The 56,592-nt window shown below is 71.0% G+C and carries 53 protein-coding genes (1 of these 53 only partly in view); 23 read left to right on the forward strand and 30 right to left on the reverse strand.

What is annotated here, in order from left to right; translation table 11 throughout:
- Positions 1 to 160: 160 nt before the first annotated feature.
- Positions 161 to 832: an endonuclease NucS gene (gene nucS / locus IG54_RS0126245; protein WP_030789353.1), complete on the reverse strand. Its 672-nt coding sequence runs from the start codon at positions 830 to 832 to the stop codon at positions 161 to 163.
- Positions 833 to 1,086: 254 nt separating this feature from the next.
- Between nucS and IG54_RS0126250 the strand changes: the two genes are divergently transcribed.
- Positions 1,087 to 1,479 carry an SCO5389 family protein gene (locus tag IG54_RS0126250; protein WP_030789356.1) on the forward strand — a complete coding sequence of 131 codons (393 nt, stop codon included), beginning with the start codon at positions 1,087 to 1,089 and terminating at the stop codon, positions 1,477 to 1,479.
- An 84-nt stretch (positions 1,480 to 1,563) separates the two neighbouring features.
- On the opposite strand, the gene IG54_RS0126255 is transcribed toward IG54_RS0126250, so the two are convergent.
- A complete protein-coding gene (locus tag IG54_RS0126255) occupies positions 1,564 to 2,640 on the reverse strand; it encodes an LLM class flavin-dependent oxidoreductase (RefSeq protein ID WP_030789360.1) in 1,077 nt (358 codons plus the stop codon).
- 208 nt (positions 2,641 to 2,848) lie between these two features.
- Between IG54_RS0126255 and IG54_RS0126260 the strand changes: the two genes are divergently transcribed.
- The gene (locus IG54_RS0126260) at positions 2,849 to 3,181 is read left to right on the forward strand and encodes a hypothetical protein (RefSeq protein ID WP_030789363.1); all 333 of its coding nucleotides are present in this window, start codon (positions 2,849 to 2,851) and stop codon (positions 3,179 to 3,181) included.
- Between the two features lie 39 nt (positions 3,182 to 3,220).
- On the opposite strand, the gene IG54_RS0126265 is transcribed toward IG54_RS0126260, so the two are convergent.
- From IG54_RS0126265 to mce, 8 genes are all read right to left on the reverse strand, one after another.
- Entirely contained in the window at positions 3,221 to 4,063 is an 843-nt protein-coding gene (locus IG54_RS0126265) for an ABC transporter permease (RefSeq protein ID WP_030789365.1), read from the reverse strand.
- Positions 4,064 to 4,179: 116 nt separating this feature from the next.
- On the reverse strand, positions 4,180 to 5,403 hold the full coding sequence (locus IG54_RS0126270; RefSeq protein ID WP_030789369.1) for an ABC transporter ATP-binding protein: 1,224 nt from the start codon (positions 5,401 to 5,403) through the stop codon (positions 4,180 to 4,182).
- A gap of 114 nt (positions 5,404 to 5,517) precedes the next feature.
- Positions 5,518 to 6,318: a hypothetical protein gene (locus IG54_RS0126275; RefSeq protein ID WP_030789372.1), complete on the reverse strand. Its 801-nt coding sequence runs from the start codon at positions 6,316 to 6,318 to the stop codon at positions 5,518 to 5,520.
- A 56-nt stretch (positions 6,319 to 6,374) separates the two neighbouring features.
- On the reverse strand, positions 6,375 to 7,145 hold the full coding sequence (locus tag IG54_RS0126280) for an ABC transporter permease subunit (RefSeq protein ID WP_030789375.1): 771 nt from the start codon (positions 7,143 to 7,145) through the stop codon (positions 6,375 to 6,377).
- A gap of 3 nt (positions 7,146 to 7,148) precedes the next feature.
- On the reverse strand, positions 7,149 to 8,144 hold the full coding sequence (locus IG54_RS0126285; protein WP_030789379.1) for an ABC transporter ATP-binding protein: 996 nt from the start codon (positions 8,142 to 8,144) through the stop codon (positions 7,149 to 7,151).
- Between the two features lie 112 nt (positions 8,145 to 8,256).
- A complete protein-coding gene (locus IG54_RS0126290; RefSeq protein ID WP_030789382.1) occupies positions 8,257 to 9,192 on the reverse strand; it encodes a cellulose-binding protein in 936 nt (311 codons plus the stop codon).
- Positions 9,193 to 9,375: 183 nt separating this feature from the next.
- Entirely contained in the window at positions 9,376 to 13,380 is a 4,005-nt protein-coding gene (scy, locus tag IG54_RS0126295; protein WP_030789385.1) for a polarized growth protein Scy, read from the reverse strand.
- A 271-nt stretch (positions 13,381 to 13,651) separates the two neighbouring features.
- Positions 13,652 to 14,092, reverse strand: a complete 441-nt coding sequence (gene mce, locus IG54_RS0126300) for a methylmalonyl-CoA epimerase (protein WP_030789387.1) — start codon at positions 14,090 to 14,092, stop codon at positions 13,652 to 13,654.
- Positions 14,093 to 14,228: 136 nt separating this feature from the next.
- Here mce and IG54_RS0126305 point away from each other — a divergent pair, with 136 nt between their 5' ends.
- On the forward strand, positions 14,229 to 15,431 hold the full coding sequence (locus IG54_RS0126305) for an acetyl-CoA C-acetyltransferase (RefSeq protein ID WP_030789390.1): 1,203 nt from the start codon (positions 14,229 to 14,231) through the stop codon (positions 15,429 to 15,431).
- 46 nt (positions 15,432 to 15,477) lie between these two features.
- Positions 15,478 to 16,434, forward strand: coding sequence for a methylmalonyl Co-A mutase-associated GTPase MeaB (gene meaB, locus IG54_RS0126310; protein ID WP_030789391.1), 957 nt, complete (start codon positions 15,478 to 15,480; stop codon positions 16,432 to 16,434).
- Positions 16,435 to 16,514: 80 nt separating this feature from the next.
- On the opposite strand, the gene IG54_RS0126315 is transcribed toward meaB, so the two are convergent.
- Complete coding sequence (locus IG54_RS0126315) at positions 16,515 to 17,213, reverse strand: PepSY domain-containing protein (RefSeq protein WP_030789394.1); 699 nt, start codon at positions 17,211 to 17,213, stop codon at positions 16,515 to 16,517.
- A gap of 151 nt (positions 17,214 to 17,364) precedes the next feature.
- On the opposite strand from IG54_RS0126315, the gene IG54_RS0126320 reads away from it, so the two are divergent.
- Positions 17,365 to 18,030, forward strand: a complete 666-nt coding sequence (locus tag IG54_RS0126320) for a response regulator transcription factor (RefSeq protein WP_030789397.1) — start codon at positions 17,365 to 17,367, stop codon at positions 18,028 to 18,030.
- The gene (locus IG54_RS0126325) at positions 18,027 to 19,508 is read left to right on the forward strand and encodes a sensor histidine kinase (RefSeq protein ID WP_030789401.1); all 1,482 of its coding nucleotides are present in this window, start codon (positions 18,027 to 18,029) and stop codon (positions 19,506 to 19,508) included. Before IG54_RS0126320 ends, IG54_RS0126325 begins: the two co-directional genes overlap by 4 nt.
- A 31-nt stretch (positions 19,509 to 19,539) precedes the next feature.
- On the opposite strand, the gene IG54_RS0126330 is transcribed toward IG54_RS0126325, so the two are convergent.
- The 4 genes from IG54_RS0126330 to IG54_RS0126345 form a co-directional block, all read right to left on the reverse strand.
- Positions 19,540 to 20,016, reverse strand: coding sequence for a MarR family winged helix-turn-helix transcriptional regulator (locus IG54_RS0126330; protein WP_030789404.1), 477 nt, complete (start codon positions 20,014 to 20,016; stop codon positions 19,540 to 19,542).
- A gap of 119 nt (positions 20,017 to 20,135) precedes the next feature.
- A complete protein-coding gene (locus IG54_RS0126335) occupies positions 20,136 to 20,942 on the reverse strand; it encodes an AIM24 family protein (protein ID WP_030789407.1) in 807 nt (268 codons plus the stop codon).
- Positions 20,939 to 21,622, reverse strand: a complete 684-nt coding sequence (locus IG54_RS0126340; RefSeq protein ID WP_030789410.1) for an AIM24 family protein — start codon at positions 21,620 to 21,622, stop codon at positions 20,939 to 20,941. Before IG54_RS0126340 ends, IG54_RS0126335 begins: the two co-directional genes overlap by 4 nt.
- 1 nt (position 21,623) lies before the next feature.
- Positions 21,624 to 22,262 carry an AIM24 family protein gene (locus IG54_RS0126345; protein ID WP_030789413.1) on the reverse strand — a complete coding sequence of 213 codons (639 nt, stop codon included), beginning with the start codon at positions 22,260 to 22,262 and terminating at the stop codon, positions 21,624 to 21,626.
- Between the two features lie 170 nt (positions 22,263 to 22,432).
- Here IG54_RS0126345 and IG54_RS0126350 point away from each other — a divergent pair, with 170 nt between their 5' ends.
- The 7 genes from IG54_RS0126350 to IG54_RS0126380 all read left to right on the forward strand — a co-directional run bounded on the left by IG54_RS0126350 (position 22,433) and on the right by IG54_RS0126380 (position 29,249).
- On the forward strand, positions 22,433 to 22,777 hold the full coding sequence (locus IG54_RS0126350; RefSeq protein WP_030789416.1) for a DUF3817 domain-containing protein: 345 nt from the start codon (positions 22,433 to 22,435) through the stop codon (positions 22,775 to 22,777).
- A complete protein-coding gene (locus IG54_RS0126355; protein ID WP_030789418.1) occupies positions 22,774 to 23,067 on the forward strand; it encodes an MTH1187 family thiamine-binding protein in 294 nt (97 codons plus the stop codon). The genes IG54_RS0126350 and IG54_RS0126355 overlap by 4 nt, the downstream gene beginning before the upstream one ends.
- A gap of 169 nt (positions 23,068 to 23,236) precedes the next feature.
- Positions 23,237 to 23,947, forward strand: coding sequence for a hypothetical protein (locus IG54_RS0126360; RefSeq protein WP_030789421.1), 711 nt, complete (start codon positions 23,237 to 23,239; stop codon positions 23,945 to 23,947).
- Complete coding sequence (locus IG54_RS0126365; RefSeq protein WP_030789423.1) at positions 23,944 to 24,624, forward strand: DUF4166 domain-containing protein; 681 nt, start codon at positions 23,944 to 23,946, stop codon at positions 24,622 to 24,624. Before IG54_RS0126360 ends, IG54_RS0126365 begins: the two co-directional genes overlap by 4 nt.
- Positions 24,621 to 25,286, forward strand: a complete 666-nt coding sequence (locus IG54_RS0126370) for a TetR/AcrR family transcriptional regulator (RefSeq protein WP_030789426.1) — start codon at positions 24,621 to 24,623, stop codon at positions 25,284 to 25,286. The genes IG54_RS0126365 and IG54_RS0126370 overlap by 4 nt, the downstream gene beginning before the upstream one ends.
- 159 nt (positions 25,287 to 25,445) lie before the next feature.
- A complete protein-coding gene (locus IG54_RS0126375) occupies positions 25,446 to 27,269 on the forward strand; it encodes a glycosyltransferase family 2 protein (RefSeq protein WP_037897752.1) in 1,824 nt (607 codons plus the stop codon).
- A gap of 12 nt (positions 27,270 to 27,281) precedes the next feature.
- A complete protein-coding gene (locus IG54_RS0126380; RefSeq protein ID WP_030789434.1) occupies positions 27,282 to 29,249 on the forward strand; it encodes a kelch motif-containing protein in 1,968 nt (655 codons plus the stop codon).
- A gap of 40 nt (positions 29,250 to 29,289) precedes the next feature.
- Here the strand turns inward: IG54_RS0126380 and IG54_RS0126385 are convergent, their stop codons facing one another.
- On the reverse strand, positions 29,290 to 30,330 hold the full coding sequence (locus IG54_RS0126385; RefSeq protein WP_030789440.1) for a glycoside hydrolase family 6 protein: 1,041 nt from the start codon (positions 30,328 to 30,330) through the stop codon (positions 29,290 to 29,292).
- 222 nt (positions 30,331 to 30,552) lie between these two features.
- On the opposite strand from IG54_RS0126385, the gene IG54_RS0126390 reads away from it, so the two are divergent.
- The 3 genes from IG54_RS0126390 to IG54_RS0126400 all read left to right on the forward strand — a co-directional run bounded on the left by IG54_RS0126390 (position 30,553) and on the right by IG54_RS0126400 (position 33,236).
- Positions 30,553 to 31,062, forward strand: a complete 510-nt coding sequence (locus IG54_RS0126390) for a MarR family winged helix-turn-helix transcriptional regulator (protein ID WP_030789443.1) — start codon at positions 30,553 to 30,555, stop codon at positions 31,060 to 31,062.
- 66 nt (positions 31,063 to 31,128) lie between these two features.
- Positions 31,129 to 31,461 carry a DUF3817 domain-containing protein gene (locus tag IG54_RS0126395; RefSeq protein WP_030789446.1) on the forward strand — a complete coding sequence of 111 codons (333 nt, stop codon included), beginning with the start codon at positions 31,129 to 31,131 and terminating at the stop codon, positions 31,459 to 31,461.
- A gap of 74 nt (positions 31,462 to 31,535) precedes the next feature.
- Positions 31,536 to 33,236: an acyl-CoA mutase large subunit family protein gene (locus IG54_RS0126400; RefSeq protein WP_030789449.1), complete on the forward strand. Its 1,701-nt coding sequence runs from the start codon at positions 31,536 to 31,538 to the stop codon at positions 33,234 to 33,236.
- A gap of 52 nt (positions 33,237 to 33,288) precedes the next feature.
- Here IG54_RS0126400 and IG54_RS0126405 read toward each other — a convergent pair whose 3' ends face one another.
- Entirely contained in the window at positions 33,289 to 34,785 is a 1,497-nt protein-coding gene (locus IG54_RS0126405) for a sensor histidine kinase (protein WP_051819979.1), read from the reverse strand.
- Positions 34,782 to 35,525 carry a response regulator transcription factor gene (locus IG54_RS0126410; protein WP_078594525.1) on the reverse strand — a complete coding sequence of 248 codons (744 nt, stop codon included), beginning with the start codon at positions 35,523 to 35,525 and terminating at the stop codon, positions 34,782 to 34,784. The genes IG54_RS0126405 and IG54_RS0126410 overlap by 4 nt, the downstream gene beginning before the upstream one ends.
- A gap of 64 nt (positions 35,526 to 35,589) precedes the next feature.
- Between IG54_RS0126410 and IG54_RS0126415 the strand changes: the two genes are divergently transcribed.
- Together IG54_RS0126415 and IG54_RS0126420 are read left to right on the forward strand one after the other, a co-directional pair.
- Positions 35,590 to 36,771 carry a UDP-N-acetylglucosamine--N-acetylmuramyl-(pentapeptide) pyrophosphoryl-undecaprenol N-acetylglucosamine transferase gene (locus IG54_RS0126415; RefSeq protein WP_051819980.1) on the forward strand — a complete coding sequence of 394 codons (1,182 nt, stop codon included), beginning with the start codon at positions 35,590 to 35,592 and terminating at the stop codon, positions 36,769 to 36,771.
- A complete protein-coding gene (locus IG54_RS0126420) occupies positions 36,768 to 37,787 on the forward strand; it encodes an SDR family NAD(P)-dependent oxidoreductase (RefSeq protein WP_030789461.1) in 1,020 nt (339 codons plus the stop codon). Before IG54_RS0126415 ends, IG54_RS0126420 begins: the two co-directional genes overlap by 4 nt.
- Positions 37,788 to 37,863: 76 nt before the next feature.
- On the opposite strand, the gene IG54_RS0126425 is transcribed toward IG54_RS0126420, so the two are convergent.
- Positions 37,864 to 38,505: a TetR/AcrR family transcriptional regulator gene (locus IG54_RS0126425; protein WP_030789464.1), complete on the reverse strand. Its 642-nt coding sequence runs from the start codon at positions 38,503 to 38,505 to the stop codon at positions 37,864 to 37,866.
- A 316-nt stretch (positions 38,506 to 38,821) separates the two neighbouring features.
- Between IG54_RS0126425 and IG54_RS0126430 the strand changes: the two genes are divergently transcribed.
- The 4 genes from IG54_RS0126430 to IG54_RS0126445 all read left to right on the forward strand — a co-directional run bounded on the left by IG54_RS0126430 (position 38,822) and on the right by IG54_RS0126445 (position 43,078).
- A complete protein-coding gene (locus tag IG54_RS0126430) occupies positions 38,822 to 39,805 on the forward strand; it encodes a tetratricopeptide repeat protein (protein WP_030789467.1) in 984 nt (327 codons plus the stop codon).
- 670 nt (positions 39,806 to 40,475) lie between these two features.
- Positions 40,476 to 41,099: a DUF6230 family protein gene (locus IG54_RS0126435; RefSeq protein WP_030789470.1), complete on the forward strand. Its 624-nt coding sequence runs from the start codon at positions 40,476 to 40,478 to the stop codon at positions 41,097 to 41,099.
- Between the two features lie 148 nt (positions 41,100 to 41,247).
- Positions 41,248 to 41,817 carry a DUF6114 domain-containing protein gene (locus IG54_RS0126440; RefSeq protein ID WP_030789473.1) on the forward strand — a complete coding sequence of 190 codons (570 nt, stop codon included), beginning with the start codon at positions 41,248 to 41,250 and terminating at the stop codon, positions 41,815 to 41,817.
- Positions 41,807 to 43,078 carry a hypothetical protein gene (locus IG54_RS0126445; protein WP_030789476.1) on the forward strand — a complete coding sequence of 424 codons (1,272 nt, stop codon included), beginning with the start codon at positions 41,807 to 41,809 and terminating at the stop codon, positions 43,076 to 43,078. The genes IG54_RS0126440 and IG54_RS0126445 overlap by 11 nt, the downstream gene beginning before the upstream one ends.
- A gap of 73 nt (positions 43,079 to 43,151) precedes the next feature.
- On the opposite strand, the gene pyk is transcribed toward IG54_RS0126445, so the two are convergent.
- From pyk to pta, 3 genes are all read right to left on the reverse strand, one after another.
- On the reverse strand, positions 43,152 to 44,582 hold the full coding sequence (gene pyk / locus IG54_RS0126450) for a pyruvate kinase (protein WP_030789479.1): 1,431 nt from the start codon (positions 44,580 to 44,582) through the stop codon (positions 43,152 to 43,154).
- 105 nt (positions 44,583 to 44,687) lie between these two features.
- Positions 44,688 to 45,908: an acetate kinase gene (locus IG54_RS0126455; RefSeq protein ID WP_030789482.1), complete on the reverse strand. Its 1,221-nt coding sequence runs from the start codon at positions 45,906 to 45,908 to the stop codon at positions 44,688 to 44,690.
- A 25-nt stretch (positions 45,909 to 45,933) separates the two neighbouring features.
- Entirely contained in the window at positions 45,934 to 48,018 is a 2,085-nt protein-coding gene (gene pta / locus IG54_RS0126460) for a phosphate acetyltransferase (protein ID WP_030789486.1), read from the reverse strand.
- Positions 48,019 to 48,280: 262 nt separating this feature from the next.
- On the opposite strand from pta, the gene IG54_RS0126465 reads away from it, so the two are divergent.
- The gene (locus IG54_RS0126465; protein ID WP_030789489.1) at positions 48,281 to 49,306 is read left to right on the forward strand and encodes a 6-phosphofructokinase; all 1,026 of its coding nucleotides are present in this window, start codon (positions 48,281 to 48,283) and stop codon (positions 49,304 to 49,306) included.
- On the opposite strand, the gene IG54_RS0126470 is transcribed toward IG54_RS0126465, so the two are convergent.
- The 8 genes from IG54_RS0126470 to IG54_RS0126505 all read right to left on the reverse strand — a co-directional run.
- Complete coding sequence (locus IG54_RS0126470; RefSeq protein ID WP_078594527.1) at positions 49,303 to 50,052, reverse strand: helix-turn-helix domain-containing protein; 750 nt, start codon at positions 50,050 to 50,052, stop codon at positions 49,303 to 49,305. The genes IG54_RS0126465 and IG54_RS0126470 overlap by 4 nt on opposite strands.
- 109 nt (positions 50,053 to 50,161) lie before the next feature.
- A complete protein-coding gene (locus tag IG54_RS0126475) occupies positions 50,162 to 51,193 on the reverse strand; it encodes a hypothetical protein (protein ID WP_030789495.1) in 1,032 nt (343 codons plus the stop codon).
- Positions 51,181 to 51,831 (reverse strand): hypothetical protein, encoded by a 651-nt coding sequence (locus tag IG54_RS0126480; protein ID WP_030789498.1) that lies wholly within the window; start codon positions 51,829 to 51,831, stop codon positions 51,181 to 51,183. The genes IG54_RS0126475 and IG54_RS0126480 overlap by 13 nt, the downstream gene beginning before the upstream one ends.
- Before the next feature lie 211 nt (positions 51,832 to 52,042).
- Entirely contained in the window at positions 52,043 to 52,897 is an 855-nt protein-coding gene (locus tag IG54_RS0126485; protein ID WP_037897754.1) for a carbohydrate ABC transporter permease, read from the reverse strand.
- On the reverse strand, positions 52,898 to 53,779 hold the full coding sequence (locus IG54_RS0126490) for a carbohydrate ABC transporter permease (RefSeq protein ID WP_030789504.1): 882 nt from the start codon (positions 53,777 to 53,779) through the stop codon (positions 52,898 to 52,900).
- A gap of 95 nt (positions 53,780 to 53,874) precedes the next feature.
- A complete protein-coding gene (locus IG54_RS0126495) occupies positions 53,875 to 55,242 on the reverse strand; it encodes an extracellular solute-binding protein (protein WP_030789507.1) in 1,368 nt (455 codons plus the stop codon).
- 170 nt (positions 55,243 to 55,412) lie between these two features.
- Positions 55,413 to 56,096, reverse strand: a complete 684-nt coding sequence (locus tag IG54_RS0126500) for a response regulator (protein ID WP_030789510.1) — start codon at positions 56,094 to 56,096, stop codon at positions 55,413 to 55,415.
- On the reverse strand, positions 56,093 to 56,592 hold the 3' portion of the coding sequence (locus IG54_RS0126505) for a sensor histidine kinase (RefSeq protein WP_078594529.1). 1,291 nt of this gene lie beyond the right edge of the window; the window shows 500 of its 1,791 coding nt (coding positions 1,292–1,791); the start codon falls outside the window, past its right edge; the stop codon is at positions 56,093 to 56,095. Before IG54_RS0126505 ends, IG54_RS0126500 begins: the two co-directional genes overlap by 4 nt.

The raw sequence follows: 56,592 nt of genomic DNA on the forward strand, positions 1-56,592 counted from the left end.
CCAAGCTCTCGGCTTCGCTCGAGCAGGGGAGACCCCATCCAAGCTCTCGGCTTCGCTCGAGCAGGGGGCGCCCCCATCGCGTTGCCGCCCTCCTCCGCCGGACAGGCCCTAGGCGAGCGCGTCATGAGCCGGGCAGCTGGGGCCTGTCGGCCGACAGGCCTCAGAACAGCCGCAGCTTGTCGTCCTCGATGCCGCGCAGCGCGTTGTAGTCCAGGATGGCGCAGCCGATGCCGCGGTCCGTGGCGAGGACGCGGGCCTGCGGCTTGATCTCCTGGGCGGCGAAGATGCCCTTGACGGGCGCCAGGTGCGGGTCGCGGTTCAACAGCTCCAGATAACGGGTCAGTTGCTCGACGCCGTCGATCTCGCCGCGCCGCTTGATCTCCACGGCGACCGTCTGGCCGTCGGCGTCCCGGCAGAGGATGTCGACCGGACCGATCGCCGTCATGTACTCGCGGCGGATGAGCGAATATCCCTCACCGAGTGTCTCGATCCGGTCGGCGAGAAGCTCCTGGAGGTGTGCTTCCACGCCGTCCTTGATGAGGCCGGGGTCCACGCCCAGTTCGTGCGAGGAGTCGTGCAGGACCTCCTCCATCGTGATGATGAGCTTCTCGCCCGCCTTGTTCACGACGGTCCACACACCGGCGTCGTCCCCTGATCCCTCCTTCAGCGTGCAGGGAGGGGACATCCAGTTGAGGGGTTTGTAGGCCCTGTCGTCCGCGTGGATGGAGACGCTGCCGTCCGCCTTCACAAGGATCAGGCGGGGCGCCGACGGGAGATGGGCGGTGAGCCGGCCCGCGTAGTCCACGGAGCATCGGGCAATGACGAGACGCATGGGGCGCAACGCTACTCGACCGGGGGCGGTGTACGCGATTCGCCCACCCGGGGCCCCGCGATGCCCGGGGCGCCGCACGACTTGTCCGCCGATGGACACGTTCGATCCTGGCCGGTTATGCGCCCAATCTCCTGGTGCGGGCACCGCCCGTTGCCTACCGTAGAAGCAGGAGGTCGTCATCCGTGCACGCTGCGTATGCGGACCCCTGCCCTGTCCGTATGCCCTCGCTTCGCGGGGGTCCGAGAGGAGTACCCATGTCGCTCGACGTCTCACCGGCACTGTTGGAACAGGCCGAGCGAGGCGAGGTGGACGAAGCAGCATTCGTCGACTGCGTCCGGACCTCCCTGCCTTACGCATGGGAGATGATCAGCTCCTTGGTGGCCCAGCTGAAGGTCGACGGCGGAGAGTTCGCCGACAACCAGACGCCGCCGCCGGACGAGCAGGCACGTGGACAGCTGCTGCGCGCGCTCGCGAGTGACGCGATTCGCGGCGCTCTGCAACGGCACTTCGGAGTGCGCCTGGCCTTCCAGAACTGCCACCGTGTGGCGGTCTTCCCGCTGGATTCCTCGGTGGACGACAGGCTTGCCCGCTTCACCTCGATCCGAGGTCAGCTGCTCAACCAGTCTCCCGAACTCCGGGACTGCTGACGCTTGTTGCTGCCGCTCCGTACGCGGGAGGTGTGACAGTCCGGAGCGGCAGCTCCCGTCTCGGCCCGGCCCGAGCACCCGCTCTCAGCCCAGCTGGGGCAGTACCTCCGCCCCGAGCCTGCGCACGTTTTCCTCCGTGGCCGCGAGGTCGCCCGAGCCCTCGACGAGCAGCGCGAAACGCGTGATGCCCGTGCGCTCCGAGGTGGCGGCGAGGCGGTCCGCGCACACCTGCGGGGTGCCGACGGGGTGCAGCTTGCAGAGCAGTTCGGTGTACGCCTGGGGGTCCCGCATGGCGCGGGTGCGGCCGTCGACGGTCACATGGGCCTCCAGGCCCTCCTTGAGCCAGCCCGGCATCGCTTTCTGTAACGTCTCGCCCGCCTCGACGCTCCGGTCCGCGATCTGCACGACCCCGGCCGAGACGTGCGACGCCGCGGCGATTTCCTCCGGCGTATGCCCGGCGGCACGTGCGTGGCGGTCCCAGGAGGCGACCATTTCGGCCTTCTCGTCGTCGCCGACATGCATGCCGAGCAGCATGGGCAGGCCGCGCTGCGCGGCGAGCCGCACGCTCGACGGCGAGGTGCAGGCGAGGATCACTTCGGGGCCGCTGCCGCCTTGGTCCGGCGACGCGTCCCGCGGGTGCGTCCACGCGTCCCGCGGGCCCGCCAGTGCTTCCTGCGGGCGAGGTACGACGGCGACCTCGCGGAAGGGGAAGCGTCCGCCCGAACTCTCCACCCGGGGCTCGGTCAGCCACCTGAGCAACAGGTCGAGGGAGTCGGGGAAGCCCTTCTCGTACGCCTCCAGGCCCGCTCCGAAGACCTCCAGGTCCACCCAGGGGCCGCCCCGGCCGACGCCCAGCGAGAACCGGCCGCCGGAGGTGATGTGGAGCAGGGCCGCCTGCTCGCCGAGCGCGACCGGGTGCACGGTCGGCAGGACGCTCACGGCGGTGCCGATCCGGATCCGCCGGGTCCGGCCGAGGAGCAGGGCAGCGAGGGTCACCGCCGAGGGGCAGGTGCCGTAGGGCACGAAGTGGTGCTCGGCGAGCCAGACCGAGTCCAGGCCCGCCTCCTCGGCCACCTCGGCGGACCGCACCGCCCGGTGCAGCGCTTCCCCTTCGCCTTGTCCCGGGAACTGGGCGGCCAGAACAAAACTACCTACACGCATCGAACTCCTGCCTCCTTGGCGCCGACGCAGGCACTCCCCCCACGGGCAATAACGCGTGACACGTGCCAAAGGCACGGCCTGGCATGAAGATTGTTGGATTGTCCGCGCAGCACGGGCGGACCGGTGGGGGCCCGGCGCGGCGGGTACCCATCGGCCCGGCGCGTAGGCTGGTCGCACCCCTGATCGCCGTACAGCCGTGAGGTGTTCTGTGTCCCCGCGTCGCAACCGCCCCAAGGGCGCCGGAGAGTCGAGGGCGTCCGCGGGCGCGGAGCCGCCGGGGCGCTACGGCGGATTCCAGAGCGTCGAGACCTGGCAGGACGAGCAGTGGAGCGTACGCCATGTCGCGGGCGCGAGCTCGGTGGGCAAGCGCTACCGCTGCCCCGGCTGCGACCAGGAGATCCCCTCGGCGCTCGCGCACGTGGTGGCCTGGCCGGAGCACTCGGGTGTGGACGAGCGCAGGCACTGGCACAAGGCGTGCTGGAACGCGAAGGACCGCCGCACCACGCGGGTGCAGCGGTCCCGTAACGCGCCGAGGTACTAGCCGTCGGTACGGCTCACCTCGTCAGCTTCGTCATACGTCCTACACGTCGCGCTTCTCCAGGAGCGCGAAGGCGCCGCCGAGCGCGAGCAACGTCACGACGATGAGCACGACCAGCTGGGACGTGCCGCCCGGACTGTCCATGCCCTCCGCGCCGAAGATCTTCGCGAGCGAGTTGATGGCGTTGTAGTCCGACATCTTCTCGCCGAGCGACTGCGTGCTCTTCCAGATCATCAGGAACGCGGGCAGGATCGCCGGCACAAGGACCACTCCGAGCATCGCGGTGATGGCGCCCGCGGAGTGCCGCAGCATGGAGCCCACGGCCAGCGCGAGCACACCGAGCAGCGAGACGTACAGGCCGCCCTTGAGGACCGTGCCCGCCCAGGGGACGTCGTCGGCGCCGGTGCCGCTGTGCATCGAGGAGGTCGTGAGACCCACCAGGAAGATGGAGCCCGCGGAGACGACGAAGGCCGTGACGAAGAAGACCACGACCTTCGCGGTCAGCACGCGGTAGCGCTGCGGGGAGGCCGTGAACGTCGTACGGATCATGCCCGTGCCGTACTCCGACGAGGTCACGAGGACGCCGAGCGTGATCAGGCAGATCTGGCCCAGTATCAGGCCGAAGAAGGCGGGGATCGTGTACGGCACGTCCGCGTAGTCCTCGGGCTGGGTGTTCGCGGCGGCGAGCAGGCCGATGCCGACGACCAGGGCGATGAAGATGCCGAGCGTCCACATCGTCGAGCGGACCGACTTGATCTTCGTCCACTCGGAGGCGAGGGCGTTGCCGAGGTGGGTCTTCCTGACCGGGATCGGCGAGGTGTAGGCGTTGGCCATCGCCTGCTGCCAGGCGGAGGGCGGCGCCGGGGCGGCGGGCGGGGGAGCCATTGGGGCGCCCTGGGCGATCGGGGCACCCGGCGCGGGAGCACCGGCCTGGGCGTACGCCTGCTGGGGCTGCGGGGCCTGCTGCGCCTGCGGCTGCTGCTGCGGAGTCTCAGGCGTGGTCATCGGGCGGCGTCCTTGTGGTCGGTGTGGTCGGTGTTGCCGGTGGCGCCCTTGGTCAGGTCGGGCGCGGGAGCGGGTGCGGGGGAGGCGGGCGGCTGCGGCGCGGTGGCGTACGGGTTCGGCGTCCCGGGCGCGGCCTGCGGCTGCTGCTGCGGCATCGCGAAGGGCTGACCGCCCTGCTGGGGCGGCGGCGGGGCGTACCAGCCGGGCTGGCCCTGGCCGGGCACCGGCGGCTGACCCTGCGGCAGCGCGCCGGGAGGTATGGCGCCGGGCTGCATCGGCTGCTCGAAGCCCGCGCGCTGGTCGATCGTGGAGCGGTAGTCGACGGCGCCCTGCGTCATCCGCATGTACGCCTCCTCCAGCGAGGCCTGGTGCGGGGACAGCTCCCACAGGCGGACGTCGGCGCCGTGCGCGAGGTCGCTGATGCGGGGGAGCGGCAGCCCGGTCACGCGCAGCGCGCCGTCCTGCTCGGGCAGGACCTGGCCGCCGGCCTCGCTCAGCGCGGCCGACAGCTTCTCGCGCTGCTGGGGGTCGGTGTCCGGCGTACGCACCCGCGCGAAGTCCGCGGAGTTGTGCGAGATGAAGTCCTTGACGCTCATGTCGGCGAGCAGCTGGCCGCGGCCGATCACGATCAGGTGTTCGGCGGTGAGCGCCATCTCACTCATCAGGTGGGACGACACGAAGACCGTGCGCCCCTCGGCCGCGAGCGACTTCATCAGGTTGCGGACCCAGAGGATGCCCTCGGGGTCGAGGCCGTTGACCGGCTCGTCGAAGAGGAGCACCTGCGGGTCACCGAGGAGCGCCGCCGCGATGCCGAGGCGCTGGCCCATGCCGAGCGAGAAGCCCTTGGAGCGCTTCTTCGCCACGTCCTGGAGGCCGACGACGCCGAGCACCTCGTCGACCCGGCTGGCCGGGATGCCGGAGAGCTGGGCGAGGCAGAGCAGGTGGTTGCGGGCGTGCCGACCACCGTGCACGGCCTTGGCATCGAGCAGCGCGCCGACCTGGCGGGGGGCGTTGGGGAGCTTGCGGTACGGGTAACCGCCGATCGTCACCTGCCCCGTGGTGGGTGTGTCGAGCCCGAGGATCATGCGCATCGTCGTCGACTTGCCGGAGCCGTTGGGCCCGAGGAAGCCGGTGACGGTACCGGGCCGCACCTGGAAGGAAAGGTTGTACACGGCTGTCTTGGCGCCGTAGCGCTTCGTCAGGCCGACTGCCTCGATCATTCTCCGCACCCATCGAATGGTTCAGGACGTCGGGGCACACGCCCCCGTAAGGGTTAGGAGGATAACGGGGGGCTGACGGTTCCAGCCAAGAGCGGGTAAAAGAGCGTAGAGCCCCTAAAGGTCCGTCCACGGCAGCACCCAGCCCTCCTCGGCGAAGAGGCGAGTGCCCCGCGCACGCAGCCCGGGGTCGCCGGCGGCCCGCCGCACCCAGGTCGCCGCGTCGGGCCCGAGCAGCTCGCGCAGCCGCGGCGAGGCGTCGAGCAGCGCGTCGAGCAGTGCGGCCTGGTCGCCGCCGCCGGGCCGCGGCAGCCGGGTCGCGGGGTCGGCGAGGACCCCGCGCACACTGACGTACAAGGACGCCTCACCGAGCGGCTCCCCGGACGGCAGGGTCATCCCGTACGCCTCGCCCGGCAGCAGGGCCCGCCGGTAGTTGGGCAGCTCGGTGCCGTCGACCGCGGCGAGCTGCGCCGCGTCCAGCCACGAGACGACCAGCGTGGCCTCGGCCGCCGGGGCGGGGTAGGGGGCCGCCGCCACGTATCCGGCGCGGCCGATGTGCGCCGAGCAGCCGATGCCGATGCCACGCACCCGTACGGGCACCATGGGCACGGCCGCGGGAATGCCGTGCCGGGCCAGCTTGTGGGCGATCTGCCCGGGGGAGGCGTTCGAGCCGACGGCGATGACGGGGGTGCGGCGGCGCAGCGGCGACTGCCCGAGCAGGGCCAGGGCCTCGTCGAGCGAGGTGCCTGGGTCGGCGGTCCACCGACCGAGCCCGCCGGGCGTCGCCCGCAGCGGCAGCAGTTCGGCACCGGTCAGCAGGGAGGGCACGGTGACCGGCAGCCCGGGATAGCTGAGGGGCTGGAGAGCGGGCACACCGTCGAGTCCGAGCGCGGCGAGCCCGCGGTCCTGCGTCGTCACACGCCCCCCCGCAACCCTGCGCCCGTCAGAACGCCCCGGTCACGCGTCCCGCGTCCTCACGCGTCCCTCTTCTTCAGCAGTACGTACCCACCGAGCAGCGCCACGACCACCCACGCCACCATGATCGCGAGCCCGCCCCACGGCCCGTACGGGGTGTCGTCGTCGAACGGCGTCTTGACCTGCATGATCTTGCTGCCGGCCTGATCGGGCAGGAAGCGGCCGATCTTCTTGGTGGCCGACACATTGCCGAGGATGCTGGAGATCAGGAAGAAGAACGGCATCAGGATGCCCAGCGACAGCATCGGGCTGCGCAGCATCGCCGCCACGCCCATCGAGAACATCGCGATGAGCGTCATGTACAGCCCGCCGCCGATGACGGCCCGCAGTACCCCGGGGTCACCGATCGCGGCCCGGTAGGGGCCGAGCATGGCCTGCCCCACGAAGAACGCGATGAAGCTGGTGGCCAGGCCCACGACGAAGGCGAGCAGCGTGGCCACCAGCACCTTGCCGAACAGGAACGCGCCGCGCTGCGGGACCGCCGCGAGCGAGGTGCGGATCATCCCGGTGCTGTACTCGTTCGAGACCACGAGCACCCCGAAGACGATCATCGCGAGCTGGCCGAGGGACATCCCCGCGAAGCTGATGAAGGTCGCGTCGAAGGTCAGCTTGTCCCTGGCGTCCAGGCTGTCGTAGTCGTTCTTGGACAGGATGCTGATCAACGCCCCGAGCGCGACCGTGACGACGACGGCGAGGCCGAGCGTCCACACGGTCGAGGAGACCGACCTGATCTTGGTCCACTCCGATTTCAGTACCTGTGTGGCGGCCATCGCTCAGGCTCCCTTCCGTCGCCGCTGCCAGCCCTCGCCCCACCCGGGGGACTGCTCCGGCGGACTGACGCCCGCGTGGCCCGAGTGCGCGTGGTCCGAGTGCGCGTGGTACTCGACCGACTCCGCGGTGAGCCGCATGAACGCCTCTTCCAGGGAGGCCTGCTGAGGGCTCAGCTCATGGAGTACGAGCCGGTGGCCCGCGGCGAGTTCGCCGAGCCGCTCCGAGGCCGTGCCGTCCACTTCGAGCGCGCCGTCGCCCGCCTCGACCGCGGGGATGCCCGCCTGGTGCAGCACGTCGAGGAGCCGCTCGCGCTCCGGGGAGCGCAGCCGGACGTACGACCGTGAGTTCTGCCGGATGAAGTCGGTCATCGAGGTGTCGGCGAGGAGGCGGCCCTGGCCGATGACGACGAGGTGGTCGGCGGTGAGGGCCATCTCGCTCATCAGATGCGAGGAGACGAAGACCGTACGCCCTTGCGAGGCAAGGGACTTCATGAGGTTCCGGATCCAGTGGATGCCCTCGGGGTCGAGGCCGTTGACCGGCTCGTCGAACATCAGGATCTCGGGGTCGCCGAGCAGCGCGCCCGCGATGCCGAGGCGCTGCCCCATGCCGAGCGAGAAGCCCTTGGCCTTCTTCTTGGCGACGGCGGTCAGCCCGACGGTGTCGAGGACCTCCCGGACGCGCCCGCGCGGGATGCCGTTGCTCTGCGCCAGACAGAGCAGGTGGTTGAAGGCGCTGCGCCCGCCGTGCATGGCCTTGGCGTCGAGCAGGGCGCCGATGTACTTGAGGGGGTCCTTCAGCTGGGAGTAGTGCTTGCCGTCGATGCGGACGTCGCCGGCCGACGGGTTGTCGAGCCCGAGCATCATGCGCATGGTGGTGGACTTCCCCGCGCCGTTCGGCCCGAGGAAGCCGGTGACGATGCCGGGGTGGACGGTGAAGGTCAGGTTGTTGACGGCCACCTTCTCGCCGTACCGCTTGGTCAGCCCCGAGAGCTCGATCATGCGGCAACGCTAGAACGGGCCGTGGCCCTCTGCCACCGGAGTGGCAGAGGGCCACGAAGGGGCGCGGGGAACCGCGCGACCAGCCACAGCCGGTCCGCAGGTCCCGTACTCGCTAGCGGGTCTGCTGCGCCGGGACACCCCGGGAGACCGGCTCGTCGTCGGCGGGCGTACCCGCGGCGGCCACGGCCGCGCCGGTGAGCGTCGCCAGCATCTCGCGCACATTGGTGAGCTGTGCGTTGATGGAGTCGCGCCGGTTGGTGAGCGCCGCCAGCTCCCGCTCGGACTCTGAGCGGATCCGGTCGGCCTTGGCGTTGGCGTCGGCCACGATGTCCTCGGCCTGCCGCTGAGCGGTCTCGACGGTCTGACGCGCGCGACGCTCCGCGTCCGTGCGCAGCTTCTCCGCCTCCAGACGCAGCTGCTCCGCGCGGTGCTCGATCTCCGCGAGGCGCTTCTCCGCCTTGGCCTGACGGGACGCCAGGTCGCGCTCGGACTGCTCACGCCGCTTGGCGAGATTCGTCTCGAAGTCGGCGGCGGCCTGCGCGGCCTTGGCGCGGGTCTCCTCGAAGAGGGCGTCCGCCTCCTCACGCTTGGACTGCGCGTCCTTCTGGGCCTCGGCCCGCAGCGCGTTCGCCTCGCCCTTGGCCTTCTCGACGATCCGGACGCCCTCGTCCTCGGCCTTCGCCTTGCGCTCGGACGCGAACGACTCCGCGTCGTTGCGCACCTGCTGGGCGGCGGACTCGGCCAGCTCGCGGTGCTGTTCGGCCGCGCGACGGGCCTCCTCGCGCAGGTCCTTCGCCTCCTCCTCGGCGAGGCGGAGGATCTTCTCGACGCGGGCACCGAGACCGGCGTACGACGGCTCGGCGTCGGCGACCTGGGCCTGGGCGTTCTGCGTCTCGAGATGCAGCTCCTCGATGCGCTTTTCCAGAGCAGTGATACGGGCCAGAGCACTGTCACGGTCGGAGACGAGCTTGGAGATACGTTCGTCCACCTGAGCGCGGTCGTACCCACGCCGCACAAGCTCGAAGCCGTAGGGGGAAGTGTCGCTCATGGGGTTCCTGTCGAATGAGACCGGTGAGGTGATAGAGGGAATCCTAGGGGTCCAGGCGGCGTGTCATCGAGCAGATGCCCGTTTGATCTGGAGAATGACACCCCTTTTGAGTGGCAGGACGTCAGAGTGCTTGCCAGCGACAGGGCCGAAGGTCCTCCTCAGAGCACGGTAGGTCCTCTTTGGCTAGCCCTCCGACGTCTTGCCACCCGAACGAGGCGATCCGGCCACGGCCCCCGCCTTGACGCCACCCGCTCCGGAACCGCTGTTGGACGGAGCCTTCGCACCGCCCGTCGGGGCCTCGAAAGACTCCAACGCCTCCAGCACGTCCTGGACACGGGAGATCTCCGTGTTGATGTCCTCGCGGCGCCGCACCAGAACCTCCAGCTCGCGCTTGCCCTCCTCGACCGTGCGCGTCGCCTCGGCCTCCGCCTCGGCCTTGATCCGCTCGGCCTCACCGACCAGCGTGGCCTTCTTGGTCTCGGCCTCCTTCAGCAGGGCCTCGGCCTTCTTCACGGCGGCGATACGGACCTTGCCCGCCTCGGAGTTGGCGTCCGAGACCAGCTCCTTCGCCTTCGCCTGAGCCTCGGCCAGCTGCTCCTCGGCGGCCTTCACCAGCGCGTCACAGCGCTCGCCCGCCGACTTCATCGCCTCCGCGGACTCCCGGCGCGCCCGCTCGTGCAGCTCCTCGATCTCGGTGGTCAGCCGGTCACGCTGCTCCTCCGAGCGCTCCCTTATGGCCGTCGCGTCGCGCCGGGCGCCGACCAGCAGCTCGTCCGCGTCCGTACGGGCCTTCTCCACCAGGGAGTTGCCCTCTATCGTCGCCTCGGCGACCAGCCGCTCGGCCTCCTTGCGGGCCGCGCCGACCATCGTGTCGGCCTGCGCCTCGGCGTCCGTGGTCGCCTTCAGGGCCTTCTCCTGGGCGTCCGACGTCAGCTTCTCGGCCTCGGCCGCGGCTTCCGTGATGAGCGTGTCGACCTGCTCGGCGGCCTCCTGGCGGCGCTTGTTGGCGGCCTGACGGGCCTCGTCCAGGGTGCGCTCGGCCTCCTCGCGCGCCTCGGACGTGAGCCGCTCCGCCTCCCGCGCCGCGTCCGCCTTGACCCGCTCGGCGTCGCCGCGGAGCCGCTCGGCGTGCTGCTGGGCGGAGTTGACCGCCTCGGCGGCCTCGGCCCGCAGCCGCTCCGCGTCGCCGGAGGCGTCCGAGATGAGCTTCTCGGCCTTGGCCACGGACTCCGCGCGGACCCGCTCGGCCTCCGCCATCGTCTCCGCCTTGAGGCGCTCGGCCTCGGCGGTGGACTCGGCGCGCAGCCGCTCGGCCGCCGCGGCGGACTCGGTCGTGAGGCGCTCCGCCTCCGCCGTCGACTCGGCCTTGAGCCGCTCGGCCTCCGCGATCGTCTCGTTCTGCAACAGCTCGGCCTCGCTGCGGGCCTCGCCGATCAGCGTGTCGGCCTGCGCCGCCGCGTCACTGCGGATGCGGTTGGCGTCCTCACGGGCGTCGGCCCGCGTGCGGGCGGCGTCCTGCTCGGCCTGCGCGATGGTGTCGGAGGCCTCCGTGCGCACCCGCTGGGCGTGCTCCGAGGCGTCCGAACGCATCCGCTCGGCCTCCGCGATCGCGTCCGCGACCGTACGCTCCGCGAGGGCCTTGGCGGCCTCCGAGGCCTCCGTCGCCTCGCGCCGGGTGCGATGGGCGTCCTCGGTGGCGCGCTCCCGCTCGGCGTGGGCGTCGGCGCGGACGCGGTCGGCCTCCTCCTGAGCCTCCGTCCTCGTACGCTCCGCGGCGTGCTCGGCGGCCGAGCGCAGGCCCGCGACCTCCTCCTGAGCCGCCTCGTGCAGGCCGGCGACGGAGTCCCGTACGGACTGGGCGGTCTGTTCGGCGGCCGAGACCATCTCGGTCGCGCGGCGGTCGGCCTCCTCGACGAGGCGGACGGCCTCGGCCTGCGCCTCCTCGACGCGCTTGCGGGCGGAGGCGAGAAGCTCCTCGCTCTGCTCGCGGGCCCGCTCGCGCTCCTGATCGGCCTCCGCGCGCGCCGAACCCAGGGTCTCCTCGGCCTCGCGGCGGCGCCGCGCCGCCTCCTCCTGGGCGGCGGCCAGCTCCTCGGCGGCCTCCGTGCCGACCCGCTCGGCGGCGGCCGCGGCCTCCGCGCGCACCCGGTCGGCGGACTCCTGCGCCTCGGTCTTGAGCCGCTCGGCCTCGGCCGCGGCCTCCGAGCGCAGGCGTACGGCGAGGGCCTCGCCCTCCGCGCGGGCCTGCGAGGCGTCGGCGGCAGCCTCGTCGCGCAGCCGCTCGGCCTCCGTCTCGGCCTGCGACTGGAGCGCGCGGATCCGCTCGGCGGACTCCGCGCGCAGCCGGTCGGTGTCCTCCGTGGCCTCCTTGCGCAGGCGCGCGGCTTCCGAGCGGGCGTCGCTCAGCGCCTGCTCGGCGGCGGCCAGGCGCTCCTCGGCCTCCGTGTGCAGCCGCGCCAGCTCCTCGGCGGCCTCGGCCTGCCGTGCCGCTATGGCCCGCTCGGTCTCCTCGCGCAGCGCCCGCGCGGCCTCCTCGGCCTCCGCCCTGGTGGCCTCGGCCTGCTCGGCGGCCTCCTCGCGGTGCCGCTCGGCCTCGGCGCGGGTGCGCTCCAGGGTCTCCTCGGCCTGCGTACGCAGTGCCGTGGCGCGCTCCGCGGCCTCGGTGCGCAGCCGCTCGCTCTCGGCGGTCGCGGCCGTGCGCAGCTCCTCGGCGTCGGCCTTGGCCTTGGCGAGCAGCTCCTCGGCGGACTTGGCCGCCTCCTCGATCTCCTTGACGGCCTCGCGCCGCGCCTCGCCCCGGATGCGCTCGCCCTCGGAGACCGCCTCGGCCCGCAGCTGCTCGGCCTCGCCGCGCAGCCTGCGCGCCTCCTCCTGTAGCTCGACGGTCTTGGCGCGGTACTCCTTGGTGTCGTCCTTCGCCGCGCCCTTCAGCTCCTCGGCGATGTCGTGCGCCTCGGCGCGCAGCCGGTCCGCCTCGGCCTCGGCCTCGGAGCGGATCCGCTCGGCCTCGTCGGTGGCGGCCTTCGTGGTCTCCTTGGCGTTCTTCGAGGCCTTGTCCAGGACCTCCTCGGCCGTCCGCGCGGCCTTCGCGAGCTGGCCCGCGGTCTCCTCGGCGGTGATCGTGCGCGCCTTCTCGGCGGCGTCCGCGATCAGCTTCTCGGCCTGCGCGCGGGCGTCGGCGATCAGCTGCTCGGCCTCGGACTTGGCCGACTCGGCCTCCTTGGTGGCCTCGCTGACGAGCCGGGCGACCTGCTCCTTGGCGGTGCGCGTGCGCTGCTCGCCCGCGCTCTCGGCGGCCGCGAGCTGCTTGCCCGCGGTCTCCTTGGCCTCGGTGAGCACCTTCTCGGCCTCGGCGCGGGCCTCGCGCAGCGCCGCGTCGGCCTCGGCCATGCGCTGCTCGGCGGCGCGGGCGGCCTCCGCGGCCTGGCGGCGGGCCTGCTCGGACTCGGTCGCCGTGGTGGAGCGCAGCTGCTCGGCGTGGTCGGTGGCCTCCTGGGCCTGCGTGGAGGCGGCGTTCAGCAGGCGCTCGGCGTCCGTGCGGGCGCGGCGCAGGATGGCCTCGGCCTCGGCGCGGGCGGCCTCGGCGTCGCTCGCCAGGCGGCGGCGGGCCTGCTCGGCGACGCGCTCGGCCTCGGCGCGGGCGGCGGCCAGGGCCTGGTCGGCCTCGGCGCGCGACTCGTCCAGGAGGCGGCGGGCCTGCTGCTCGGTGCGGGCCCGCAGCTGCTCGGCCCACGCCACGTTCTCGTTGACGTGCGACTCGACGGTCTGGCGGCGCTCGGCCAGCTCCTGGTCGAGCTGCTGGCGGCGCGCGACGGCCTCGGCGTGCAGCTCGGACTGGAGCCTGGCCTGCTGCTCGGCGTGCTCCTGGAGGATGCGCTGGGTCTGCGCCCGGGCGTCGCGCAGCTCGCGCTCGGCGTCCGCGCGCAGCTGCTCGGCCTGGATCTGCGCGTTACGCAGCAGTTGTTCGGCCTGGTAACCGATGTCCGCGCTGTCGTAGGCAGGGCGGTTCGCGAGGTTGCGGCGCGCCTCGTGCAGCTTGGCGCGCAACACCTCGACCTGGTAGCCGAGGTCCTCGGCGTGCTGGACGGCCTTCTCCCGCTCGGTCTTCAGCCGGTCCATCTCGGCCTCGAACCGCGAAAGACTGTCGGTCTCAGCCCGCGAGTTCTCCTGGCGTTCGTAGCCCCGCACTGCGCGGTCCCATCCTTCCCCGAGCTCTCGGCTGCGCTCGAGCAGGGGAGGCCCCACTCCTGGTCGCAAGTCTCTCCATCGAGCCTCGTCCATCTGCCGGACGAGGCCCCCGGGGGAATGGTGTCAGATCAACGGCGGAGCATGCGTTGCTGCCCCGACGCTCGTCCCCCGAAACCCGGACCCCGGTACGCGGCTGCCCGGCTTTCGGGCAGCCTGCCGCCCCGATTTCGGACGGCCAGTCACTAACCCTACCGGCCCAGATATACGGAGGTCAGTGCTCCGGTGTCTCGGAGGGCGCCGAAGTGACGAGTTCGGTCAGAACTCCGTGGCAGTCCTTGGGGTGGAGGAACGTGATGCGGGACCCCATGGAGCCGATCCGCGGCTCGTCGTACAGCACCCGGACGCCCTTGTCCCTGATGGCCGCGGCGTCGCCGTCCACGTCCGCGGTGCCGAAGGCGATGTGGTGCACGCCCTCGCCGTTCTTGGCCAGCCACTTGCCCACCGCGGAGTCCTCCCGCGTGGGCTCCAGGAGCTGGAGGTAGGAGGCGCCTCCGTCGCTGGTCTCGTTGATCTTGAGCATGGCCTCGCGCACGCCCTGCTCTTCGTTGATCTCGGTGTGGAAGACGGTGAATCCGTACGTCTCCCGGTAGAACTCGACGGTCTTGTCGAGGTCGAAACAGGCGATCCCGATGTGGTCGATTCGCGTCAGCATGCTTCAAGTGCAGCGCTTCATGCGGTGATTACGCAACGTGCGCGCGATCACACCCGCCGCCCGATGACGCACGGGGTACTGCTCAGTACATTCAGATAAACCCTCGTTAACTCCTCCTCCCAAGGGGCCGTGGCACATGTCTCGAACGTCCGGTACCACCTCAGTGATCGTCGCGGGCGCGCGCACGCCCATGGGCCGCCTGCTCGGCTCCCTGAAGTCCTTCTCGGGTGCGGACCTGGGGGGCTTCGCGATCAAGGCCGCGCTCGACCGCGCCGGCATCGGCGGCGACCAGGTCCAGTACGTGATCATGGGCCAGGTGCTCCAGGCCGGGGCAGGGCAGATCCCGGCACGCCAGGCCGCCGTCAAGGCGGGCATCCCCATGAACGTCCCCGCGCTCACCGTGAACAAGGTGTGCCTGTCGGGCCTCGACGCGATCGCGCTCGCCGACCAGCTGATCCGCGCGGGTGAGTTCGACATCGTCGTCGCGGGCGGCCAGGAGTCGATGACCAACGCCCCGCACCTGCTCCCCAAGTCGCGCGAGGGCCACAAGTACGGCGCGATCGAGATGCTCGACGCGATGGCGTACGACGGTCTGACCGACCCCTTCGAGGGCGTCGCCATGGGCGAGTCCACCGAGAAGCACAACAGCCGCCTCGGCATCGCCCGCCCCGAGCAGGACGAGATCGCCGCCCTCTCGCACCAGCGGGCCGCCGCCGCGCAGAAGAACGGCCTGTTCGAGGCCGAGATCACACCGGTCGAGATCCCGCAGCGCAAGGGCGACCCGGTGCTCTTCTCCAAGGACGAGGGCATTCGCCCCGAGACCACCGCCGAGACCCTCGGCAAGCTGCGCCCCGCCTTCGCCAAGGACGGCACGATCACCGCGGGCACCGCCTCGCAGATCTCCGACGGCGCCGCGGCCGTCGTCGTCATGTCCAAGGCCAAGGCCGAGGAGCTGGGCCTGGACTGGATCGCGGAGATCGGCGCGCACGGCAATGTGGCGGGCCCGGACAACTCCCTCCAGTCGCAGCCGTCCAACGCCATCCGGCACGCCCTGAAGAAGGAGGGCCTGGACGTCGCGGATCTGGATCTCATCGAGATCAACGAGGCCTTCGCCGCCGTCGCGGTGCAGTCAATGAAGGACCTCGGAGTGTCCTCGGAAAAGGTGAACGTCAACGGCGGGGCCATCGCGCTGGGTCACCCGATCGGGATGTCCGGCGCGCGTGTCGTGCTGCACCTCGCCCTGGAGCTGAAGCGGCGCGGCGGCGGTGTGGGCGCGGCGGCGCTGTGCGGTGGCGGCGGCCAGGGCGACGCGCTGATCCTCAAGGTGGCGAAGGGCTGACCCCCGTCGGTCGTCCCGTCCCGTACGTAGCGAACGGAGCTGTCTCATGCAGGACGTCCCCTCCCTGGTGGCGCAGGCCCGCGAGGGCAGGCCGCGGGCCGTGGCCCGGCTGATCTCACTGGTCGAGGGGGCGTCGCCGCAGCTGCGCGAAGTGATGGCGGCGCTTGCTCCATTGGCGGGACACGCGTACGTGGTCGGGATCACCGGATCGCCCGGTGTCGGCAAGTCCACCTCCACGTCCGCTCTGGTCAGCGCCTACCGGCGGGCCGGGAAGCGGGTCGGCGTACTCGCCGTCGACCCGTCGTCACCGTTCTCCGGGGGCGCGCTCCTCGGTGACCGGGTACGGATGTCCGAACACGCGTCCGACCCCGGTGTCTATATCCGCTCCATGGCCACGCGCGGCCACCTCGGCGGGCTCGCGTGGGCCGCGCCGCAGGCGATCCGCGTCCTGGACGCGGCGGGCTGCGACGTCGTACTGGTGGAGACCGTCGGGGTCGGCCAGTCCGAGGTGGACATCGCCTCGCAGGCGGACACCTCGGTGGTCCTGCTCGCGCCGGGCATGGGCGACGGCATCCAGGCGGCCAAGGCCGGGATCCTGGAGATCGGCGATGTGTACGTCGTCAACAAGGCGGACCGGGACGGCGCGGACGCGACCGCGCGGGAGCTGAACCACATGCTCGGCCTCGGGGAGTCGAGGGGGCCCGGCGACTGGCGGCCGCCCATCGTGAAGACGGTCGCGGCGCGGGGCGAGGGCATCGACGAGGTCGTCGAGGCGCTCGAGAAGCACCGGGCGTGGATGGAGGAGCGGGGGGTCCTGGCCGAGCGGCGGGTCTCCCGTGCCGCCCGGGAGGTCGAGACGATCGCGGTCACCGCGCTGCGTGAGCGGATCGGGTCCGTCCACGGGGACCGGCGGCTGTCCTCGCTGGCGGAGCGGATCGTCGCGGGGCAGCTCGACCCTTATGCGGCGGCCGATGAGCTGGTCGACGGGGTCACCGCGGGGTGACCTGAGCCCGACCGCACGGAAGAACGCCTCGGGGCGGCGTCCAAGGACGCCGCCCCGAGGCGGATGTGTGTGGCTGCCGGTCAGTCGTCCGAGCCGTCCTCGGCCTGGTCGTCGCGGTCGTCGTCGGCCTGGTCGGCCTGACTGTCGTGGTCATCGTGGCGGTCCGCCGTGACCTTGCCGGTCTTCAGGTCGACGTTCCATTCGGACTCGGCGCCCTTGGCGCCGGTGGTCTCCACGCCCCAGGCGCCCGCGGTGCCGTCGTCGTCCAGGTCCACGGAGGTCACCGTGCCCTTGTCGGCGCCGGCGCGCGCGGCGTCCTCGGCGCTGGTGGACGCGCCCTTGAGCGCGGAGTTCACCCGGGCGGCGTCGGCGGCGTCGTCACCGTCGTCGTCCTTGTCGACCCAGGTGCCGAGCACCTTGCCGGTGCCGGGGTCGACCTCGACCTCGTGCCAGGTGCCGCCCTTCAGGATGTCGACGCCCCAGACCAGGCCGCCGTCCTCCTCGTCCAGCTCGGCGGAGACCGCGGTGCCGGGGGTCTTCGCGAGCGCCGCCTTGATCGCCTCGGCGGCCGTCACCTTGGCGGCCTTGGCCTCGGCGGTGTTCTCGGCGGCGTCGTCGGCGTCATCGCGGTCGTCGTCCTTGCGGTCGTTGTCCTTCACCTGGACGCTCGACTGCTTGGCGGCCGACTCGTCGTCGCCGGTGGTCGCGAGGGCGGTGGCGGTGCCTCCCGTGATCAGAGCCGCGGCGGCGACGGTGGCGATGACGATGTTGCGCTTCATGAGGGATTCCTCCAGAGACGGGGGCGAGTGTGCCGCGGCCCGGGGGCCGCTGCCGTTCGCTTGCTACGAGGACCAATCTGGCTGAACGATCCTGAACGGAAGCTGAAGCCGCCTGAAGAATTCTTCAGGTTCGCTCTGCCACCCTGAGCGCATGCGTTTGTTGATCGTGGAGGACGAGAAGCGGCTGGCCCTGTCGCTCGCCAAGGGCCTGACCGCCGAGGGCTACGCCGTCGACGTCGTCCACGACGGCATCGACGGACTGCACCGCGCGAGCGAGGGCACGTACGACCTGGTCGTCCTCGACATCATGCTGCCCGGCATGAACGGCTACCGCATCTGCTCCACCCTCCGCGCAGCGGGCAACGACGTGCCGATCCTGATGCTCACCGCCAAGGACGGCGAGTACGACGAGGCGGAGGGCCTGGACACGGGCGCCGACGACTACCTCACCAAACCGTTCTCGTACGTCGTGCTCGTGGCCCGTGTTAAGGCCCTGCTGCGCCGCCGCGGCAACGGCGGCCCGTCGCCCCTCCACACGCTGGGCGACCTCAAGGTCGACACGGCCGCGCGCCGCGTGTTCCGCGGCGAGGACGAAGTCACCCTCACCGCGAAGGAGTTCGCCGTCCTGGAGCAGTTGGTGCTGCGGGCCGGGGAGGTCGTCTCCAAGAGCGACATCCTGGAGCACGTCTGGGACTTCGCGTACGAGGGGGACCCGAACATCGTCGAGGTGTACGTGAGCACGCTGCGCCGCAAGCTGGGCGCGGCCCTCATCAGGACCGTGCGCGGCGCCGGTTACCGTCTGGAGGCCCCGCGATGACACGGCTGTTCGGTTCCGTGCGCGCCCGGGCCACCCTCGGCGCGAGCCTGGTCGTCGCCCTCGCCCTGGTCGCGGCGGGCGCCGCCGTGCTGCTCTCGCTGCGCACCAACCTCACCGGCCAGGCGGACGGCCGCGCCGACTCCGCCGCCCGCGAGGTCGCCTCCCAGCTCGCGACGGGCCGGGCGTACGACGATCTCGACCTGCCGGACGGCGAGGACGCCCCGGTGCAAGTGGTCGACGAGGACGGGAAGTTGGTGGCCGCCAGCGAGGACCTGGAGCGGATCAGCGGCACCGGGACCGACGCGGTCAAGCCCGGAGCCGCCGCCGCGAAGCCGTCCGGTGGCGAGGAGGAGGGTGAGGACGATAGCGAGGGCGGTGACGGCACGGCGAGCGCGGAGAACAGCGACGCGGCCGAGGCCGCCGAGCGCGGTGAGATCGACGGCGATGCCGAGTACACCGGCGGCTCCGCCACCGTCGACGGCGAGAGCGCCGACTACCGCTTCGCCGCCGTCGAGGTGAGCACGGAGGACAAGGGCGACCTCACCGTCTACGCGGGCGGCTCGCTCTCCGACGAACAGAGCGCGGTCTCCACGGCGTTGACGTCCATGCTCATCGGCTTCCCCCTGCTGCTCGGTGTCGTCGCGGGCGTCACCTGGCTGGTGACGCGCCGCGCGCTGCGCCCGGTGGCCGCGATCACCGCGGAGATGTCCGCGATCACCGCGTCGGAGGACCTCGCGCGCCGCGTGCCCGAGCCGGACACGCACGACGAGATCGCCCGCCTCGCCCGCACCACGAACGAGACGCTGACCGCCCTGGAGACCTCCGTGGAGCGCCAGCGGCGCTTCGTGGCGGACGCCTCGCACGAACTGCGCAGCCCCATCGCCTCGCTCCGCACCCAGCTCGAGGTCGGCGCCGCCCACCCGGAGCTGCTGGACGTCGACGGCGCCGTGGAGGACACCGTGCGGCTTCAGCGACTCGCCGCCGACCTGCTGCTTCTCGCCCGTCTCGACGCGGGCGAGAAGCCCGGCGAGGCGCGCGTGGACCTCGCGGCCTTCGTCCGCGAGGAGCTGTCGCAGCGCACGCGGGACCGTGTCGATGTGCACACGGACCTGACGAGCGTGGAGATCGCGGGCTCCCGCGGCCAGTTGGCGCGGGTGCTCGGCAACCTCCTGAACAACGCGCAACGGCACGCGGTCTCCCGCGTCACGGTCACCACCCGGGCCGATGGCGCGTGGGCGGTCCTTGAGGTGTCCGACGACGGGAGCGGGGTGCCCCCGGGGGAGCGGGAGCGGATCTTCGAGCGGTTCGTACGTCTGGATGACGCGCGGACCCGCGACGAGGGCGGGGCCGGTCTGGGCCTCGCGATCGCGCGGGACGTGGCGGCGCGGCACGGCGGCACTCTGGGGGTCGGGGAGGCGCCGTCCGGGGGTGCGCTCTTCGAGCTGCGGCTGCCCGTCCCCCAGACCTCGGCGGATTGAGCGACGGCACGGCCGGCGGCGCCGGGAGCGGTCAGGGTTTGCCGCGCTGGGAGCGCAGGTGTTCCGCGATCGGGGTCAGGGCCTTGTGCAGTTCGCAGAGCGCCTCGGGGGAGACGAGGTCGACGAAGTGCCGCCGCACGGAGGCGACGTGGTGCGGGGCCACCTTCTGCATGGTCTCCATGCCCTCCTCGGTGAGGACGGTGTAGAGGCCGCGCCGGTCGGACTCGCAGTTCTCACGGCGAACCAGGCCCGCGTTCTCCATACGGGTGATCTGGTGGGACAGGCGGCTCTTGGACTGGAGGGTGGCGGCGGCGAGATCGCTCATGCGCATCCGCAGCTCTTCCGATTCGGAGAGATGCACGAGAATGTCGTAGTCGTTCATGGTCAGGTTGAACGGCTGAAGGTCCTTTTCGAGCTGATATGTCAGCATCCTGTTGACCTCCACGTGGGTGCGCCAAGCGCACTGTTCCTCGTCGGTCAGCCACTGCGGGGCCGTCTCGGTCTCCATGGAATCGATTCTACCTAAGAAGTTGAAAGGTGAACGAATGGTGGGATGTGACGCGCCTCGCATCCCCTGGTCGCGGGGAGGGGTACAGGCGTTCGCCGTCACACTCCGCAGACTACCGCTCACAGCCCGAAGCGACGCTGGAGGTCCCCCAGTTGTCCGGGAAGACGCGGTGCGCCGGATTGCTGGCCCGGTTGAGTGGGAGCGCTCCTCCCGCCCGGCACCCCTGCCTGGTCCGGCACCCCTCCGGCGGCCTGCTCGGGCAGCAGTGCCTCGGACGACTGGAGCAGCACCGTGCCGGCGCCCACGAACTCGAATTGGTGCTCCTCTCCGGAGGTGCCGCCGATGCCGGTCAGCGCCCGCAGGCCCCCGATCACACCGGTGAGGTAACCGTGGTCATAGTGATGGCACGGTGAAGGGCAGTCGGCCCACCCCACGAGCGCCTGTGGATCGACGCGGATCGGGGGTTCCATGAACACCACCGGACCGTTCGACGCGGCCACGAACTTTCCGGTTCCGATGAGTGTCAGGAAGCCCGGAACGATCGATTGCTTCAGCGCGAGAGTTGGCTGAAAAGCGAGGAGGTTGCCCGAGCGAATGGTCAGGTTGCCCTCATCAAGGTCGTACGAATTCACGTCGAAGGCCCGGTCGGCGAGGAGCATCTTGCCCTGGCCGTCCGCCACGACCCAGTCACTTGCGTGCAGCGGCGAATGAAAACTGGTCCGGACCAGGCGGTCGAGACGGCCGTGCCCTATGCCGTTGAAGTCGATCCGCCCGTAGTAGGCGATCATCTTCCCCTTCTGTAGGAACCACTGGCTTCCCTTCAGCTCCACGCAGAAGGTGTACGCGTTGACGTTGTCGTCGCTCGGCAGTGTCAGGGGGTCGAAGACCGCGGGCGCGCCCGCCGGGGTCGAGAGGTGGGGGTTCACAGCTTCTCCTCCGAGGCCTGGACGTACACCGTGCCGCTGCCCGACAGCTCCAGCTGGAACGCCTCCCCGGAGCCGCGGCCCACCATGTCGCGCCAGCCCAGCGCTGTGGAGAGTTTGTTGCGCACGTCGCCGTGGTGCGCCACATAGGCCTGGGGGTCGACATGGACCGGGCGCTGCGGGGTGATCGGCACCTCGATCACCCCGCCGTGCGCCATGACGGCGACCGCGCCGTGACCCTTCAGGGTCGTGGTGAACAGGCCCTGGCCGGTGACCTGGCCGCGCACCATGCCCATGACGCCGCCCTGGGAGCCCAGGAACATCGTGCCCTGCTGGAGCGTGCCGTCGAAGGCGAGCAGGCGGTCCGCCTCCACGTACAGGGTGTCTCCGGTGAGTTCGATCACCTGGATGTGATGGCCGCCGTGCCCGAACAGGACCGTCCCCGTGGGGGCGCCCGCCTGGCCGTGCGGGCCTTGGTGGACCTCGACCGTCATCAGCGGCGTCGCCTCGCCCGCGACCCGGCGCCCGATCATGGACGCCAGACCGCCCTGCCCGCCCTGGAGGTTGGGCGTGAACGAGACGTCTCCCCGATAGGCCAGCATGGCGCCGCGCTGGCTGAAGATCTTGGTGCCCGGGGTGACCGTCGCCTCGACCATCTTCGCGTTGATCTGCCGGAAAGGCATGTCAGACATCCCCCGCGATCGTGGAGCGCTCACTGGGCTGTACGTAGACCAGGCCGTCGCCCTCGAAGCGGATCTGGAAGGCCTCGCCGCCGCCCTCGCCCATGAACGTGCGGAAGGTGACGCCGGACTGGAAGCTCTGGCGGACGTCCCCCTGGTGCGCGATGTACGCCCCCGGGTCGACCGTCAGCGGATACTGCGCGGAGACACGCAGCACCACCGCGGGGCCGTCGGAGACGATCGCCGCCTGGCCCGTGCCCTCGACGGTCGTGGTGAACAGGCCGTTCCCCTGTGTCGCGCCGCGCAGGCCCGTGAAGCTGGTGCCGGTGCGCAGGCCGGCGTCGGTGCACAGCAGATTGCCCGCCTCGACGTACAGCTTCTCGCCGCGCAGCTCCACCAGATTGATCTCGGTGGCGCGGTCGGCGAACCAGCAGGTGCCGTGCCCCTTCACCTCCATCACCGTCATCTGCTCGCCGGTCACGCGGCGCGTCACCATGCCGCGGATGCCCTCGCCGCCGCCGGACATCTTCTTGAAGGCCATCTGGCCGTCGTAGGCGACCATCGAGCCGTTCTTCGCTTTTACGGCGTCGCCGGTCATGTCGACGGCGAGCACTCTGCTCCCTTGGAGCCGGAACGTAGCCACGAATCGACGGTAGCCCCCGCGTACCCGCCCAGAACAGGGTGAACGCCCCTGAGCGAACCCCGAGAACCCCCCGATGTCACAATGGGGGTCGCTTGTGCGCGCGTTCACAAGATCGGCGCCGCCGAGCGCACAGCCCTCTCCCGCCGCCCCCACCCCACCGAAGGTGACCCGTGGACATCAAGACCGCTTCCGCACTCCGCCGCCTCCGCCTGGTCTCGGCCCCCGAGGCCGTCTCCTTCCTGCTGCTGCTCCTCTGCTCGGTGCTCAAGCGGACCACGGAGTTCAACGCCGTGCCGGCGATGGGCATGATCCACGGCGTGCTCTTCGTGCTGTACGTGATCTTCTGGCTGGACGCCTGGAACCGCACGAAGTGGGACCTCAAGACCGCCGCCCTGTACTTCGTCCTCTCCGTCCTGCCGACCGGCGGCTTCTTCGCCGAGCGCAAGCTGAAGCGCGAGGCCGAGTCCGCGGTGATCGCGTCGCGCGCCCGCAAGGAAGGGATCGTCAACGCATGATCGTCGCCTTCTCCGTGACCCCCCTCGGCGTCGGTGAGGACGTCGGCGAGTACGTGGCCGACGCCGTCCGCGTCGTCCGCGAGTCGGGCCTGCCGAACAAGACCGACGCGATGTTCACCTCCGTCGAGGGCGAGTGGGACGAGGTCATGGACGTCGTCAAGCGGGCCGTCGCCGCCGTGGAGGCGCGGGCGCCCCGCGTCTCCGTGGTCATGAAGGCGGACATCCGCCCCGGGGTGACCGACGGTCTCACCTCCAAGGTCGAGACGGTGGAGCGCCACCTCTCCGCGTAGGTCCGCCTCCGTGCGCCCGCCTCGCAAGCCCCCGCCCCTCTGGGCGGGGGCTTTCCTGTGCCGCCTTCCTGTGTCACTTGCCTGCGCCCGCGAACTTGAGCGACTGCTCAAACGGCTGTACCTTCCACTTGAGCAGACGCTCAAGAAGGTGCTGACGTGGGGGTTTAGGGTGAGCCTGTATATCGAGGCACGGATACGTGCCGATCTCGACGACCTGTGGGCGCGCACCCAGGAGCCCGGCTCGCACCAGCGCTGGGACCTGCGCTTCACCGAGATCGCCTACCTGCCGTGCCGCGAGGGCGAGCCGCAGCACTTCCGGTACGCCACGCGCGTACTGCCCTTCCTCACCATCGCCGGCACCGGCGTCAGTGCGGGGGAGCGGCGGCGCCCCGACGGCACGCGGACGTCCGCCCTGCGCTTCGCCTCGCCCCACCCGCTCTCCCTCCTCGAAGAGGGCAGCGGCTACTGGCGCTACGTACCCGCGCCCGACGGCGACGGCATCCGCTTCCTCACCGGATACGACTACCGGCCGCGCTGGGGCCGCTTCGGCGCGGCCGTCGACCGCGCGTTCGTCCGCCCGCTGATGGGCTGGGCCACCGCCTGGTCGTTCGATCGCCTCCGGCTCTGGCTGGAGCGGGACATCACCCCCGAACGCGCCCTGCTGAACGCCCTCGCGGACGTCGTCCTGCGCGTGCTGTGCGTGGCGGCAGCCGTCCTCCTCCTCCCCGTCACGGCCCTCGCGGCCGCCGCGCTCGCGCTGATCCTGCCGCCGCTGCCCACCACCCCGGCCGCACGCCGCTGCCTGCGCACCCCACCGGCACGCGCGCGTGCCCCGCGCATCCTGTCCACCCTCGCCACCGCCACGGAGCCGCAGTCATGACCTCGATCTTCGAAACCGTGATGGGCGCCGACTTCCAGCGGCTCCACCCGCAGCTCCGGCGCCGCTTCTCCGTCGGCCTGGAGAGCGGCGAGGCCTGCACCGGGCGGGGCGTGATGGACCGGATCTGGCACGGCCGGGGCTTCGTGAAGCCGTTCCTCGCGGTCGGCGGAACCCGCAACATCCTCGTCCCGCGCCAGGGCCGCGACGTCCCCTTCGTGATCGAGAACGTGCCGTACGCCGACACGTACGGCCGTGAGACGGTGACCTTCGTGCGCACCTTCGACCTGCCCGGCGGGCCCCGCCGCTTCGACGCCCAGATGGTCCTGAGCCCCAAGGGCGACCGCGTGCTCGACTACCTCGGCACGCACCAGCACCTCGCGAGCGACCTGCACTTCCGGGCGGAGCCCGACGGCTCGCTCGTGATCCGCTCCGGGGAGCACCGGTTCCGGGAGGGGCCGGTGGACTGCCGCGTTCCCTCGCTGATCGGCGGCGACGCCGAGGTGCGCGAGTCCTACGACGATGACGCGGGGTGCTTCCGCATCCGGGTCCGCGTCGTGAACCGGCGCTTCGGGCCGCTCTTCGGGTACGAGGGGTCCTTCCGGGCGACGTATACGGACGTCCGTACGTGCGGGGTGCGGGCCGGGCTGCGGCCCGTTCGCGAGGAGGCGCGGGCGTGAGCGCCGCCAAGGACCCCGCCAAGGGGCGGGAGACGCGCGAGAAGCTTCTCGACGGTGCGCTGCGGACACTCACGGAGCAGGGCATCGCCAAGACCTCGGCGCGTACGATCGCCGCCGCCGCGGGGGTCAATCAGGCGCTGGTCTTCTACCACTTCGGTTCCGTCGACGAACTGCTCGCGGCGGCGTGCCGGTACGGGACCGAGCAGCGCGTGGCCCTCTACCGCGAACGCCTCGCCGGGATCGGCTCCCTCTCCGAACTGCTCGCCTTCGGGCGGGAGATGCACGAGGAGGAGCGGGACGCCGGGCACGTGGCGGTCCTCGGGCAGTTGCTCGCGGGCGCGCAGACGCAGCCTCGGCTCGCGGCGGCGACCGCGGCGGGGCTCGCGCTGTGGGTCGAGGAGATCGAGAAGGTCCTGGTGCGGATTCTGGCGGGGTCGCCGCTGGGGGAGTTCACGGATGCGGTGGGGCTCGCGCGGGCGGTCGCGGCGTCCTTCGTGGGCCTGGAGCTGTATGAGGGGGTTGATCGTGCGGGTACGGAGCGGGCGCTTGCCTCGCTGGAGCAGTTGTCCCTCTTGGTGAGTGCGGTTGAGGATCTTGGGCCGCTTGCGCAGCGGGCCGTGCGGCATCGGCTCCGCCGGTCTTCACCCCGCACGGCCAGGTGAGGTAGGGCGGGTGGTGTGGGCCTGCCCATACCCCGGCCCCCTCCGCAACCCCCCGCCCCAAAACCCCTCGCACGGACGTACCCGGTTCGACACGCCGACGAAAACCCCCTTTTGTGGGGGTATCGGCTCGTTCGATTCACCAGAACACTGGAGGGCGCTGTGCGGCAGCCGGAGGGCTACGACTACGACACCCACAGCACGCTCGCCGGACCGCTCACCGAGCCACACGGCGGCAAGGACGGCAAGAGCGGCAAGGACGGCGGCGCAGGCGGCTATCGGGTCCAGTACCGCAAGCTGCTCTCCTCCGAGCCCCACCGAATACGCGCCGTGCTCCTGATGACGCTGGCCCCGATACTCACCGGGCTCCTGCTCGTCTACCTCGTCTGGCCCACGCACTGGACCGAACGCGAGGGCGGCGAGCGCTGGCTGATCGGACTCGACGTCACGATGCTCGCGGCGATCGGCCTGATCGAACTCTTCATGCTGGTCAACGTCATATCGATCGCACACGCGACGATGGTCGCGAGGGACCCGGTCCCGGTGTACCCGGAGAAGGGCACCCGCGTCGCCTTCCTCACCACGTACGTCCCCGGCAAGGAACCCCTCTCCATGGTCCGGGCGACCCTCGAAGGCGCGGTGCGGATACACCACACGGGGCCCCTGGACGTGTGGCTCCTCGACGAGGGGAACGACCCCGAGGCGAAAGCCCTCTGCGAAGAACTCGGCGTCCGGCACTTCACGCGCCTCGGCGTCCCCGAGTGGAACCGCCCGAAGGGCCCGCACAAGGCCCGCACCAAGCACGGCAACTACAACGCCTGGCTGGCGATGCACCACGCGGAGTACGACTTCTTCGCCTCCGTCGACACGGACCACGTCCCGCTCCCCAACTTCCTGGAGCGGATGATGGGGTACTTCCGTGACCCGGACATCGCGTTCGTGGTCGGACCGCAGGTCTACGGGAACTACACCACCCCCGTCACCAAGGCCGCCGAGTCCCAGCAGTTCCTCTTCCACGCGCTCATCCAGCGCGCGGGCAACCGCTACCGCGCGCCCATGTTCGTCGGCACCAACAACGTCGTACGCATCAAGGCGCTCACCCAGATAGGCGGTCTGTACGACTCGATCACCGAGGACATGGCGACCGGCTTCGAGCTGCACCGCCGCCGCAACCCCGCCACCCGCAACCACTGGCGCTCGGTCTACACGCCCGATGTCCTGGCCGTCGGGGAGGGCCCCGCCTCCTGGACCGACTTCTTCACCCAGCAGATGCGCTGGTCGCGCGGCACCTACGAGACGCTCTTCAAGCAGTACTGGAAGGCGCCGTTCACCATGCCGCCCGGACGCCTCTTCTCGTACACGATGATGCTCGTGTACTACCCGATGACGGCGGTCAACTGGCTGCTCGGCATCCTCAGCTGCGTCCTCTTCCTGTGGTTCGGCGCGTCCGGCACGCAGGTGGCGGCCTCCGTGTGGCTGATGCTCTACAGCGACGCGGCCGCCCTCCAGATCGGCCTCTACCTCTGGAACCGCCGCCACAACGTCTCCCCGCACGAGCCCGAGGGCTCCGGAGGCCTCGCGGGCATGGCGATGTCGGCGCTCTCCGCCCCCATCTACGCCAAGTCCCTCGGCGCGGCCGTGGTACGCCGCCCGAGCCGCTTCGTGGTCACGCCGAAGGGCAACGACGCCAGCCCGGACCGGCTGCTGACCTTCCGCATCCACCTCTTCTGGGCGGTGGTACTCGCCTCCTCCCTGATCGCCTCCTTCGTGCTCGACCACACCCACGTGGCGATGCGCACCTGGGCCGTCCTCGCGATGGCCATCTCGCTGGCGCCGGTCGCGGTGTGGACCTTCACCGTCGCCACGGAGCGCAGGGCGGCCCGCCAGACGGCACGGGAGCGGCGCGCGGCCGGGCAGTCCGCCCCGGACGCGGAGGGCGAGCCGGAGCCCGCCTTCGCCACCGGCACGACGACAGGAGGGAACTGACCCATGGCACCCATGGCCTACCGGCCCTCGCGGCGTACGAGGAAGACACTCATCGGAGTCGGCGCGGGCGCCCTGCTCGTCGGACTGAACGCCCCCGCGGCGCTCTCCTTCGCCGAGGAGCAGTACTACGAGTACAAGATCTCCCGGCCCGGCTACAAGGCGAAGTACGGCTCCTGGAAGCAGGTCGACATCCCCAAGGAGTTCCGCACCAACGCCATCCACGCCGCGCTACTGCACACCGGCAAGGTGCTGATCGTCGCGGGCTCGGGCAACGAACAGAAGAAATTCGACGCGGGGTCGTTCGACACGGTCCTGTGGGACCCGGTGAGGAACACCTTCAAGAGGATCGACACCCCCGAGGACTTCTTCTGCGCCGGGCACGCCCAGCTCCCCGACGGACGGCTCCTGGTCGCGGGCGGCACCGCGCGCTACGAACTGCTGGACGGCGAGGTCGAGCGGGCCGGCGGTGGCATGCGGGTCAAGAACGAGAACCCCGACAAGGCCGTCATCCTTAAGAAGGGCACCAAGTTCCGCTCGCCGTCCGGCATCGAGTACGTCAGCAAGTTCGACGTCGAGGTGCCGAAGGCCAAGCGGGACTACGAGATCACGTACTCCAAGGCCGGCGCGATGCAGCCCTGGAAGACGAAGGTCAAGGCGAGCGAGGCACGGGTCTTCGTCGAGGCGCTGGAGCCGGGCCCCCAGTCGGTCAACGACAAGCAGGCGCAGTACGAGATCGAGGGCCTGACCGGTGACGAGGCCGACAACACGTACGGCATCGCCGAGAAGATCGACATGGAGAAGCAGGACTTCCAGGGCATCAAGGCCGCGTACGAGTTCGACCCGAAGGCCGAGCGGTACGTCCCCGTCGACCCGATGAAGAAGGCCCGCTGGTACCCGACGCTGGTCGGCCTGGCGGACGGCAAGGTGCTCGCCGTCTCCGGGCTCGACGACGTCGGCGTCATCGACCCCGGCGACAACGAGATCTACGACCCGCGGACGAAGAAGTGGACCGACGGCCCCAAGCGGTACTTCCCGACCTATCCCGCGCTCTTCCTCACCAAGGGCGGCAAGCTCTTCTACCCCGCGTCCAACGCCGGTTACGGACCGGCGGACAAGGGCCGTGAGCCGGGCCTGTGGGACCTGAGGACGAACAAGTTCGAGAAGGTCCCCGGACTGACCGACCTCGACCAGACCGAGACGTCCTCCTCGGTGCTGCTGCCGCCCGCGCAGGACCAGAAGGTGATGATCCTCGGCGGCGGGGGAGTGGGCGAGTCGGACAAGGCGACGCGCCGCACCGCCGTGATCGACCTCAAGGAGGCCAACCCCTCCTTCAAGACCGGGCCCCAGCTCCCGGAGGGCACCCGCTATCTGAACAGCGTGCTCATGCCGGACGACTCGGTGTTCACCTCCAACGGTTCCTCCGACTACCGGGGCCGCGGCGCCAGCAACATCCTCAAGGCGCAGTTCTACGACCCCAAGCAGAACGTCTTCCGCGCGGCCGCGGCGCCCAGGGTGGGCCGCAACTACCACTCCGAGGCGCTGCTGCTGCCTGACGGCCGGGTCGTCACCTTCGGCTCGGACCCGCTCTTCGACAACGAGCAGAACACCAAGCTCGGCCACTTCGAGCAGCGCATGGAGATCTTCACCCCGCCCGCGCTGCACAAGGGCGGCAAGACCCGCCCGGTGCTCGGCGAGGGCCCGGAGCAGCTGGCGGCGGACGGCCGCGCGACGTTCCGCACCGACCGCCCCGAGAACATCGTCTCGGCCCGTCTGATGCGGCCCAGCGCGGTCACGCACACCACGGACGTCGAGCAGCGTTCGATCGCGCTGGGGCTGAGCAGGGGCAAGGGGGCGGTGACGGTGGACGTCCCCCAGCGGGACGCGGCGCTGGTCCCGCCCGGCTGGTACATGCTCTTCGTCACGGACAGGGACGGCACGTCCTCGCAGGCGAAGTGGATCCACGTGGGCCAGGAGGACTGACCCGGCGGGCTCGCCCCTCAGGCCGGGCGGGCTCGCCCGTTCACGCCGCCTTCGCGTTGCGCGCGAGGCCCAGGGCGTAGTCCGGCCACCACTGTCCCGCCGCCGGGCCGCCCCGGCAGGGGCCGTCCGAGTCGCCCGGGCGCTTGATCCACAGGACGGCGTCGACGAGCGGGTCGCCCGTGCGGTCGGTGGGCGGCGTGCCGAGGCCCCGGCCGGGCGGGTTGCACCAGGCGTCCTGCCGGTCGCCCGCCAGTGGGCCCTTGCCGTTACGGCTGGTGTCCATCACGAAGTGCTTGTCGCCGACCGTCGCCGACAGCGTGCGGCCGTACTTCTTGATGACCTCGTCGCTCTGGAAGTTCGAGACGTTCAGCGAGAAGCCGTCGGCCCGCGCGATGCCCGCCTGGCGCAGCGGTTCGGAGAGCTTGTGCGCGTCCGTGATCCAGCCGGGGTTCCCCGCGTCGAGGTACACCTTCACCTTCGGCTGCCGCTTGAACCGCTCGATCGCCTCGGAGAGCAGCTGGTAGCGGTCGGCGTGGTACTCGGCCGGGGTGCAGCCGTCCACGATGTGCGGGATGGCGTCGGGTTCCAGGATGACGAGGGCGGGGGCGCTGCCGATCGTGTCGGCGAAGGTGTCCACCCAGTTCCGGTAGTAGTCGGCGCTGTTCGCGCCGCCCGCGGAGTGCTGGCCGCAGTCGCGGTGCGGGATGTTGTACGCCACGAGCACCGCCGTGCGGCCCTCCTTCTCCGCGCCGGCGGTCGCCGACCTGACGTCGGGCGCGGGGTCGTCCCCGGCCGGCCACACGGCCAGCGGCTGTTCGGAGATCCGCTTGAGCGTCTCGGCGTCCTGGGCGCGGCCCTGCGCCTCCCACTCCTCGACCTGGCGGGCGGCGGGGCTGTCGGGGTCGACCCAGAACGTGTTGGGCGGGGCCTTCGCGGCGGCGGTCGAGGGACCGGAGGCGGCGCCCGCGCCCTTGGTCCTGGTGGGGCCGGCCTCGGACCCGGACCCCGACGAGCAGCCCGCCGTGAGCCCGAGGGCGGTGAGAGCCGCGAGTGCCGTGAACGTGCGGAGCAGCCGGTGCATCCAGACCCCTTGGGCGACGGTGACGGTCAGTCAGCTCGGGCAATCGTTGCATATGGGGCGAATCATCCCCTCGTGCGACACCGGCGCCGACAGCCGCACGGACGCGGGCGTCACCCCTCGCGGCCGGGCGCGGTGGCGCGCAGTGTCCGCTCGCGGGGGAACGTACGCCCGAATTGCGAGACGGGGCTGACCACCATATGACCGGCGGGTAAGGTCTTTGGCGTGCCGAAGCCGCTCAGCCTTCCCTTCGATCCCATCGCCCGCGCCGACGAGCTGTGGAAGCAGCGCTGGGGATCGGTCCCGGCCATGGGTGCGATCACCTCGATCATGCGCGCGCATCAGATCCTGCTCGCCGAGGTCGACGCGGTCGTCAAGCCGTACGGGCTGACCTTCGCGCGCTACGAGGCGCTGGTGCTGCTCACCTTCTCGCAGGCCGGTGAGCTGCCGATGTCCAAGATCGGCGAGCGGCTGATGGTGCACCCCACGTCCGTGACCAACACCGTCGACCGGCTCGTGCGGTCCGGCCTCGTCGACAAGCGCCCGAACCCCAACGACGGCCGGGGCACCCTCGCGTCCATCACGGAGAAGGGCCGCGAGGTCGTCGAGGCGGCCACGCGCGAGCTGATGGCGATGGACTTCGGGCTCGGGGTGTACGACGCGGAGGAGTGCGGGGAGATCTTCGCGATGCTGCGGCCCTTGCGGATCGCCGCGCAGGACTTCGAGGAGAAGTAGAGGCCCTGGTTCCGCTCGGGCGGGGTCGGCGAAGATCACGCGAGACGGGCCGTTACGCTCGTAGGCATGAAGCGAAGCGTGCTGACCCGCTACCGGGTGATGGCCTATGTCACCGCCGTCATGTTGCTCATCCTGTGCGCCTGCATGGTGTTCAAGTACGGCTTCGACAAGGGCGAGGGTCTGACGCTCGTCGTGTCGCAGGTGCACGGCGTGCTCTACATCATCTACCTGATCTTCGCCTTCGACCTGGGCTCCAAGGCGAAGTGGCCGTTCGGCAAGCTGCTGTGGGTGCTGGTCTCCGGCACGATCCCGACGGCCGCGTTCTTCGTCGAGCGCAAGGTCGCCCGTGACGTCGAGCCGCTGATCACCGACGGCTCCCCGGTCACCGCGAAGGCGTAACACCCGCCGCCGTGCGAATTCGTACGGCGGTCAGCCATCGACTTTTACTAGGACGTCCTAGTAAATTCGAGGGTATGGACGCTGACGCGATCGAGGAAGGCCGCCGCCGCTGGCAGGCCCGTTACGACAAGGCCCGCAAGCGCGACGCGGACTTCACCACGCTCTCCGGCGACCCGGTCGAGCCCGTCTACGGGCCGCGCCCCGGCGACACGTACGAGGGATTCGAGCGGATCGGCTGGCCCGGGGAGTACCCCTTCACGCGCGGGCTCTACGCCACGGGATACCGGGGCAGGACCTGGACCATCCGCCAGTTCGCCGGCTTCGGAAACGCCGAGCAGACGAACGAGCGCTACAAGATGATCCTGGCCAACGGCGGCGGCGGCCTCTCCGTGGCCTTCGACATGCCCACCCTCATGGGCCGCGACTCCGACGACCCCCGCTCGCTCGGCGAGGTCGGGCACTGCGGCGTGGCCATCGACTCCGCCGCCGACATGGAGGTCCTCTTCAAGGACATCCCGCTCGGCGACGTGACGACCTCCATGACGATCAGCGGCCCCGCCGTGCCCGTCTTCTGCATGTACCTGGTCGCCGCCGAGCGCCAGGGCGTCGACCCGGGCGTTCTGAACGGCACGCTCCAGACCGACATCTTCAAGGAGTACATCGCGCAGAAGGAGTGGCTCTTCCAGCCCGAGCCGCACCTGCGCCTCATCGGCGACCTGATGGAGCACTGCGCGCGCGACATCCCCGCGTACAAGCCGCTCTCGGTCTCCGGCTACCACATCCGCGAGGCCGGGGCGACGGCCGCGCAGGAGCTGGCGTACACCCTCGCGGACGGCTTCGGGTACGTGGAGCTGGGGCTCAGCCGGGGCCTCGACGTCGACGTCTTCGCGCCCGGCCTCTCCTTCTTCTTCGACGCCCACGTCGACTTCTTCGAGGAGATCGCGAAGTTCCGCGCGGCCCGTCGCATCTGGGCCCGCTGGCTGCGCGAGGAGTACGGCGCCAGGACCGACAAGGCCCAGTGGCTGCGCTTCCACACCCAGACCGCGGGTGTCTCCCTCACCGCCCAGCAGCCGTACAACAACGTCGTGCGTACGGCCGTCGAGGCCCTCGCCGCGGTGCTCGGCGGCACCAACTCGCTGCACACCAACGCCCTCGACGAGACCCTCGCCCTGCCCAGCGAGCAGGCCGCCGAGATCGCGCTGCGCACGCAGCAGGTCCTCATGGAGGAGACCGGCGTCGCCAACGTGGCGGACCCGCTGGGCGGCTCCTGGTACATCGAGCAGCTCACCGACCGCATCGAGGCCGAGGCGGAGAAGATCTTCGCGCAGATCAAGGAGCGGGGACGGCGGGCCCGCCCCGACGGCCAGCACCCGATCGGGCCGATCACCTCGGGCATCCTGCGGGGCATCGAGGACGGCTGGTTCACGGGTGAGATCGCCGAGTCCGCCTTCCAGTACCAGCAGTCCCTGGAGAAGGGCGACAAGCGGGTCGTCGGCGTCAACTGCCACGAGGGTTCCGTCACCGGGGACCTGGAGATCCTGCGGGTCAGCCACGAGGTGGAGCGGGAGCAGGTCCGGGAGCTGGGGGCGCGCAAGGCCGGGCGGGACGAGGCCCGGGTGCGGTCCTGCCTCGACGCGATGCTCGCTGCCGCGCGGGACGGCTCGAACATGATCGCCCCCATGCTGGAGGCGGTCCGCGCCGAGGCGACCCTCGGGGAGATCTGCGGAGTGCTTCGCGACGAGTGGGGGGTTTACGTGGAGCCGCCCGGGTTCTAGTGCGTCGCGTCCGCGGGTTCGTCGTGGTCGCTCGCGCAGTTCCCCGCGCCCCTTACGGGGCGCACCCGCGCGGGTCGTGCCCCGAAGGGGCGCGGGGAACTGCGCGACCAGCCCCCACCGACCCGCGCAGTGTGAGACGGAACAGCGCGCCGCCGCCCGGGGCCCGTTCCGCCGTCAGTTCCACCCCGTGCGCGTGGGCGATCTGGCGGGCCATCGCGAGGCCGAGGCCCGAGCCCGGCAGGGCGCGGGCCTTCTCGGCGCGGTAGAAGCGGTCGAAGACGTACGGCAGGTCCTCCTCGGCGATGCCGGGGCCGTGGTCGCGCACGGTCAGGTCCGTGGCCGAGAGGGCCAGCTCGACGGGGGCGCCCGGCGGGCTGAACTTGGCGGCGTTGTCGAGGAGGTTGGTGAGCAGCCGGGACAGGCGGGCCGGTACGCCGGGGACACTGAGGTGCGCCGCGTCCGGGGAGATCCGGAGCGTGAAGGGCACCGCGGACCAGTGGCCGCGCGCCGCGTCCACCGCGTGGGCGGCCAGTTCGGCCAGCCGCACCTCTTCCAGGAGGGGCTGCGGCTCCTCCTCCCTGGCCAGCTCGATCAGGTCGTTGACCAGGCCGGTGACCTCGCGCAGCTGGCGGCCGAGCGCCCCCGACGCCCGCTCGCGCTGAGTAGGCGTCAGGCGGTCTGCCTGGGCGAGGAGTTCGGCGTTCGTGCGCAGTGCCGTCAGCGGGGTGCGCAGCTCGTGGGAGGCGTCGGCGACCAGGCGGCGGCGGGCCGCGACGGATTCCTCCAGCTCGGCGAGCATCGTGTTGAACGCGGCGGCCAGGCGCGTGACCTCATCCTCGCGGCCCTCGCGGCCCTCGCGGCCCTCGCCGCCTGGGTGGCCCTCGCGGCCCGGCGGCCCGGGGGGCAGCTCGATGCGGTGCCGGGCGTCGCGGGTGGCCGCGATGTGCTCCGCCGTGGCGGTGAGCCGGGTGATCGGGGCGAGGCCGGTGCGCGAGACCCAGTAGCCGCCGACCGCGGAGAGCAGGACGCCCGCGCCGCCCACCGCGAGGAGCAGTGCCGCCGCCTGGCGCACGCCGCGCTCGGCGATATCGGCCCGCAGGGCCACCTGCACGGCGTCGCCCTCGCCGAAGGTGGTGGTGTACATCCGCCCCGGCTTCCCGCCGGGCAGCGTGAAGTTCGTGTAGTACGGCGCCTGTTGACCCGAGGCGACCGCGCGGGCCGCCCCCGCGACCGGCAGCAGATACGGCTTCGCCGGGTCCTTCGCCGAGTCCGCGGGGACGATCTGCGAGCAGGCGGGCGCGCCGAGGAACCGGCACTCGCCCGTCACCACGCCGGGGCCCTCGTCGCGGTGCTGCTGGGCGATGAGGGTCGCCGACTGGGCGAGGTTCTGGTCCAGTTGCTGGTACAGCTTGTAGCGGATCACGAAGAACGCGGCGGCGCACACGCCGAGCGCCACCAGCGCGACGGCGGCCGCGGCCATCACCGCGAGGCGGGTGCGCAGCGGCCTGCGGCGCCGCCAGCGCGCGCCGAGCCCGCGCCGGCCGCTCACGGGGAGCCCAGCCGGTAGCCGACGCCGTGCACGGTGTGGACGAGCCGCGGCTCGCCGCCCGACTCCAGCTTGCGGCGCAGATAACCGACGTACACCGCGAGGGAGTTGGAGTCGGGCCCGAAGTCGCGGCCCCACACCGCCCGCTGGATCAGCTCGCGCGGCAGGACCTGCCCGGCATTGCGCATCAGCAGTTCGAGGAGGACGGCCTCCGTGCGGCTGAACTCCACGTGCCGCTCGCCCCGGCGGCCGGTGCGGGTGGCGGGATCCAGGACCAGATCGCCGTACGAGAGGTCGTCGGTGTCGCTCGCGGGCCGCTCCGGGGTCGCGCGCCGCAGCAGCGCCCGCACGCGGGCCACCAGCTCGTCCAGGGCGAAGGGCTTGACCAGATAGTCGTCGGCGCCCGCGTCCAGGCCGTCCACGCGCTCGCTCACCGAGTCCAGGGCGGTCAGTACGAGTACGGGCGTCCGGTCACCGGCCGCGCGCAACTGGCGGCAGACGGCGAGGCCGTCCATGACCGGCATCAGCACGTCCAGGACGACCAGGTCCGGCTCCCAGCGGGCCACCGCCGTCAGCGCGCGGTGACCGTCGGCCGCGCCGCGCACCAGATGGCCCTCGATCGTCAGGGCGTCCTCGACGGCGGCGCGGACCTCGGGGTCGTCGTCCACGACGAGGATCCTGTGCGGCGCCGGTCCGTCCGCGCCCGGCGGCCCGCCTCTGCTGGTCACGCTCGTGAAGCTCATGGGTCAAAGGTGCCAAACGCGGCTCTTAAAACCCTCTTAGACCGGCTCGTGATGCTCCATTGCCATGCGAACCTCTCACTCCGGCCACGCCGCAGCCCCGGGGCGCGGCCGCCTCTCCGTCGTGATCGGCGCGGGCGGCACCGGCGGGCACATCTATCCGGGCCTCGCCCTCGCCGACGCGCTGCGCCGGGCCGTGCCGGGCGCGGTGATCTCCTTCGTCGGCACCGAGCGGGGCCTGGAGACGCGGCTCATACCGGACGCCGGGTACCGCCTGCACACCGTCGACATGATCCCCTTCGACCCGTCGCTCGGGGCCCGCCGCTATCTGCTGCCCGCCGCGCTGATGAGGTCCGGGGCCCAGTGCCGGACCATCCTGCGCGAACAGGGCGCGCAGGTCGCCGTCGGGATGGGCGGCTATCCGAGCGCCCCCGTCATCGTCGGCGCCCGCATGGCGGGCCTGCCGAGCCTCATCCACGAGTCCAACGCCGTGCCGGGCCGCGCCAACCGGTTCGCCGCCCGGCTCACCTCGAACATCGCGGTCGCCTTCGACCGCAGCCGCGCCCATCTGCCGGGCGGCGAACGCGCGTACACCACCGGCATGCCGATCGCCGCCGCGCTGGCCGCGCTCGACCGGACCGCGCTGCGCGACGAGGCGCGGCGCGCGCTCGGCGTACCGGCCGGGGCCCGCATGATCCTCTTCAACGGCGGCAGCCTGGGCGCGGCGCGGCTGACCGAGGCGGCGGCCGGGCTCGCGGAGCGGTGGCGGGGGCGTGACGACGTACACCTCCTGATCAAGACCGGTCCCGCGGCCCTTGCGGAGACCCGGGCGCGGCTCGCGTCCACGGGCGGCGACGCGATCGCCCGAGCCGTTCCCTACCTCGACCGTATGGACCTCTCCTACGCCGCCGCGGACCTCGTCGTCTGCCGTGCCGGTTCCGCGACCGTCGCCGAGCTGGCCTCGACCGGGGTGCCCGCCGTCCTCGTGCCCTATCCGCACGCGCCCGGCGACCACCAGACCCACAACGCGCGCGTGCTCTCCGACGCGGGCGCCGGTCTGCTGCTGCCCGACGCCGAGACCACCGCCGACCGGCTCGCGGCGCTGGTCGGGCCGCTGCTCGCCGATCCCGCGCGGCTCGCCGCGATGAGCGGAGCGGCGGATCCCGGGCCGCATGCCCGCGCCGCCGCGCTGCTGGCCGAGCGGGTCCTTCGGCTCACCCCCACCACACCTCACCTGGAGTACGCGTGAACACGACCCCCTCCCCTTCCCTCTCTTCCTTCTCCTGGCAGGACCGCACGGTCCTGGTCACCGGAGCCGAGGGCTTCATCGGCTCGACGCTCGTCGACCTGCTGCTCGCGGAGGGCGCGAAGGTCCGCGCCCTCGTGCACTACAAGCCGTACGCGGAGAAGGGGCACCTCGCGCACCTCCTCGGTGATCCGCGGGTCGAGATGATCGCGGGCGACGTGCGGGACGCGGGGCGCGTGATGGACGCGGTCGCCGGGTGCGACACGGTGTTCCATCTGGCCGCGCTCATCGGCATCCCGTACTCGTACGACTCCCCGGGCGCGTACGTCCAGACGAACGTCGTCGGCACGGAGAACGTCGCGGAGGCGTGCCGGCGGCACTCCGTGCGGCGGCTCGTCCACACGTCCACCAGCGAGGTGTACGGGACGGCCCTGACGGCGCCGATCGCGGAGTCCCACCCGCTCCAGCCGCAGTCGCCGTACTCGGCGTCGAAGATCGGCGCCGACATGATGGCGCTGTCGCACTGGCACGCCTTCGAACTGCCGGTGACGGTGGTGCGCCCCTTCAACACGTACGGGCCGCGGCAGTCGGCCCGCGCCGTGATCCCCACGATCCTCGCCCAACTGCACGCGGGGGCGCGGGAGATCAAGCTGGGCTCGCTGACGCCCACGCGGGACTTCACGTACGTGACGGACACCGCGCGGGGCTTCATGGCGATGGCGGTGTGCGACCGGGCGCTCGGGCACGCGGTCAATCTGGGGGTGGGCCGGGAGATCTCCATCGGTGACCTCGCGAAGGCGCTGATCGTGGCGTCGGGGCGGGAGGCGTCCGTGGTCGTCGACCCCGCGCGGCTTCGCCCCGCCGGGAGCGAGGTCGAGCGGCTTCTCTCGGACAACTCCCGGGCTCGGGAGTGGGCGGGGTGGGAGCCCCAGGTCACCCTCGGGGAGGGTTTGCGGCACACCTCGGCTTGGGTCGCCGAGAATCTGCGCCTGTTCGCGCCTGAGCGGTATCAGGTCTGACGCTCGGGTGCGGGTTGGTGGGGGCTGGGCGCGCCGTTCCCCGCGCCCCTTGCGGGGCGTCCCCGCGCCGGGGGCTTCACGGCTGTGACGCTGCCGCCGCCAAACCTCCGAGCAGCAGCAGCGTGAAGCGGTGGGCCCAGTCCTCGTCGACCGGTTCCGCGCTGACCAGGGCGCGGTGGACCACCGCGCCGGCGATCACGTCGAAGATGAGGTCCGCCGTGTGGGCGGCGGCGGTGGCGTCCGGCTCGGTGGGCAGTTCGCCCCGCCGCTGCGCCCGCTCCCGCCCCGCGAGGACCAGGCGTTTTTGGCGGTCGACGATGGACGCGCGGATGCGGTCCCGCAGCGGCTCGTCCGTCGTGGACTCGGCGACCACCGCCATGAGCGCCGTCTTCGTCTCGGGACGCCCGAGCAGCAGCGCGAACTGGAGGACCACGCCCTCGATGTCGGCGGCCAGGCTGCCCCGGTCGGGCAGCTCCAGCTCGTCGAAGAGTTCCGCCACCGCGTCCACGACCAGCTCGCTCTTGCCCGCCCAGCGCCGGTACAGGGTGGTCTTGGCGACCCCCGCGCGCGTGGCGACGGCGCCGAGCGTCAGCTTGGACCAGCCCAGTTCGACAAGGCCCTGCCGGGTCGCCTCCAGGATCGCGGCGTCGGCGGTCGCGCTGCGCGGGCGGCCGCCGGTGCGGGGAGCTGGGGGAGTGGTCGGCGTGCGGCTCTGCATGGCCGCGACCATACCGGTCGGTACGGAGCGGGGCCGAGGACCCCCGCCTCCCGCTGAGTGAGGGAGATCACCGACGGCGGCTGTTCAAGTCCGGCGCACGGCAGTTACGCTACGACCCGTAGCGAAAGTCTCCGGCGGAAGCCGGGAGCATCGCCACCAGAGTGACAACCACGCAGCACGACCGGCAAGGGGTGGGGACCCCGCGCCAACCGACGGTCCTCCTCGGGACCTTGGACCGTGCCCCCTGTGGCCCCGCAATCCGGCGGGGGGCCACGGACGGGCGCGGTTCCCGCACGGCTTGGGGGAGGATGTACTCATGCAGCCACGGAACATGTCCATGAGCGGTGTCGTCGACCTCGCCGCGGTGAAGGCGGCCCAGGAGGCCAAGGCGAAGGCGGAGCAGGCGCGCGCCGAAGCGGCCCGGCAGGGCGGGAGCGCGGCGGGCGCCGCGGTGTCTCCGTCGAGCCTGGTCATCGATGTCGACGAGGCCGGCTTCGAGCGCGAGGTCCTCCAGCGCTCCACCGAGGTCCCGGTCGTCATCGACTTCTGGGCCGAGTGGTGCGAGCCGTGCAAACAGCTGAGCCCCCTTCTTGAGCGGCTCGCGCAGGAGTACAACGGCCGTTTCCTCCTCGCCAAGATCGACGTCGACGCGAACCAGATGCTGATGCAGCAGTTCGGTGTCCAGGGGATCCCGGCGGTCTTCGCGGTGGTGGCCGGGCAGGCCCTGCCCCTCTTCCAGGGCGCGGCCCCCGAGGCGCAGATCCGCCAGACCCTCGACCAGCTGATCCAGGTCGGCGAGGAGCGCTTCGGGCTGACCGGCCTCGCGGTCGACGCCGGGGCCGAGGGGCAGCAGGCCGAAGCTGCGGCCGAGATGCCCGCGGGTCCCTACGACGCCCTGCTCGAAGCGGCCGTACAGGCGCTGGACGCGGGCGACCTCCCCGGTGCCGTACAGGCGTACAAGAACGTGCTCAGCGACGACCCGGCCAACACCGAGGCCAAGCTCGGCCTCGCCCAGGCCGAACTGCTCCAGCGCGTCCAGAACCTCGACCCGCAGCAGGTCCGCAAGGACGCCGCCGAGAAGCCGGCGGACGTGGCGGCGCAGATCGCGGCGGCCGACCTGGACCTGGTGGGCGGTCATGTCGAGGACGCCTTCGGGCGGCTCATCGACACGGTGCGGCGCACGGCGGGCGACGACCGCGACGCCGCCCGGGTGCGGCTGCTCGAACTCTTCGAGGTGGTGGGCGCGGACGACCCGCGCGTGACGTCGGCGCGCACGCAGCTCGCCCGGGTGCTCTTCTGACCCGTACGCCCTCTTTCCGGCCGGTCCGCCCACCGGCCACCCGGCTCACCGGACCCTGAACACCGGGACTGGTGATGCCTGAGTGAAAACTCTGCTCCTCTGACGCGACGGTGGCCGTGTTTGCCAAAAATTGGCAAACACGGCCACTGTTACTTGGAGTAAGAGATGGGCGGCCATCTGGGCGCTTTCGCCCCTTCATGTGCCGTTCTGCTCACGGTCGTTGAGCCACCGTCCGTGCCCGGCCGATGCCGGTCGGTCGCGGTTCGGTTATCCGGCCGTTACTAGCCAGTAATGAACCCCCTTGTGCGGGGCTCGAGAATGCACCACGATCGGCGACGCTCGGTCCTATTGACGCGCATTCCGACAGCCGGTCGGGAAGCGGGTACTTGGGGTCCCCACCGAGCAGACCGGTGACGCCGTCGCCGGTCTTGGACAGGGGGGTCTCTGCCGTCCCCGGCAGGGCCTGTCCGTGCGGTTGTGCGTGATGCGTCAGGCGCGACCAGTGGTTGTCGCTCGGGGGTGATCGCCGGTGCTGTGTGGTGCGGTTCGCGCCTCCGATGCGGGCGCTCTCCTTCCCGAGGACGTAGCACTTCTCCCATCCCTGCCCGGCTGAGCCACCCGAACGGGAGCAGCCAGGGCCGGAGATGTACGTCCGAGAAGGAGGAAAGTCATGGAGTCCGTGGCTCGTGGCGGAACCAGATGGAAGCGGTTCGCCGTGGTCATGGTGCCGAGCGTCGCGGCGACTGCCGCGATAGGCGTCGCCCTGTCCCAGGGCGCGCTCGCGGCATCGTTCAGTGTGTCAGGTCAGCAGTTCAAGGTGACTGCCGACGAACTCAACGGCAAGGGATTCGTCCAGTACGGGGCCTTGGACGTGGGCAAGTCGGGCAAGCACCCGGTTGCCGTCGTCGGCCTCGACTCGGCCAAGATCACCAACCTGTGTCAGTCCGTGGTCGTCCCGGTGCCGGGCTTCGGCGATGTGTCGATGACCCTCAGGGCCGGCCGGCCCGGTGGACCCAAGGTCATCGCCAAGAGGCTGTACATCGACGCCGACGATCTGAAGGCCAACGCGACCTTCAACAAGGTCGACATCGGTGTCTCGGTCGACCAGACCACCAAGGGGCCGGGTCCGGCGGCGAACGACAAGTACGCCCCGGACTCGTTCGCGCAGCAGGCGGAGTCGGTGAAGTTCACCAAGGTCCGCCAGCGCGCGTGGGCGACCTCCGCCGGCACCTTCAAGCTCTCCGGCCTCGCGATGTCGGTCAAGAAGGGCAAGCACGAGTGCTACAAGGGCTGACGCTCCAGTAGGTCGTACGCAGTTTCGGTACGCACTCGCCGCTATGAACGGCCGGGCGCGGGGGCGCGACGGCACGTGACGGAGCCGTCCCCGTGCCCGAATCCGCACGACACACAGAACCAACGCCATTCCCGAGGAGCTGTACGACATGAGCGCCGAAGCGCAAGTGGGACTGGGCGACAAGCTCGGCCGGATGCGCCGATCGTTCCGGGTGTGGCGCGGTCAGCGCCCTTTCTGGGGTGGTCTGCTGACGTTGCTCGGTGGCATCCCCATCATGTACTTCCCGTACGCGAACCTCACGCTCGGCACGATGACGATCCGGCTCGCGACCACCGCCGGCGCCGGATCACTGATCATCGGCGTGCTGCTGATCGTGCTCGGCCTGACCCTGTGGTTCCAGCCGCTCTCCCGGGTCTTCGCGGGCGTCGCGGCGATTCTGCTCGCCCTGGTCTCCCTGGTGGTCTCCAACTTCGGCGGCTTCGTCATCGGCTATCTGCTCGCCCTGCTGGGCGGCGCGCTCGGCGTCTCCTGGGCGCCCGCACGGCCCGCCGGTGCGACTGCGAAGAGGCGTACGGCCGCGGGGTCCGGCGACTCCGTGGACGACGGGGCCAGCGGGCCCGACACCGCGGCGGCCGCGGGTGGGGTGAGCGGCGAGCAGGACGATCTGTCAGGAACGAGCCCGACGAACGGGACGAACGGGAGGCACCGTGCCGGCTGACGAGGTGCACCACGACAGCTCCGCGCGGGAGCGTCGTGCGAGAACCGGGCCGCGCCACGCGGCGCCCAGGAAGCCGCTGCTGACCCGGCTTCAGGTGCCCGCCGGCAAGGCCATAGCCATCGCCGCCATGCCGACCGCGGTCCTGATGGGCATGGGCCTGACCCCGACGCTCGCCCAGGCCAAGCCCGGCGCGCCCGAGAACCCCTTCCAGGACGGCCCGTGCGTCACGGCGCCGGACAAGGACGCGGAGGCGGAGGAGAAGGACGCGAAGGGCTCCGGTGAGCCCTCCGCGCCCGCGTCGCCCCGCGCCGGGGACAAGGGCTCCGGGGACGACGGCTCCCGCGACAAGCCCGAGCCGGATCCCACGCCGTCCGCGGGGGAGCCCACGGGGGAGAAGGACGCCTCGCAGCCTGCCCCGAAGCCCGACCCCAAGCCGGACGCCGACAGCGGCCCGGAGCCGGAGCCCGCGCCGACCAAGTCCGAGAACCCCTGGGACCCGCTGGGTCTCGGCGACGCCCTCAAGGACGCCTTCACACCGGACGAGCCCGCCGAGCCCGAGACCCCCGAGCCGTCCGCGTCCAAGGAGACCAAGTCCCCTGAGGACACGGCCAAGGACCCGGCACCGGACCCGGTCAAGGACACCGTCGACAAGGTCACCAAGCCCGTCAAGGACACCGCCGACAAGGTCGAGGACACCCCGAAGAAGACCCCGAAGGACGAGGGCGAGGGTGAGGCCGGGGCTGAGGACAAGGATCCCGCCGCGCCGGACGCGAACGGCAAGAAGCCGTTCCCGTGCGTGGTGGAGAAGAAGGTGGACGGCGAGAGCGAGCAGCCGCCCGCGCCGATCCCGAACCAGCCGTGGCACCTCGAAGCCAGCGCGCTGAAGCTCACGGGTGCCGACTACCAGGGCGTCGTGAACCTCACCATGCCGAACGGCAGGACCAAGCAGGCCCTGAAGTACGTCGTCCAGAAGACGGACATCGACGACCTGCACCAGATCGTCGAGGGGCCGGGCGGCAAGAAGTACCACGTCGAGGCCGCCAAGGGCTCCAGGTCGACCATCCGGGACGGCGAGACGACGATGTACACCGAGCGGATCTCGGGCAAGCTGTTCGGGCTCATCCCGATCACCTTCGACCCCGAGCACCCACCGCCGCTGAATATTTCGCTGATCTACTTCACGGACGTAAAGGTGCAGCAGGCGGGCCAGTTCGGCGGCGACCTCACGATTCCCGGACTGCACCAGTCGATCACCGACTGATCCGCACGAACGCCGAGGGCGCCCCCTGCGACAGGGGGCGCCCTCAGTGCGTACGTACGAAGGAGACGGACCGTCAGTCGCGGTCGCCGCCGCCGAGGTGGTGCACCCGCACCATGTTGGTGGTGCCGGGGACACCGGGGGGCGAGCCCGCGGTGATGACGACCGTGTCGCCGTCGTTGAAGCGGTTGAGGTTGCGCAGCTCGGCGTCGACCAGCTCGACCATCGCGTCGGTGTTGTCGACGTGCGGCACGACGTAGGTGTCCACGCCCCAGCTCAGCGTGAGCTGGTTGCGGGTCGACTCGTCGGTGGTGAAGGCCAGGATCGGCTGGGCCGCGCGGTAGCGGGACAGACGGCGGGCCGTGTCACCGGACTTGGTGAAGGCGACCAGCGCCTCGCCGCCGAGGAAGTCCGCGATCTCGCAGGCGGCACGGGCCACCGAACCGCCCTGCGTCCGCGGCTTCTTGCCGGGCACGAGCGGCTGGAGGCCCTTGGAGAGCAGCTCCTCCTCGGCCGCCGTGACGATCTTCGACATCGTCTTGACGGTCTCGACCGGGTACGCGCCGACGCTCGACTCGGCCGACAGCATGACCGCGTCCGCGCCGTCCAGGATCGCGTTGGCGACATCGGACGCCTCCGCGCGCGTGGGGCGCGAGTTGGTGATCATCGACTCCATCATCTGGGTCGCGACGATCACCGGCTTGGCGTTGCGGCGGCACATCTCCACGAGGCGCTTCTGCACCATCGGGACCTTTTCGAGCGGGTACTCGACGGCCAGGTCACCACGGGCCACCATCACGGCGTCGAACGCCGCGACGACGCCCTCCATGTTGGCGACGGCCTGCGGCTTCTCCACCTTGGCGATGACGGGGACGCGGCGGCCCTCCTCGTCCATCACCTTGTGGACGTCCTTGACGTCGTTGGCGTCGCGGACGAAGGACAGGGCGACCATGTCGCAGCCCATCTTCAGGGCGAAGCGGAGGTCGTCGATGTCCTTCTCGGACAGGGCGGGCACGTTCACGGCCGCGCCGGGCAGGTTGATGCCCTTGTGGTCGGAGATGACGCCGCCCTCGACGACGATCGTCTTGACGCGCGGGCCCTCCACCTCGACGACGCGCAGCTCGACGTTGCCGTCGTTGATCAGGATCTGGTCGCCCTTGGAGACGTCGCCCGGCAGCCCCTTGTAGGTGGTGCCGCAGATCGACTTGTCGCCCGGCACGTCCTCGGTGGTGATGGTGAACTCGTCACCGCGCACCAGCTCGACGGGGCCCTCGGCGAAGGTCTCCAGACGGATCTTCGGGCCCTGGAGGTCGGCGAGGACACCGATGGCCCGGCCGGTCCTCGCGGCGGCCGAGCGGACACGGTCGTACCGGCCCTGGTGCTCGGAGTGCGTGCCGTGACTGAAGTTGAAGCGGGCCACGTTCATGCCGGCCTCGATCAGCGAGACGAGCTGATCCTCGGAGTCGACGGCGGGGCCAAGCGTGCAGACGATTTTGGAACGGCGCATGGGGGCGATCCTATCGGTTTGTTTCGCTTCGGAATATTCCGTCTGGTGGAATCTACAAATGGGCGGAAGTCCGCTCAGGCGTTGCGCTGCCCGTGTATTACCGAATTACGGTGCCGACGGGTTACCCACCAGTGCATAGGTCTGGTTCGCGATCTCCAGTTCCTCGTCCGTGGGGACCACCGCGACGGCCACGCGCGCGTACTCCGGCGAAATGAGCCGGGCTTCGTCGGAACGTACGGAATTGAGCGCGCCGTCGACCGCGAGGCCCAGCTCCTCCAGGCCCGCCACGGCCGCCTCGCGCACCGGCGCCGCGTTCTCACCGACGCCCGCGGTGAACACCAAGGCGTCCACCCGGCCGAGAACCGCGTAATAGGCGCCGATGTACTTCTTCAGGCGGTGGATGTAGATCTCGAAGGCGAGAGCGGCCTCCTGGTCGCCCTCGTCGATCCGGCGCCGGATCTCCCGCATGTCGTTGTCACCGCAGAGTCCGATCAGGCCGCTCTTCTTGTTGAGCAGGACGTCGATCTCGTCTACGGACATTCCGCCGACCCGCGCCAGATGGAAGATGACCGCGGGGTCCATGTCACCGGAGCGGGTACCCATGACGAGCCCCTCCAGAGGCGTGAGACCCATCGACGTATCGACGCACTTGCCGCCCCGCACGGCGCTCGCCGACGCGCCGTTGCCCAGGTGCAGCACGATGACGTTGACGTCCTCGGGCGCCTTGCCGAGGAGCTTCGCACTCTCGCGCGAGACGTACGCGTGCGACGTGCCGTGGAAGCCGTAGCGCCGCACGCGGTGCTCGTCGGCGGTCTTGACGTCGATCGCGTAGCGCGCCGCGGACTCCGGCATCGTCGTGTGGAACGCGGTGTCGAAGACGGCGACCTGGGGCAGGTCGGGGCGGAGCGCCTGGGCGGTGCGGATGCCGGTGATGTTGGCCGGGTTGTGCAGCGGGGCCACCGGCACCAGGCGCTCGATCTCGGCGAGCACCTCGTCGGTGATGACCGTCGGCGCGCTGAACTTCAGCCCGCCGTGCACCACGCGGTGGCCTATCGCGGCCAGCTCGGGGGAGTCCAGGCCGAGGCCGTCGGCGGCCAGCTCCTCGGCGACGGCCTTCAGCGCCGCCTCGTGGTCGGCGATCGGCTCCTCGCGCTCACGGCTCTCGGCGCCGCCGCCGGTGAGCGGGGTGTGCTTGAGCCGCGAGGTCTCCTCGCCGATCCGCTCGACCAGGCCGACGGCCAGGCGTGCGCTGTCGCGCATGTCGAGCAGCTGGTACTTCACCGACGAGGAGCCGGAGTTGAGGACGAGTACGCGCGTGGCGGTCACGGAATGCAGCACTTTCTTGTGGGGGTCAGCTGGCGCCCGGGGCCGGGGCCTGGGACTGGATCGCCGTGATGGCGACGGTGTTGACGATGTCCTGGACGAGCGCGCCGCGGGACAGGTCGTTGACCGGCTTGCGCAGGCCCTGGAGGACCGGGCCGACGGCGATCGCGCCGGCCGAGCGCTGCACGGCCTTGTAGGTGTTGTTGCCGGTGTTGAGATCGGGGAAGATCAGCACGCTGGCCTGGCCCGCGACGTCCGAGTCGGGCAGCTTGGTGGCCGCGACCGAGGGCTCCACGGCCGCGTCGTACTGGATCGGGCCCTCGATCCTCAGGTCGGGCCGGCCGGCCCGCACCTTCTCCGTGGCCTCGCGCACCTTGTCGACGTCGGCGCCCGAACCGGACGTGCCCGTGGAGTACGAGAGCATCGCGATCCGCGGGGCGACGCCGAACTGCTCGGCGGTGGCGGCCGCCTGGACCGCGATGTCCGCGAGCTGCTCGGCGTTCGGGTCCGGGTTCACCGCGCAGTCGCCGTAGACGAGGACCTTGTCGGCCAGGCACATGAAGAAGACGGACGACACGATCGAGGCGTCCGGCTTGGTCTTGATGATCTCGAAGGCGGGCCGGATCGTCGCGGCCGTGGAGTGCACCGAGCCCGACACCATGCCGTCGGCCAGGCCCTCCTGGACCATCAGCGTGCCGAAGTAGTTCACGTCCGCCACCACGTCGTACGCCAGCTCCACGGTGACGCCCTTGTGGGCGCGCAGCTGCGCGTACTTCGCGGCGAAACGATCCCGCAGCTCGGAGGTCTGCGGGTCGATCAGCTCGGTGTCGGCGAGGTCGACGCCGAGGTCGGCGGCCTTCTTGCGGATCTGCTCGACGGGCCCGAGCAGCGTCAGGTCGCACACGCCCCGGCGCAGCAGGACGTCGGTGGCGCGCAGCACGCGCTCCTCGGTGCCCTCGGGCAGTACGACACGGCGGCGGTCGGCGCGGGCCCGCTCCAGGAGCTTGTGCTCGAACATCATCGGCGTGACGCGGTCGCTGCTGGGCGCCGAGACGCGGCCGAGCAGGCCCGCGGTGTCGACGTACCGCTCGAAGAGGCCGAGCGCGGTCTCCGCCTTGCGGGGCGTCGCCGCGTTCAGCTTCCCTTCCAGGGCGAACAGCTCGGCCGCCGTGGGGAAGGACCCGCCGGAGACGGCGACGACCGGGGTGCCGGGCGCGAGACGGTCGGCGAGGGTGAGGATCTCCGGGCCCGGCTGTTCGTTCAGGGTCAGCAGGACGCCCGCGATGGGCGGGGTGCCCGCGCTGTGCGCGGCGAGCGAGCCCACCACGAGGTCGGCGCGGTCGCCGGGGGTGACGACCAGGCAGCCCGGGGTCAGGGCGTTCAGGAAGTTCGGCAGCATGGCGCCGCCGAAGACGAAGTCCAGGGCGTCGCGGGCGAGCCCCGAGTCGTCGCCGAGCAGGACCCGGCCGCCCAGCGCGTGGGTGATCTGCGCGACGGTCGGCGCGGAGAGGGCGGCCTCGTCCGGCAGGACGTAGCAGGGGACGGGCAGGCTCGCCTTCAGCCGCTCGTGGATCTCGTCGCGGTCGGCCGGGGCCACCCGGTTGGTGACCATGGCGAGGACGTCGCAGCCGAGCGAGTCGTACGCGCGATAGGCGTTGCGCGTCTCGGCGCGCACCGACTCGGCGGTCTGCTTCCTGCCGCCGACCACGGGGATCACGGAGGCGCCGAACTCGTTGGCGAGCCGGGCGTTGAGCGCCAGCTCGTCGGGGAGCTGGGTGTCCGCGAAGTCCGTACCCAGGACGAGGACCACCTCGTACTCCCCGGCGACCCGGTGGAAGCGGTCGACGATCCGCGAGACCAGCTCGTCGGTGCCCCGCTCGGCCTGGAGCGCGGACGCCTCGTAGTAGTCCATGCCGTACACGGACGCGGCGTCCTGCGAGAGGCGGTAGCGGGCCCGCAGCAGGTCGAAGAGCCGGTCGGGCCCGTCGTGGACGAGCGGGCGGAAGACGCCGACCCGGTCGACCTGGCGGGTGAGGAGTTCCATGACTCCCAGCTCCACGACCTGGCGGCCGTCGCCGCGTTCGATCCCGGTCACGTACACGCTGCGCGTCACGCGTGCTCTCCCCTTCTTCGCTGTCCCGAGCCGGACAAATGGCCCGATATACCGGCCGTGCCCTCTTGACAATACCTCTGCGGCTGGCTAGGTCGCCCGCCGGACGAAAGGCCCGGCGGGAGGGGTCGTAAGGCCTCTGCCCCCGTATCGCCCGCCTATCGCACGTGTGTCCGTCGGACATGTGTGAGCGGCGACCCCCTTCCGGTCGTGGAACAATCGGACCGGCTCACAAGTACCAACAGCGAGCAGGAGACACAGCGCGATGCGTATCGGAATTCTCACCGCGGGCGGCGACTGCCCCGGCCTCAACGCAGTGATCCGGTCGGTCGTGCACCGCGCCGTCACGCATTACGGCGACGAGGTCATCGGCTTCGAGGACGGCTACGCGGGCCTGCTCGACGGGCGCTACCGCCCCCTCGACCTGAACGCGGTCAGCGGCATCCTGGCCCGCGGCGGCACGATCCTCGGCTCCTCGCGCCTGGAGCGCGACCGCTTCCGCGCGGCCTGCGACAACGCCAAGGAGCTGATCGAGAAGAGCGGCTTCGACGCGCTCATCCCGATCGGCGGCGAGGGCACCCTGACGGCGGCGGGCATGCTGGCCGACGCGGGCGTGCCGGTCGTCGGCGTCCCGAAGACGATCGACAACGACATCTCCTCCACGGACCGCACCTTCGGCTTCGACACGGCGGTGGGCGTGGCCACGGAGGCCATGGACCGCCTGAAGACGACCGCGGAGTCCCACCAGCGCGTGATGGTCGTCGAGGTCATGGGCCGCCACGCCGGCTGGATCGCCCTGGAGTCCGGCATGGCCGGCGGCGCCCACGGCATCTGCCTGCCCGAGCGTCCGTTCGACCCCGCCGACCTGGTCGCGCTGGTCGAGGAGCGGTTCTCGCGCGGCAAGAAGTTCGCGGTGATCTGCGTGGCCGAGGGCGCGCACCCGCAGGACGGCACGATGAACTACGGCAAGGGCGCGATCGACCAGTTCGGCCACGAGCGCTTCCAGGGCATCGGTACCGCACTGGCGTACGAACTCGAAGCCCGCCTCGGCAAGGAGGCCAAGCCGGTCATCCTCGGCCACGTCCAGCGCGGCGGCACCCCCACCGCGTACGACCGCGTCCTCGCGACCCGCTTCGGCTGGCACGCGGTGGAGGCGGTGCACCGCGGGGAGTACGGCAAGATGACGGCGCTGCGGGGCACGGACATCTCGATGGTGCCGCTGGCGGAGGCGGTCACGGAGCTGAAGACGGTGCCGAAGGACAGGATCGACGAGGCGGAGTCGGTGTTCTAGCCCCGTCCTGCGCCAGGGTCCCAGGAGGCTTGGCCCCCACCACGGACGAGGGGCCAGAAATGCTCCAGGACCCGCTCCAGATAGTCCCGCCCGGCCTCGCCGGACGCGTCCGGGCCGGCCCCGCCGCCCCAGCTGAGCGTGCGCGCCATCCGTGACTGGTAGTCGTCGTGCATCTGCCGCAGTACGTCCTCGACGTGCCGCCGCTCCACGGGCAGCAGCTTGGCGACGGGCCGCACGTACCCCTGCCACCGGGTCGTGACGGCGCTGCGCAGCAGCTCGGCGAGCGGCTCGGCGCGCCCGGTCACGCTCACGAAGTCGGGCAGGGAGAGGCCGAGGGCGCGGGAGAGCGCGGCGGACTGCCGTTCGTTGCCGCGCCAGCTGTTGGTCTCCTCCATCCGCAGATACGCCTGGATCTCCACGCCCGCCTGCCGCGCGACGTCCTCCGGGGCGAGCCCCCGGGCGATCCGGTGCTCACGCAGGGTCCGCGCGGCACCCATGAGTTCCCCGGGCGCACACCACAGCGTCGCCGCGAGCGCGGTCAGCTCGGCGGAACTGGGCGCGGCGAGCCCACGCTCCCAGGCGGCGATGGTGTCGGCGGTGATGTACGTGAGCCCGTAACTGGCCCGCATTCCGTAGGCGACGTGCCCGTGCGCCATCCCCAGCGCCTCGCGCAGGCGCCGGGCGGCGGGGAAGTTGAAGGGGGGTGTGGGTTGGTGCGGTGACTGGCTCGGTTGGCTCGGTTGCACGGGCACACCGTAGGCGCCCGGTGGGGTGGCGACTACGGTGCGTTCCTACGAGGTTGCGGATTGGTGGGAAGGTACGGGCCGTATTGAGCTGTGGACTCGACCGTTCTCCCTAGCGGTTGATGGCCTGGATCTCCTGCACGACCACGTCCTGCTCCGCGCCGAACTCGCCGTCGGGTAGCTGCTTCGCCTCGTCCACGCCCGTCCCCGTCCAGCTGATCTTCCAGGTCACCGTGGCCTTCAGCGGGTACGAGCCGTCGCCCGAGGAGCGCAGGTACTTCACGCCGCAGGGCGGGTCCTCCTTGGACCTGCCCTTGGCGTACGGCTCTCCGATCTTGCCGTCGACGATCTCGCAGACACCGGATTCGGGGTACGTCTCGGCGTCCGGCGTGCCGGGGTCGATCTTCAGGGAGATGGGTTCGGCGGTCGTCGTCGCCTCGATGTCGAGTACGTCGACCCTCGCCGTGACCGACACCGGCTTGAACTCCGCGCCGTCGAGCCAGGCCCAGGTGGGGAGGTTCACCTTCGTCTCGGCCTCGGGGGCCAGGGTCACCTTGGTGCCGGGTACGCGGATCTCCGCGTACGCCAGCTTCGCCAGGATCTCCGGGTCGATGGCGGGGAGGCCGGGAGGCGGCGGCTCGTCCTCGTCGACCCAGAAGGTCTCCTCGTCGCACTTGTCCCAGCCGGGCGGATACGTGGGGTTGGGAAAGCCCGTCCACCAGTAGCCCTTGCCGGCCTTGTCGAGGTTGAAGTTCTTGTACGGCTCGCCCTCGACGTAACGCTTGCGCTGTGTCAGGTCCCACTCGTGTCCCGTGGAGTCCACCGCCCAGACCGCCTCGCGCTCCTTCTTGAACTGGGCGGGGGTGTAGGCGGGGCCGTACCAGCACGGCGGCGGGCTGTAGGCGCCCGTGGGAGCGATGGCGCCGGTCTTGGGGCCCGTGCCGTTCTTGGACCTGTCGTAGCTGATGCCGCCGGCCGAGGCCGTCAGCGAGCCGTCGCTCTGGCCGCCCGATACCTCGGGCGGTGGGGCCGCGGTGCCGCCGCCGATCTCCTTCTCGGCGCTGGCCGGTGTGGCGGACAGCGCCACACCCGCCAGCGCCGCCACGGCTATCAGTGCCACAGACCTCTGCGTCATGGCTGGCATTTGTCGCTCCCCCGAGTCGCGTTCAGTTCCGTAGTGACCCAGACACCCGCGTCGTTCCTGCTCAGCTTGGCGGCGTAGAGCACGTAGCTGTTCTTGGTGGCGGGTCCCTTGTCGACCTTGTCCTTCTTGAGGTACTTGTCGTACGCCTTGCTCTGGTCCTCGCAGTACGTGAGGGCCGCGGTGCCGCCGTCCCCGGTGACGGTCGCGTCGTAGTAGCGGTAGGCGCCGGTGGTGCGTGCCTCGGCTTTCACGTAGGCCTGGATGTACTTCTGGGCGTTGGCCGCCGCGTCGCCCTCGTAGTAGAAGCGCAGGGCCTCATGGGTCGGGGCCTTCTCGGCGATGGCCATGTCGATGGCCTTGATCGCCTGCTCCCGGTCGGCCAGGACGGTGTCCTTGGTCTTGTCGCCGGTCTTCGGCCAGCTGAAGGTGAACGAGACGTCGGACGGCAACTTGATCTCAGGCCGCTCCACGTCCCCCGCCGCCTTGCTCGGCGGCGCCGACTTCGTGGCACCCTCCTGCTCCGCCCCGGCGATCCTGTCCCCACCCCCGGAGGGCTTCTCGTCGCTGCCGCAGGACGTCAGGAGCAGGGCTGCGGACGCGGCGAGCGCGGCCGTCGCGAGGTGGGGAGGGCGTTTCACTGTCGGCTCCTGGCAGGTGGGAAGTGGCGGCAGCTCAGCACGCTAGTGCGAGGCCGAGGCCGTTACCAGGGAGATGTGTCGCCATGAATGGGGCGCCTGGGACGTTTCGCCGTGGAGTCATGTCACAGTTCTGTGGCCGCCGTCGGCCACGTCGGCGCTGGTTCAGGCCGAGCCCGCCGAGCCCCCGCCCAAGGCCCCGGGGCCCGCTGCCTCAGCCCTTCACCGCCCCGCCCAGCGCGAAGCCCCCGCCGAAGCGGCGTGAGACGAGGACGTACAGGAGGATCACCGGAGTCGAGTAGAGGATGGAGAACGCGGCCAGCTGGCCGTAGACCACCGTCCCCTTGTTGCCGAAGAAGTCGTTGATGCTGACCGACGCCGGCATCTGTTCCGGGGTGAGCAGAAGCATGAAGGGGACGAAGAAGTTGCCCCACATCATGACGAACGAGAAGACCGTCACGACCGCCACTCCGGGGCCCATCAGGGGCAGGACGATCCGGAGCAGGGACTGGAGGGACGAGGCGCCGTCCGTCCACGCCGCCTCCTCCAGCTCCTTGGGGACGCCGTCCATGAAGTTCTTCATCAGCCAGATGGCGAAGGGGAGTTGGGTCGCGGCGAAGAAGAAGATCGTGCCGTGCGTCGTGTCGATCAGGTCCACCTGGACGAAGAGCGCGTACACCGGAACCATGATCGCCGTGATCGGCAGGCTCGTCGCGAAGAGGATCGTCAGCATGAAGGGGCGGTTCAGGCGGGACCGGTAGCGGGAGAGGGGGTACGCCGCCAGGGTCGCGCAGGCCACCGTGAGCAGCGTGCCGCCGCCGCACAGGAGAAGGCTGTTGAGGAGCGGGGTGAAGGTGACCTCGGGAGTCAGGACCTTGCCGTAGTTGTCCAGGGTGAGGCTGTCGGGGAGGCGCACCCGCAGGTCCGCCTTCGGGTCGAAGGAGGACAGGACCACCCAGGCCAGGGGGAGGACGAACGCCGCCGCCACCGCCAGCAGGCCCGCGTCGGCGGCGAGTCGGTGCTTCGTACGGCGCGTACGCAGCGTCCGGGGCCGGTTGTTGAGGGGCACTCAGACCTCCGTACGCAGCAGGCGCATATAGACGAGCGAGAAGAGCGAGCCGACCAGGAGGAGCAGCAGGGCCACCGCCGTGCCGTAGCCGATCATGCTCTTCTGGAAGGCCTGCTCGTACATGAAGAGCGGCAGGGTCTGGCTGCGGTTTCCCGGGCCGCCGCGCGTCATCACCCAGATCAGGCCGAAGACGGAGAGGGTCTGGAGGGTGTTGAGCATGAGGTTCGTGCCGATCGAGCGGCGGATCATCGGCAGCGTGATGTGCCACATGCGGCGCCAGCCGCCCGCGCCGTCGACCTGCGCGGCCTCGGTGACCTCCTTGGGGATCTCGTTGAGGGCGGCGGAGTAGACCAGCATCGAGAAGGCCGTACCCCGCCAGACGTTCGCGAACGACACCGCGAGGATCGGCAGCGTGAACAGCCAGTTCTGGGAGGGGAGATGGAGGAGGTCGAGGACGGCGTTGAGGGTGCCCTCGCGGCGGAAGAAGGCGTAGAGGAGGAAGCCCGCGACGACCTCCGGCAGCACCCAGGCCGTGACGACGATCGCGCCCGTGAGGGTACGCACCGGCTTCGACGCGCGCTGCATGAGGGAGGCGAGGGCGAGCCCCAGCGTGTTCTGGCCGATCAGGGAGGACAGGACCGTGAAGACCAGGGTGAGCCACACCGCGTTGAGGAACCGCTCGTCCCCGAACGCCTCACGGAAGTTGTCGAACCCCACGAAGCTGGACTCGGCCTGACCGGTCAACTGGAGGTCGGTGAAGGCGATGTACGCGCAGTAGCCGATCGGCCCGGCGAGGAACAGCACGAGGAGCACGACGGCGGGGGAGACGGGCAGGGCTCGGAGCAGGCCCCGGCGGGCACGGGCGGAGGATGCGGTGGTCACGTGCGGGCACTCGCTCTCTGGTACCGGTGGCTGGACCTCCGGGTGCCGGTCGCTCGCTCTCCGGGGCCGGAGGCACGTACCGGCGGCTGGAGGCGCTACTTGTCGATGACCTCGCCGTCCGTCGCCGACTCGACCTCCTCGTCGTAGCCCTCCGCCGCCTCCTGAACCGAGCTGTCGCCCGTCGTCACCGACTCCATCGCCTCCTGGATCGCGGTGGAGACCTTCGGGTACGCGGGATACGCGGGCCGGTAGTGCGTGGCGGCGACCAGTTCCGTGAAGAACTTCAGGCCGGGCTGCGCCTTCACGTACGACGGGTCGTCCGCGACGTCCTCGCGGACGGCGATGCCCGAGTTGGCGACGTACCACTTCTTGGCGTTGGCCTTGGTCTGCATGGTCTCGATGAACTTGAAGGCCAGGTCGGGGTTGCCCGCCTTGGCCGGGATCGCCCAGGTCCAGCCGCCGGACATGCTCACCTTGCCGGGCGCCTGGCCGTGCTGTGTCGGCATGGCGGCGAGGCCCAGCTCCTTCGACCACTCGGGCCACTCGTGGCCCGCGCCCTCGCCCCAGTCCTGGGGCAGCCACGAGCCGTCGAGGGCGATGCCCAGCTTGCCCTCGGGCAGCAGCTCACCGCGCACCCGGGTGGCGAAGTTGGGGTCGAGGGCGTCGGAGACGTCGGGGCCGAGCTTGTCCTTGTAGACCGTCTCGACGAACTTCAGGGAGTCCTTGAAGCCCTTGCTGCCGGTGACCCACTTCTTCGCCTCCGTGTCGTACAGCGGGTCCTTGCCCGTTCCGTAGGCGAGCATCTGGAAGCCCTGCATGGTCGCCGCCTCACCGGCGGGCTTTCCCGTATAGACGTTCAGGGGGGTGACCCCCGGGACCTTCTTCTTGATCGTGCGGGCCGCGTCGAGGACCTCGTCCCAGTCCTTCGGCTGCCAGTCGGCCGGCAACCCCGCCTTCTTGAAGACCGCCTTGCTGAACCACAGGCCGCGCGTGTCCGTGCCGTCCGGCACGCCGTACGTCTTTCCGTCGGCCGCCTTCGCCGCCGCTTTGGCCGTGTCGATGAACTGATCCCAGTCCTTCCACTTGTCCAGATACGGGTCGAGCGGCTTCAAGTACCCGCTGGTGATGTCCGAGTTGATGAGGAACGTGTCCTCGTACACCAGGTCGGGCGCGGTCTTGGGGGAGCGCAGCATCTGCTGGAGCTTGGTGTAGTACTCGGAGTCCGGCGCCTTGATCGGCACCAGCTTGACCTTCTTGCCGGGGTTCGCCTTCTCGAACTGCTTCTTGATGTCCGCCAGATAGGTGTCCATGACCCTGACCTCGTTGTCCGTGGACTGCTTGAACGAGATCTTCACGGTGTCGGGGTCGTCGCCGGAGCCGCCGCCGCACGCGGTGAGGGTGCCGGCGGCCAGCAGGGCGGATGCCACGAGGAGCGGCGGGGTGGTGGTGGGACGCACGGGCACGACCTCCTACAGCGCGGGGTTGCGACGCGGGGCTGCCCGGTGAACGTAAGCGCGTGCTCGGAGCAAGGTCAATGCCCCTGCGGTGGGAGGGCGTTGACGCTTGTCATTCACGTGACAACGTTGTTATCGCGTTGTCGGACGTACGTCGGCGCGGCGCCCCGAGCGGGAGGTCACTCGGCTGCCGTGAGCCACCGGTAGACCAGCTCCGGGCGGCCGACATGGCCGTACTGGGGGCTGCGGACCGCGCGCGCCGTGTCCACCAGGTGTTCCAGGTAGCGGCGCGCGGTGATGCGGGACAGGCCCGCCGCCTCGGCGGCCGCGGTGGCGGTCAGGCCCTCGGGGGCGGCGCGCAGGGTGCGGGTGACGCGTTCGAGGGTGGGGCCGCTGAGGCCCTTGGGGAGCGAGGCGGGACCGGGCGCGCGCAGCGTGGCGAGCGCGCGGTCCACCTCGTCCTGGCCGGTGGCCTCACCCTCGGCGGCGGCCGTGCGGAACTGTGCGTAGCGGGTCAGGCGGTCGCGGAGGGTGGCGAAGGTGAACGGTTTCAGCACGTACTGGACGACCCCTAGGGAGACCCCCTCGCGGACGACCGCCAGGTCGCGGGCCGACGTCACCGCGATCACGTCGGCGGGGTGGCCCGCGGCGCGCAGGGAGCGGGCCAGCTGGAGGCCGTGGCCGTCGGGCAGGTGCAAATCCAGGAGGATCAGGTCGACCGGGGTGCGGTCCAGGGTGCGGCGGGCCTCGGCGGCGGAGTGGGCGGGCCTGCCGATGGCCTCGAAGCCGGGGACGCGGTTCACGTAGAGGACATGGGCGTCCGCCGCGACGGGGTCGTCCTCGACTACGAGTACGCGGATCATCGGGCGCCGTCTCTTGTGTCGGTGCGGTCACCTTTTGGCGGGGCCTGGGTTCCTGGGCCGGCGCCCACTGCATCGGCACCCTGCGCCGCGGGCTGTGCCCACCCGTTCCGCCCTGCGGAACGTTTGCCCACAGCGGAAGCGGCCCCGGCAGCGGCAGCGGCAGCGGAAACGTGGTCGGGGACCGTGAGGGTTACCTCGAACTGGGCGCCGCCCTCCTCCGCCTCCCTGACCGTCAGCACGCCGCCGTTCCGCGTCACCGTCTGGTGGACCAGCGCCAGGCCGAGGCCCCGGCCCGTCGCCGCCTTGGTGGACCAGCCGCGCTCGAAGACCGTGTCCCGCAGCGCCGGGTCGACGCCCGGGCCCGTGTCCGAGACGCGCAGCAGGAGACCCGTCCCGTCCGCGCGGGCCGTCACCGTGACCCGCGCCGCCGGTGAGCCCTGCGCCGCGTCGACCGCGTTGTCGATGAGGTTGCCGAGGACCGTCACCAGGTCACGGG

The sequence above is a fragment of the Streptomyces sp. NRRL S-920 genome (genome assembly GCF_000717945.1).
GTDB classification, from domain to species: Bacteria; Actinomycetota; Actinomycetes; order Streptomycetales; family Streptomycetaceae; genus Streptomyces; species Streptomyces alboniger.

Bases quoted from the DNA above. Each gene is read 5' to 3' on its own strand.
- nucS (WP_030789353.1), bottom strand. From the start codon at position 832: ATGCGTCTCGTCATTGCCCGATGCTCCGTGGACTACGCGGGCCGGCTC.
- IG54_RS0126250 (WP_030789356.1), top strand. From the start codon at position 1,087: ATGTCGCTCGACGTCTCACCGGCACTGTTGGAACAGGCCGAGCGAGGC.
- IG54_RS0126255 (WP_030789360.1), bottom strand. From the start codon at position 2,640: ATGCGTGTAGGTAGTTTTGTTCTGGCCGCCCAGTTCCCGGGACAAGGC.
- IG54_RS0126265 (WP_030789365.1), bottom strand. From the start codon at position 4,063: ATGGCTCCCCCGCCCGCCGCCCCGGCGCCGCCCTCCGCCTGGCAGCAG.
- IG54_RS0126270 (WP_030789369.1), bottom strand. From the start codon at position 5,403: ATGATCGAGGCAGTCGGCCTGACGAAGCGCTACGGCGCCAAGACAGCC.
- IG54_RS0126280 (WP_030789375.1), bottom strand. From the start codon at position 7,145: ATGGCCGCCACACAGGTACTGAAATCGGAGTGGACCAAGATCAGGTCG.
- IG54_RS0126285 (WP_030789379.1), bottom strand. From the start codon at position 8,144: ATGATCGAGCTCTCGGGGCTGACCAAGCGGTACGGCGAGAAGGTGGCC.
- IG54_RS0126290 (WP_030789382.1), bottom strand. From the start codon at position 9,192: ATGAGCGACACTTCCCCCTACGGCTTCGAGCTTGTGCGGCGTGGGTAC.
- mce (WP_030789387.1), bottom strand. From the start codon at position 14,092: ATGCTGACGCGAATCGACCACATCGGGATCGCCTGTTTCGACCTCGAC.
- IG54_RS0126305 (WP_030789390.1), top strand. From the start codon at position 14,229: ATGTCTCGAACGTCCGGTACCACCTCAGTGATCGTCGCGGGCGCGCGC.
- meaB (WP_030789391.1), top strand. From the start codon at position 15,478: ATGCAGGACGTCCCCTCCCTGGTGGCGCAGGCCCGCGAGGGCAGGCCG.
- IG54_RS0126315 (WP_030789394.1), bottom strand. From the start codon at position 17,213: ATGAAGCGCAACATCGTCATCGCCACCGTCGCCGCCGCGGCTCTGATC.
- IG54_RS0126320 (WP_030789397.1), top strand. From the start codon at position 17,365: ATGCGTTTGTTGATCGTGGAGGACGAGAAGCGGCTGGCCCTGTCGCTC.
- IG54_RS0126325 (WP_030789401.1), top strand. From the start codon at position 18,027: ATGACACGGCTGTTCGGTTCCGTGCGCGCCCGGGCCACCCTCGGCGCG.
- IG54_RS0126330 (WP_030789404.1), bottom strand. From the start codon at position 20,016: ATGGAGACCGAGACGGCCCCGCAGTGGCTGACCGACGAGGAACAGTGC.
- IG54_RS0126340 (WP_030789410.1), bottom strand. From the start codon at position 21,622: ATGCCTTTCCGGCAGATCAACGCGAAGATGGTCGAGGCGACGGTCACC.
- IG54_RS0126355 (WP_030789418.1), top strand. From the start codon at position 22,774: ATGATCGTCGCCTTCTCCGTGACCCCCCTCGGCGTCGGTGAGGACGTC.
- IG54_RS0126365 (WP_030789423.1), top strand. From the start codon at position 23,944: ATGACCTCGATCTTCGAAACCGTGATGGGCGCCGACTTCCAGCGGCTC.
- IG54_RS0126380 (WP_030789434.1), top strand. From the start codon at position 27,282: ATGGCCTACCGGCCCTCGCGGCGTACGAGGAAGACACTCATCGGAGTC.
- IG54_RS0126385 (WP_030789440.1), bottom strand. From the start codon at position 30,330: ATGCACCGGCTGCTCCGCACGTTCACGGCACTCGCGGCTCTCACCGCC.
- IG54_RS0126395 (WP_030789446.1), top strand. From the start codon at position 31,129: ATGAAGCGAAGCGTGCTGACCCGCTACCGGGTGATGGCCTATGTCACC.
- IG54_RS0126400 (WP_030789449.1), top strand. From the start codon at position 31,536: ATGGACGCTGACGCGATCGAGGAAGGCCGCCGCCGCTGGCAGGCCCGT.
- IG54_RS0126410 (WP_078594525.1), bottom strand. From the start codon at position 35,525: ATGAGCTTCACGAGCGTGACCAGCAGAGGCGGGCCGCCGGGCGCGGAC.
- IG54_RS0126415 (WP_051819980.1), top strand. From the start codon at position 35,590: ATGCGAACCTCTCACTCCGGCCACGCCGCAGCCCCGGGGCGCGGCCGC.
- IG54_RS0126425 (WP_030789464.1), bottom strand. From the start codon at position 38,505: ATGCAGAGCCGCACGCCGACCACTCCCCCAGCTCCCCGCACCGGCGGC.
- IG54_RS0126430 (WP_030789467.1), top strand. From the start codon at position 38,822: ATGCAGCCACGGAACATGTCCATGAGCGGTGTCGTCGACCTCGCCGCG.
- IG54_RS0126435 (WP_030789470.1), top strand. From the start codon at position 40,476: ATGGAGTCCGTGGCTCGTGGCGGAACCAGATGGAAGCGGTTCGCCGTG.
- IG54_RS0126440 (WP_030789473.1), top strand. From the start codon at position 41,248: ATGAGCGCCGAAGCGCAAGTGGGACTGGGCGACAAGCTCGGCCGGATG.
- pyk (WP_030789479.1), bottom strand. From the start codon at position 44,582: ATGCGCCGTTCCAAAATCGTCTGCACGCTTGGCCCCGCCGTCGACTCC.
- IG54_RS0126465 (WP_030789489.1), top strand. From the start codon at position 48,281: ATGCGTATCGGAATTCTCACCGCGGGCGGCGACTGCCCCGGCCTCAAC.
- IG54_RS0126475 (WP_030789495.1), bottom strand. From the start codon at position 51,193: ATGCCAGCCATGACGCAGAGGTCTGTGGCACTGATAGCCGTGGCGGCG.
- IG54_RS0126500 (WP_030789510.1), bottom strand. From the start codon at position 56,096: ATGATCCGCGTACTCGTAGTCGAGGACGACCCCGTCGCGGCGGACGCC.